General features: G+C 34.0%; 44 protein-coding genes, 1 tRNA gene and 1 pseudogene (2 of these 46 running past the window's edge). 22 read left to right on the plus strand and 24 right to left on the minus strand.

The window, feature by feature from the left end; genetic code table 11:
* Positions 1 to 2,647, plus strand: the 3' portion of a protein-coding gene (locus ICJ83_RS08630) for a SusC/RagA family TonB-linked outer membrane protein (RefSeq protein WP_188229985.1). 311 nt of this gene lie to the left of the window's left edge; only the last 2,647 of its 2,958 coding nucleotides appear in the window; its start codon lies off the left edge, out of view; its stop codon occupies positions 2,645 to 2,647.
* Positions 2,648 to 2,686: 39 nt separating this feature from the next.
* Positions 2,687 to 4,318, plus strand: coding sequence for a RagB/SusD family nutrient uptake outer membrane protein (locus ICJ83_RS08635; protein ID WP_188229986.1), 1,632 nt, complete (start codon positions 2,687 to 2,689; stop codon positions 4,316 to 4,318).
* Between the two features lie 169 nt (positions 4,319 to 4,487).
* On the opposite strand, the gene ICJ83_RS08640 is transcribed toward ICJ83_RS08635, so the two are convergent.
* The 7 genes and pseudogenes from ICJ83_RS08640 to ICJ83_RS08670 form a co-directional block, all read right to left on the minus strand.
* Positions 4,488 to 5,423: a family 43 glycosylhydrolase gene (locus tag ICJ83_RS08640; RefSeq protein WP_223154670.1), complete on the minus strand. Its 936-nt coding sequence runs from the start codon at positions 5,421 to 5,423 to the stop codon at positions 4,488 to 4,490.
* A 104-nt stretch (positions 5,424 to 5,527) separates the two neighbouring features.
* Positions 5,528 to 9,580, minus strand: coding sequence for a two-component regulator propeller domain-containing protein (locus tag ICJ83_RS08645; protein ID WP_188229987.1), 4,053 nt, complete (start codon positions 9,578 to 9,580; stop codon positions 5,528 to 5,530).
* Positions 9,581 to 9,619: 39 nt separating this feature from the next.
* Positions 9,620 to 11,467, minus strand: a complete 1,848-nt coding sequence (locus ICJ83_RS08650) for a metallophosphoesterase family protein (protein WP_188229988.1) — start codon at positions 11,465 to 11,467, stop codon at positions 9,620 to 9,622.
* Positions 11,468 to 11,475: 8 nt separating this feature from the next.
* Positions 11,476 to 14,427: a glycosyl hydrolase 115 family protein gene (locus ICJ83_RS08655; protein WP_188229989.1), complete on the minus strand. Its 2,952-nt coding sequence runs from the start codon at positions 14,425 to 14,427 to the stop codon at positions 11,476 to 11,478.
* Positions 14,420 to 15,448: a phosphatidylinositol-specific phospholipase C1-like protein gene (locus ICJ83_RS08660; RefSeq protein WP_223154672.1), complete on the minus strand. Its 1,029-nt coding sequence runs from the start codon at positions 15,446 to 15,448 to the stop codon at positions 14,420 to 14,422. The genes ICJ83_RS08655 and ICJ83_RS08660 overlap by 8 nt, the downstream gene beginning before the upstream one ends.
* A gap of 145 nt (positions 15,449 to 15,593) precedes the next feature.
* Positions 15,594 to 17,894, minus strand: a pseudogene (locus tag ICJ83_RS08665) (GH92 family glycosyl hydrolase); the annotation flags it as partial.
* A gap of 46 nt (positions 17,895 to 17,940) precedes the next feature.
* Entirely contained in the window at positions 17,941 to 19,470 is a 1,530-nt protein-coding gene (locus tag ICJ83_RS08670) for a glycoside hydrolase family 28 protein (protein ID WP_223154673.1), read from the minus strand.
* Positions 19,471 to 19,931: 461 nt separating this feature from the next.
* Here ICJ83_RS08670 and ICJ83_RS17130 point away from each other — a divergent pair, with 461 nt between their 5' ends.
* Entirely contained in the window at positions 19,932 to 20,144 is a 213-nt protein-coding gene (locus tag ICJ83_RS17130) for a cupin domain-containing protein (RefSeq protein ID WP_394354311.1), read from the plus strand.
* Positions 20,145 to 20,469: 325 nt separating this feature from the next.
* Here ICJ83_RS17130 and ICJ83_RS08675 read toward each other — a convergent pair whose 3' ends face one another.
* Positions 20,470 to 21,021 (minus strand): HPP family protein, encoded by a 552-nt coding sequence (locus ICJ83_RS08675; RefSeq protein WP_188229992.1) that lies wholly within the window; start codon positions 21,019 to 21,021, stop codon positions 20,470 to 20,472.
* A gap of 214 nt (positions 21,022 to 21,235) precedes the next feature.
* On the opposite strand from ICJ83_RS08675, the gene nirK reads away from it, so the two are divergent.
* From nirK to ICJ83_RS08695, 4 genes are all read left to right on the plus strand, one after another.
* Positions 21,236 to 22,678, plus strand: coding sequence for a copper-containing nitrite reductase (gene nirK, locus ICJ83_RS08680; RefSeq protein WP_188229993.1), 1,443 nt, complete (start codon positions 21,236 to 21,238; stop codon positions 22,676 to 22,678).
* A gap of 7 nt (positions 22,679 to 22,685) precedes the next feature.
* The gene (locus ICJ83_RS08685) at positions 22,686 to 23,465 is read left to right on the plus strand and encodes a formylglycine-generating enzyme family protein (protein WP_188229994.1); all 780 of its coding nucleotides are present in this window, start codon (positions 22,686 to 22,688) and stop codon (positions 23,463 to 23,465) included.
* Positions 23,466 to 23,566: 101 nt separating this feature from the next.
* Positions 23,567 to 24,172 (plus strand): SCO family protein, encoded by a 606-nt coding sequence (locus tag ICJ83_RS08690; RefSeq protein ID WP_188230293.1) that lies wholly within the window; start codon positions 23,567 to 23,569, stop codon positions 24,170 to 24,172.
* A 12-nt stretch (positions 24,173 to 24,184) separates the two neighbouring features.
* Entirely contained in the window at positions 24,185 to 25,444 is a 1,260-nt protein-coding gene (locus tag ICJ83_RS08695) for an alginate export family protein (RefSeq protein ID WP_188229995.1), read from the plus strand.
* Positions 25,445 to 25,549: 105 nt separating this feature from the next.
* Here the strand turns inward: ICJ83_RS08695 and ICJ83_RS08700 are convergent, their stop codons facing one another.
* The 12 genes from ICJ83_RS08700 to ICJ83_RS08755 form a co-directional block, all read right to left on the minus strand.
* A complete protein-coding gene (locus ICJ83_RS08700; protein WP_188229996.1) occupies positions 25,550 to 26,734 on the minus strand; it encodes a hypothetical protein in 1,185 nt (394 codons plus the stop codon).
* A 90-nt stretch (positions 26,735 to 26,824) separates the two neighbouring features.
* Positions 26,825 to 27,547, minus strand: coding sequence for an iron-sulfur cluster repair di-iron protein (gene ric, locus ICJ83_RS08705; RefSeq protein ID WP_188229997.1), 723 nt, complete (start codon positions 27,545 to 27,547; stop codon positions 26,825 to 26,827).
* Between the two features lie 11 nt (positions 27,548 to 27,558).
* Positions 27,559 to 29,805, minus strand: coding sequence for a nitric-oxide reductase large subunit (locus ICJ83_RS08710; RefSeq protein WP_188229998.1), 2,247 nt, complete (start codon positions 29,803 to 29,805; stop codon positions 27,559 to 27,561).
* Positions 29,806 to 29,935: 130 nt separating this feature from the next.
* Complete coding sequence (locus ICJ83_RS08715) at positions 29,936 to 30,370, minus strand: RrF2 family transcriptional regulator (RefSeq protein WP_188229999.1); 435 nt, start codon at positions 30,368 to 30,370, stop codon at positions 29,936 to 29,938.
* 60 nt (positions 30,371 to 30,430) lie between these two features.
* A complete protein-coding gene (dsrP, locus tag ICJ83_RS08720; protein ID WP_188230000.1) occupies positions 30,431 to 31,657 on the minus strand; it encodes a sulfate reduction electron transfer complex DsrMKJOP subunit DsrP in 1,227 nt (408 codons plus the stop codon).
* Between the two features lie 45 nt (positions 31,658 to 31,702).
* Positions 31,703 to 32,830, minus strand: coding sequence for a 4Fe-4S dicluster domain-containing protein (locus ICJ83_RS08725; RefSeq protein ID WP_188230001.1), 1,128 nt, complete (start codon positions 32,828 to 32,830; stop codon positions 31,703 to 31,705).
* Positions 32,831 to 32,859: 29 nt separating this feature from the next.
* Positions 32,860 to 33,387 (minus strand): cytochrome c3 family protein, encoded by a 528-nt coding sequence (locus ICJ83_RS08730; protein ID WP_223154675.1) that lies wholly within the window; start codon positions 33,385 to 33,387, stop codon positions 32,860 to 32,862.
* Between the two features lie 88 nt (positions 33,388 to 33,475).
* Positions 33,476 to 34,168 (minus strand): multiheme c-type cytochrome, encoded by a 693-nt coding sequence (locus ICJ83_RS08735; protein ID WP_188230003.1) that lies wholly within the window; start codon positions 34,166 to 34,168, stop codon positions 33,476 to 33,478.
* Positions 34,165 to 36,492, minus strand: a complete 2,328-nt coding sequence (locus tag ICJ83_RS08740; RefSeq protein WP_188230004.1) for a molybdopterin-dependent oxidoreductase — start codon at positions 36,490 to 36,492, stop codon at positions 34,165 to 34,167. The genes ICJ83_RS08735 and ICJ83_RS08740 overlap by 4 nt, the downstream gene beginning before the upstream one ends.
* Before the next feature lie 2 nt (positions 36,493 to 36,494).
* The gene (locus ICJ83_RS08745; protein ID WP_188230005.1) at positions 36,495 to 36,734 is read right to left on the minus strand and encodes a hypothetical protein; all 240 of its coding nucleotides are present in this window, start codon (positions 36,732 to 36,734) and stop codon (positions 36,495 to 36,497) included.
* A 691-nt stretch (positions 36,735 to 37,425) separates the two neighbouring features.
* Complete coding sequence (locus ICJ83_RS08750) at positions 37,426 to 38,646, minus strand: site-specific integrase (protein WP_188230006.1); 1,221 nt, start codon at positions 38,644 to 38,646, stop codon at positions 37,426 to 37,428.
* Positions 38,647 to 38,848: 202 nt separating this feature from the next.
* Positions 38,849 to 38,923: transfer RNA gene (locus ICJ83_RS08755), tRNA-Pro, on the minus strand.
* Between the two features lie 193 nt (positions 38,924 to 39,116).
* Here ICJ83_RS08755 and ICJ83_RS08760 point away from each other — a divergent pair.
* The 15 genes from ICJ83_RS08760 to ICJ83_RS16950 all read left to right on the plus strand — a co-directional run bounded on the left by ICJ83_RS08760 (position 39,117) and on the right by ICJ83_RS16950 (position 53,794).
* Entirely contained in the window at positions 39,117 to 41,342 is a 2,226-nt protein-coding gene (locus ICJ83_RS08760) for a TonB-dependent receptor family protein (protein ID WP_188230007.1), read from the plus strand.
* A gap of 12 nt (positions 41,343 to 41,354) precedes the next feature.
* Positions 41,355 to 42,476 (plus strand): PQQ-dependent sugar dehydrogenase, encoded by a 1,122-nt coding sequence (locus tag ICJ83_RS08765; protein ID WP_188230008.1) that lies wholly within the window; start codon positions 41,355 to 41,357, stop codon positions 42,474 to 42,476.
* Positions 42,477 to 42,493: 17 nt separating this feature from the next.
* Positions 42,494 to 42,895 (plus strand): c-type cytochrome, encoded by a 402-nt coding sequence (locus ICJ83_RS08770; protein ID WP_188230009.1) that lies wholly within the window; start codon positions 42,494 to 42,496, stop codon positions 42,893 to 42,895.
* Positions 42,896 to 42,960: 65 nt separating this feature from the next.
* Positions 42,961 to 43,566, plus strand: coding sequence for a uridine kinase (gene udk / locus ICJ83_RS08775; protein WP_188230010.1), 606 nt, complete (start codon positions 42,961 to 42,963; stop codon positions 43,564 to 43,566).
* Between the two features lie 2 nt (positions 43,567 to 43,568).
* Entirely contained in the window at positions 43,569 to 43,892 is a 324-nt protein-coding gene (locus ICJ83_RS08780) for an FtsB family cell division protein (protein WP_188230011.1), read from the plus strand.
* A complete protein-coding gene (locus tag ICJ83_RS08785; protein WP_188230012.1) occupies positions 43,885 to 45,255 on the plus strand; it encodes a methylmalonyl-CoA mutase subunit beta in 1,371 nt (456 codons plus the stop codon). The genes ICJ83_RS08780 and ICJ83_RS08785 overlap by 8 nt, the downstream gene beginning before the upstream one ends.
* Positions 45,245 to 45,838: a hypothetical protein gene (locus ICJ83_RS08790; protein WP_188230013.1), complete on the plus strand. Its 594-nt coding sequence runs from the start codon at positions 45,245 to 45,247 to the stop codon at positions 45,836 to 45,838. The genes ICJ83_RS08785 and ICJ83_RS08790 overlap by 11 nt, the downstream gene beginning before the upstream one ends.
* Before the next feature lie 6 nt (positions 45,839 to 45,844).
* The gene (gene scpA / locus ICJ83_RS08795) at positions 45,845 to 48,028 is read left to right on the plus strand and encodes a methylmalonyl-CoA mutase (protein WP_188230014.1); all 2,184 of its coding nucleotides are present in this window, start codon (positions 45,845 to 45,847) and stop codon (positions 48,026 to 48,028) included.
* A gap of 118 nt (positions 48,029 to 48,146) precedes the next feature.
* On the plus strand, positions 48,147 to 48,911 hold the full coding sequence (locus tag ICJ83_RS08800; RefSeq protein WP_188230015.1) for a ParA family protein: 765 nt from the start codon (positions 48,147 to 48,149) through the stop codon (positions 48,909 to 48,911).
* Positions 48,912 to 48,914: 3 nt separating this feature from the next.
* Positions 48,915 to 49,823: a ParB/RepB/Spo0J family partition protein gene (locus tag ICJ83_RS08805; RefSeq protein ID WP_188230016.1), complete on the plus strand. Its 909-nt coding sequence runs from the start codon at positions 48,915 to 48,917 to the stop codon at positions 49,821 to 49,823.
* Positions 49,813 to 50,427 carry a DUF5683 domain-containing protein gene (locus tag ICJ83_RS08810; protein WP_188230017.1) on the plus strand — a complete coding sequence of 205 codons (615 nt, stop codon included), beginning with the start codon at positions 49,813 to 49,815 and terminating at the stop codon, positions 50,425 to 50,427. The genes ICJ83_RS08805 and ICJ83_RS08810 overlap by 11 nt, the downstream gene beginning before the upstream one ends.
* Before the next feature lie 2 nt (positions 50,428 to 50,429).
* Positions 50,430 to 51,134 carry a 4-hydroxy-tetrahydrodipicolinate reductase gene (dapB, locus tag ICJ83_RS08815; protein ID WP_188230018.1) on the plus strand — a complete coding sequence of 235 codons (705 nt, stop codon included), beginning with the start codon at positions 50,430 to 50,432 and terminating at the stop codon, positions 51,132 to 51,134.
* Positions 51,135 to 51,201: 67 nt separating this feature from the next.
* Positions 51,202 to 52,785: a signal peptidase I gene (gene lepB, locus ICJ83_RS08820; protein WP_188230019.1), complete on the plus strand. Its 1,584-nt coding sequence runs from the start codon at positions 51,202 to 51,204 to the stop codon at positions 52,783 to 52,785.
* A 71-nt stretch (positions 52,786 to 52,856) separates the two neighbouring features.
* Complete coding sequence (locus tag ICJ83_RS08825) at positions 52,857 to 53,486, plus strand: WbqC family protein (protein WP_188230020.1); 630 nt, start codon at positions 52,857 to 52,859, stop codon at positions 53,484 to 53,486.
* Positions 53,486 to 53,794, plus strand: coding sequence for a DUF6122 family protein (locus ICJ83_RS16950; protein WP_223154677.1), 309 nt, complete (start codon positions 53,486 to 53,488; stop codon positions 53,792 to 53,794). Before ICJ83_RS08825 ends, ICJ83_RS16950 begins: the two co-directional genes overlap by 1 nt.
* Here ICJ83_RS16950 and ICJ83_RS08830 read toward each other — a convergent pair whose 3' ends face one another.
* The 4 genes in view from ICJ83_RS08830 to mutL are tightly spaced (at most 29 nt apart) and all read right to left on the minus strand, a layout consistent with a single transcriptional unit that may run on beyond the window.
* Entirely contained in the window at positions 53,795 to 54,820 is a 1,026-nt protein-coding gene (locus ICJ83_RS08830; RefSeq protein ID WP_188230021.1) for an endonuclease/exonuclease/phosphatase family protein, read from the minus strand. It abuts the gene before it with no gap.
* Between the two features lie 29 nt (positions 54,821 to 54,849).
* Positions 54,850 to 55,692 (minus strand): rhomboid family protein, encoded by an 843-nt coding sequence (locus ICJ83_RS08835; RefSeq protein ID WP_188230022.1) that lies wholly within the window; start codon positions 55,690 to 55,692, stop codon positions 54,850 to 54,852.
* Positions 55,692 to 56,417 carry a rhomboid family intramembrane serine protease gene (locus tag ICJ83_RS08840; RefSeq protein WP_188230023.1) on the minus strand — a complete coding sequence of 242 codons (726 nt, stop codon included), beginning with the start codon at positions 56,415 to 56,417 and terminating at the stop codon, positions 55,692 to 55,694. Before ICJ83_RS08840 ends, ICJ83_RS08835 begins: the two co-directional genes overlap by 1 nt.
* 5 nt (positions 56,418 to 56,422) lie before the next feature.
* A protein-coding gene (gene mutL, locus ICJ83_RS08845; protein WP_188230024.1) for a DNA mismatch repair endonuclease MutL crosses the window boundary here: on the minus strand, positions 56,423 to 57,671 show its 3' portion. 746 nt of this gene lie beyond the right edge of the window; the window shows 1,249 of its 1,995 coding nt (coding positions 747–1,995); the start codon falls outside the window, past its right edge — the gene reads right to left on this strand; the stop codon is at positions 56,423 to 56,425.

Consider the following 57,671-nt stretch of genomic DNA (forward strand, 5'->3'; position numbering starts at 1 on the left):
TGTTGTAGTTGGATATGGCCAAACAAAAAGCAAGGATTTAACAGGGTCTGTTAAAGTTATTGGAGCTAATGATTTCAATAAGGGGATAAACAATTCTCCTGGTCAATTATTACAAGGTAAAATTTCTGGTGTAAATGTAACATCTGGTTCAGGAGAGCCAGGAAGTGCTATTGACATTAATATTAGAGGTGTAAATACTGTTAGAGGAGATGGAAATCCCCTTTTTGTAGTTGATGGTGTTCCGCTTGACGGAGGTTCTTCAAGCAGTGAGTCTATACCGGGTTTAGGAGCAACTAGATCAAGAAGTCCACTAAACTTTTTAAATCCGCAGGATATTGAAAGCATAACCGTTTTAAAAGATGCTTCGGCAACTGCCATATACGGAACTAGAGCTTCTAATGGTGTGGTAATTATACAAACAAAAAAAGGAAAACAAGGGAAACCTACTGTTACTTTAGGAACATCCCTTGGAGTTGCCACTGTAGCAAGAGAAATAGACTTACTAAATGCAAATGAGTATCGCGAACAAACGGCCCGTCTTGCAGCTATAGTTGGGAGAGACCCTAACAGCTATATTGACGCAGCAAATGCCAATACTAACTGGCAAGATGAAATTTACCAAACAGCACTTACTCAAAATTATAACTTTGGCTTTTCTGGAGGCTCAGAAAAAACCAATTATAATGTATCCATAGGATATCTAGACCAAGAAGGTTTAGTAAAAACAACTGGGCATGAAAAAGTAAACGGAAGAATAAACATAGGAACCTCTGCTTTGGACGACCGCTTAAAGTTACAGCTAAACCTTACTGCTGCCGACTTAACCGACGAAAGCCAAGCTACAGGTGGTTCTGCTAGTTCTGACGGAAACTTAATCACCTCTGCTCTTAGAGCAAACCCAACAGCAGCACCTAGAGATGAAAATGGTAACCTAGTAACAAGAACAGGAGCTACAGATAATCCTGTTTCATTTTTTGACCTATACCGTGACCGAGCAGAAAGCAAAAGACTTCTCGCTAACTTATCGGCTACATATACAATTCTAGAAGGATTAGATTACAAAGTAAATTTAGCTTACGAAAATGCCGATACCGACCGTTACATAAGAGTATTTAGTAATGCTGACAATGGTGGCTCAATTGATACTGACCAAGTAACCCTAGTTTCAAGAGAGGATTCCAATAAATTAATCGAAAACTATTTTACATATGCTAAAGAATACGAAAAGTTAAATTTTGATATACTTTTAGGGCATTCGTATCAAGTATTTAATAACAAGGATGTTAGAATTAGAAGAGACGACTTTAGCACAACCGAAATAGACCCTATTTATAACTTAGGAATTGCTCAAGGTAATGCTATTATTGGATCAAGTAATACTGAAAGAAAGCTACAGTCATTCTTTGGAAGGGTTAATGCTAACATACTTGATAAGTACTTAATAACTGCATCACTAAGAGCCGATGGATCGTCTGTATTTGGTAAAAATAATAGATATGGTTATTTCCCATCTGCAGCATTTGGTTGGAAAATTATAGAAGAAGAATTTCTTAAAGATTCAAATGTATTTTCTAATTTAAAATTAAGATTAGGTTGGGGGCAAACTGGAAACCAAGCTGTCCCTGTAAGAGTTACACAACCCTCATACAACATCTCTTTCGATAATAGTTTTACTTTTAACGGAACAACTGTAGTTAATGGGCTTGGAATAACACGTACACCTAATCCTGATCTAAAATGGGAGGTTACAGAACAATTCAACGTAGGTTTAGATTGGGCCATCCTAAACGGTAGAGTTAGTGGTACAATAGATTATTTTGACAAAACCACGACCGATTTATTCTTAGAAGTTTCAGCGGCTGCTCCGGCATCTGTCAATACAGTTTTTGTGAATTCTGATGCAAAAATTATCAACAATGGATTTGAATTTGGTGTTGATGCAAATATTATAAGATCTAATGATTTTACACTTGATTTTGGAGGCAATATATCTTTCTTAAACAATACAATTGAAGGCTTAGATACAGATATTTATGTAGGGGGCATTTCTGGACCAGGTGCCTCTGGTGAAACCAGTAGCATATTTACTAACGGTGAATCTGCAGGATCATTTTACTTGTATAAATTTGATGGATTTGATGCGGACGGAAACGAAAGTTTATCAGAAACTCGACAAATTGTAGGAGATGCTTTGCCTAAAACTATATATGGTTTTAACATTAATGCAAGCTATAAAAACTTTGATCTCGCTTTGAACTTTAACGGAGTTGGCGGTGTTGATATTTTCAATAACACTGCAAGAGCTTACTCAAGTGCTGCCTCATTGGCTCAAAACGGAAACAACATTTACCGTGCTTACCTTGATGTTAATGAAAACCCTCTTGTGGCTCCTGTCTCTTCTTCTAGATATATAGAAAACGGCGCGTTTTTAAGATTGAATAATGCTACATTAGGGTGGAACATACCTGATGCATATTTTGCTAGTAACCTAAGGCTATATTTAACAGGACAGAATCTTTTTGCAATAACAGATTATTCGGGTTATGACCCTGAAGTGAATACCGCAGGAGGTAACACTTACGGCGTGGACTTTTCCGCCTACCCCCGTCCTAGAACAATTATTTTAGGTTTAGACCTTTCATTCTAAACTTAAAGCATACTTAATTTTAAAAAAACAAATAGAAATATGAAAAAACGTTTAATTATTCTAATTATCATGATGGTTTCTGTTTTCGGATATCAATCATGTAACATTGATGAAAATATAATCGATGAGGCCCGAGGCGAAGACTTATTGAAAGACGCAGACCCTTTAAGTCTTCTAGCTCCAGCTTACAATTCTATGCGTAGAGTATATGGACACAGATGGTTTTTTGCGTTACAAACCTTTTCTGCCGATGAAGGCATGGTCCCAACAAGACAAAGTGATTGGTTTGATGGAGGTACGTTTCAAGAATTACATAGACATGATTGGAAACCAGAACATCGTTACACCAGAGAAACTTGGGAACATATCACTACAGGACTGGCTAATGCCACATTAGCTATTGATTTCTTAGAAGCTGGTACACAAGAACAAGCCGAGGCAATAGCGCTTTTATCTCATTACATGTGGGTAGCTTTAGATGCCTATGGTCAAGTTCCTTATCGAGGAATTGAAAATATTGATTTCAATGCTGATTCTCAAATATTAACTGGTGCCGAAGCCGTTAGTACAATTATTACAAATTTAGAATTAGCCTTGCCCAACTTACCTACAGGTAAGAACACAGTACGATTTACGCAAGACGCTGCAAAATCATTATTAGCTAGAGTTTATTTAAACAGAGCTGTTTATGAAGATCGATATGCGTCTAGTTTCAGCTTTGCTAATGAAGATATGCAACAAGTTATAAACCTAACCACCGAGATTATTAATAGTACCAATCATGCTTTAGAAACAGACGACTACTTTAGTATTTTTGATCCAGATAACGAAAACCACAAAGAAATTATTTGGGCAGTAAAAAACGAAAAAACGTCAGTGCGTATTGGAGGTAGAAGCGTTACAAGAAATACTACAAATGGACTTTCTCGTGGTTATATCTATATTTCTCCAGATGGTGATTTTTTAACAGGATCGGATGCAGGATGTACTTTACCCGATTTCTTAGACACCTGGGATTCGGATAATGACCCAAGGTTTTTTAAAGCTAACTATCCTAATGAAGAAGGCACAATTCCTTTATCTGATTACAAAGTACACCGAGGGTTTCTCGAAGGTCAATTATATGGAATTAAAAATGATAACGGCACCCCTATCATTAATTCTGACCAAACTATAGATATAGTTCCTGTGCAACTTTGGACACGTGATCAATCTTTAGCAAATCACACTAGAGAAGTTAGTTTAATTGCAGAAAACCAATCTGTAGGTGTAAGAGTTTCTAAGTGGGGTATAGATGATATAGGTTCAAATCGCGATGACACTGGGGTCGACATTGTTGTATTTAGGCTAGCTGAGATGTACTTAATGCGAGCAGAAGCCATACTCAGGTCAGGATTAGCAGGAAATGCCTTAGATGATGTTAATGCAGTTAGAGTTGCTCGAGGTGGAGTTAGTTTCGCTAAAACAAATGTAACCTTAGAAGATGTTTATAATGAACGTGGTTACGAATTCTATTGGGAGTACCATAGAAGAACAGATCAAATTAGGTTTGGAAAATGGGAAGATTCATGGACTGATAAGACCGACACAGATCCTAATCATAGAATATTTGCAATTCCTCCAGGTCCTTTGGCTACAACACCAGGATTAGTACAAAACCCAGGATACTAATCTTCATATATTGTTTTGTGTTAGTTGAGTTATTAGCCCTTATAACAAAATTGTTATAAGGGCTTTTACTAATAGTAAATTAATGCGTATAATATTAAATGAATTATTAATATTAAATTGACATTATCCCATAATGTGTAAAACTTAGTGAGATACTACCATTAACTTTTTACCGAAAAGTTATTCGAACACCTCTATTAGGCTTCACCGTCTCAATTAAACCATTTACATCGAAATTTAAACTATCGATAGCTAACTCTCGATAAAGCTCATCTGTATTATCAGTGATTCTATGATATAAGATATAAAACTGACCGTTTTCATTAAATACCGTATGGTGTCCTGGCCCCTTTGTTGTTTTGTCGTTTGAAGTAGTTAAAATAGGACTATTATTAGGCTCAACCCAAGGACCATATGGACTTTCGCTTATGGCATATCTAACGTTATATGTTTCGTTTGTGCATTTACCATTAGAGTACATTAAATAATACTTTCCGTTCCTTTTTACCATTAATGGTGCTTCAAAATAATTTGGGGGCGTAACATCTTTAATTTCATGTTGGTTAAAACTTATCATATCATCCTGCAACTGCACAACAAAACAATGCCCGTTTACCCAATTCAAACCAGATCCCCAGTATAAGTACACTTCTCCATTGTCATCTATAAATACATCTGCATCAATCATGTGATATTCTGGAAACATATTCCCTTTTATTAAGGGTGTATTATCCTTTTTTGCATTTTTCCATGGCCCCAAAGGATTATTACTAACACCTGCCCAAACTTCACTTCCTACAGAAACATACATATAAAATTTACCATCTTTACCCTGAATAACCGAAGGAGCCCATACCCTGCTAGTATTCGATGTCGGACTCGTACATAATGATTTTGTAGGCCATTTTATCTGCTTTTGCTTCCAATGCTTAAGGTCTGAAGATTCCAATACTGCCAAATCTTCACCTCCCCATGGATCTTTTGTAGCATATATATAAAACTTACCTTCATACTTTACAATCGATGGGTCGGCAAAGTGCCCATCTACTATGGGGTTTTCAATATTTACATGCCTTGCATTGTTACAACTTAATACTGAAAACATAATTAAAAACGCTATCAAAAAATTCCAAGTTTTCATTTTAAACATAATTCTACATTTTTAATATTTACATTAATTTTAATCTATTTCATTATAAAAAAAAGGAGTTACTTCAACAGAGTACTTGGTGAATACCCAAATTGCTTTTTAAAACATCTACTAAAATAAAGTGGGTCGTTAAAACCAACCATACCTGCTACTTCTGAAACATTGTAATTTTTTGTTTTTAATAATTGTGCCGATTTTTTTAGTCTAACTGTCCTAATAAATTCGTTGGGTGATAAATCAGTGAGTTGAGTAATTTTTCTATATAATTTGGAAGAACTCATTGCCAATTCTTTACTTAAAAATCCGGGTGTTAATTTAGGTTCATTAATATTCTCATCTATAACACTTTTTATTTTAGATACTAATTGAATATCTCTTTCTGAGTGCGCTAAATCTATAACATCGCTTTCTACTTCTCCTGAAAATTTTCGCTTTAAATCAGAATGTATTTTTATAACATTATCGATTCTTGTTTTTAATAAATCTGGATCAAAGGGTTTTACCAAATAGCCATCTACTCCTATGGTATATCCTTTTATTCTATTCTCGTTTTCTGCTAAGGCTGTCAGTAAAACAACTGCAATGTGGCTTAAATTTTCATCTGCTTTTAACTCTTCAACGAATTCAAATCCATCCATTACTGGCATCATTACATCGGCTACGCATAATACTGGTTTAACCTTTCTACAAATTTCAAGTCCTTCTTTTCCATTTTCAGCTTGATACACCATATAATCCTCAGAAAGGTAATCAGCTACATATTTTCTTAGTTCTGCATTATCGTCCAACACCAAAATATTAGGTTTTATATCGGTATTTGATTTTGGACGTTTTACTTCCAAATTATTTATTATGGCTTCATTAAGCTTATAAGGCATCTGTTCGTGAGTGGTTGCCGTACCAGTAAATTCCACCAATTCTGCATTGCTATAGGTTTCCTTTTCTATGGGTAACTCCACGGTGAAAACACTTCCCTTATTGGGTTGACTCTCAACATAAATATTTCCCTTATGTATTTCAACTAATGCCTTAACTAAAGATAACCCAATTCCAGTCCCTGTTGTACTAGATTTACTGTTTTGTGCCTGATAAAACCTAGAAAATATTTTTTCCTGACTTTGTTCTGGTATTCCTATACCATCGTCACTAACTTCTACTTTTAATATATTTTGCTCCCTTTCTTTTAGACCTAAAAACAAATCTACATTGCCATAATTATCGGTAAACTTCATGGCGTTAGATAATAAATTAAATAAAATCTTATTGTACTTATCGATATCTAAAAAACAAATCAAAGGTTCCTCTTCGATGTTTAAATTGAAATTTATGTTTTTAGTTTGAGCTAATTCTACAAACGAATTAAATATATTTTTTGTTGGTACTACAATGTCTATCTCTGAAATGGTTAACCCTAATGTTCCTGTTTCGGCTCTTCTAAAATCTAATATTTGGTTTACGAGCCTCAATAGTCGGTTTGCATTTTGATAAATTAAATTTAACCTACTTTGTTCATAGCTATTCGGCTGTTTTTGATGTAACAACTGTTTAGCCGGCCCTAAAATAAGAGTAAGTGGTGTTCTTAATTCATGAGAAATATTAGTAAAGAAACGGAGTTTTTCGCTATTTAGTTTTTCATCTCTTTCCCTTTTCACTTTCTCTAATAACAATTCTTGTTTCAGCTTTAATCTTGATTTTATTTGGTTTCTAGAAAAATAAATGAGTATTGACAAAACGAATACTATTATTGAAATGCCTTTATAAGTTAACCAAAATGTTGGCTTAACCTTTATGTGATATTGACTTACTTCGCTCCAAACCCCGTCGCTGTTACAGGATTTTATTTTAAAAATATAGTTTTTGGAGTAAAGGTTTGTGTACATAACGGTTCTTGCATCACTAGAAGTTTCATTCCAGTCTTTATCAAAACCTTCCAGCATGTATTGGAATTTATTTTGTCTAACATTTGAAAATGCAGGTGAGGCGAATTGTATTGAGAAACTCCTATTTTTATAATCTAACACCACATTTTTGCTAAAATTAACATCTCTTTTAAAAGGTACTTGATCGTTAATTTTTGTTCCTGGCAGGATTTGCTTATTATCAATTTTAAATTCTGTAATAACAGGTTTAGGGGAATAATTATTTTTTTTAATACTATTTATTGAAAAGTAAACAACACCTTCTTTTCCTGCTATATAAATTTTAGAATCTTTAAAATTGTAAAAACCACTGGAGCTAAAAACATCTAATCTATTACCGCTATCAACCTGATAATAATTAAAAATTTTATGTTTTATGTCGTATTTCCCAATTTTGTTATTATTAATGTTAAGCCATAAAATCTCATCACCATCAATAGTTAAATCCGTAACCCATTTTCCTTTTAATTCGCTGAGCTCTGTAACAATATTAAAATCATCTAATTCGGGGTTATACCGCGCTACGCTTGTACGAGTTGACACCCATATGTTTTTATATGGATCGATTAAAACATCACTCACATTATTATTAGGCAAACCACTAGAGGTATTTGCTTTATGCTCATAAATTTTAACCTCTTTATTTGATAAATTATACTTAACAACGCCCGTTTCTGTAGCCATCCATACATTCTCTCCATTTTGTCTTATATTATGAATTTGGTAATTAGGAATTATAGTGCCATAAGACGGATTGGGCTTTTGTTTCTCCAAATCTAAAACAATAGCTCCTTCACCAAATGACCCAACCATTAACTCATCTGTACCTAATTTTAAAAAAGAAAAAACTGGAGTATTTGTAAAACCTATTTCTACGATTTTTGCAGCATTTTTAAGGTAATCATATATTAATATCCGACCATCCCACAAACCGCAAAAAAAAGTTTTTCCGTCTGTTGAATATATACATGCAATATTTGTATTATTATTAAACAAGGGCATAATAGACTGATCTTTTTTTATTAAGAATAATCCATTATGCCAAGTTGCCACTATAACGTTATCATTGTAAGTTTTGGCAAATCCTCTAATTCTGGGAGCCTGATTTCCAATATGATTCGATATACCTCTATTTAAAATAAACTGGTTTTTATAGGGATCATATTTATCTAGTCCTTCTTCGGTTCCTATCCACAAAACACCTGATGGATCAAAATAAAGGGCGGAAATAAGATTATCAACTAAGGAGGCATCGTCCGACAATACAGAATAATACCAATTATAACTGCCTTTTTGAATATCCTCTAAATTATCACACACCAAAAGACCTCCTAGAGTACCTACCCAGTATTTACCATCGGGGGCTTGAGCTACTGATAAAAAATACGGTCCTAATTTCTCCCTTATTACCTTATCATTTATATACAAATTAGTAAAAACGTTAGAAGATTTGTTTAATTTGTAAAGTCCTTCCCTTGTTCCTATAAAAATATCTGATTTTGAGTCTTCAAAAATAAAGTTTATGTAAGGGTTGATCTTTTTTGAGTCTGGTATAGAAAGTGTATAATTTTTAATTTCAGTAAAATTGCCAACATTATCCATCACTATTTTCGCCACTCCAGCCGAATCAAAACTACCCACCCAAACATTGCCATTTTTATCTTCAACAATTTCTTTCACATATTTAAATCCTGGTAAATTTATCTTTTCAAATCGCTCTTCATCAATATGAAAAAGATATGCACCTGCATACTTAGTACCCACCCAAACCCGTTTAAATTTGTCAACATATATGGAACGTATTTCTTCGTCTGGCAAAGTCCCAACTTTACTAGTGTCAGGCAAGAAAGTTTTAAATTTTTGCGTATCTATATTGAAGCGAGTTAACCCTTTTCTTGTTCCTACCCACAAACAATTTGAGTTTTTATCAAATGTTAATTCCGTTATATCATCATGATATATACCTTGTTCTTCCAGCGAAACACTTGTGTAGGATTTAAATTGATAACCATCAAATCTATTAAGCCCAGAAAACGTGCCTAACCATAAAAAGCCTTGACTATCTTGTGTGATATGTCTAACAGAATTATGTGAGAGTCCGTCTTTATCGTTATAATGTTCAAAATTTAATTGTTGAGCATTTAAAGACAAAAAACCTATTATCAAAATGATTATAGCAAAATATCTTTTCATAGAAAAATATCAAAATATTATAATTAAAACTGAGATAAACTAACGTAAATCATTTATTGTCGTTAACCTATTTGAAGTCATGTCTATTTGAAAATGATCAGCTGGTTTCCCACTGGAAAATTTAATAAAAATAGTTCCAAATAACCTTAATTCTTCTAAGGATGTACTTTGTAAAAGTTTCGAAAGTGCTAAATATTGTTTCATTCGATGTTTTCCAATGTCCTTTATTCCTAATATATCTGCATTTTTAATTTTATAAAAATCATAAACCATGTCTAATCCATTCCATGTTTCAAAATCTTGTATTTGGAGATTCTGGTCTAATAGATCTTTATAAAACCCTTTTGTATCACCATGCTCTTTTGTTGAAATTTCTATGAGTTTCTTTCCTGTAGCATTTAATAATAAGCGCTTTAATTCTTCTGGCCAATCTTGCTTCAAAAAACGCAACCTTACTACTTCTTTTAAATGCCATTCCGTAAATTCTTTGTAGGAAGAAGTATTTAAAATATTAAGGTTCCAAATGTTTTCTTTATTGTTATCTAACAAATATTTATACTCCTGTCTATACAATGGAAATAGAGATGAGAAATCAGAAACGGAATTTAGTACTACAGTTTCTACCTCAAATACATTATGACTCTGTATTTTAAGTAACTTATAAGCTGGTATATAGGCAGCTAAAGAGGGAATTTGAACATTAATTATACTTTCTCCATTTTTTAATTTACCAACTCCTGTATCATTGATATGCATATGTCCACCAAAATGTACTTTTACTCCTGCATTAATAAATGCTTTTGTAACATCGTTACTAGGCGCACGATGCATTTGCATTTTATCTTTACCAAATAGCAATTTTATTTCATTGGTTGCGCCATCGTTAAAATCCACAACAGGGTAGTGACTAAAAACAATTAGGGTTTTCCCTAATGTCTTGGCTCTTTTAGTAATTGATTTTATCCATTCCAATAAATACTTCTTGTGAGTTAAAACATTATTATAACCTACGTTAGCACTTCGGTAAGAATTAGGGTTGACTGTAATTTCTTTACCTCGTGGTATATAAACATTTGCATCAATTGCTAGAAACCACAAGTTATTTTCTGGTTCAATCAAATAACTCAAATCTGGAATTTCAGCTTCCGATGGTTGAATTTTATAAGTTCTCTTTTCAAGACTTGTATAATCTAAAGCTTCTTTATAACGGTATGTCTCATAGGTATATTTGGTAAAAGGTGTTTCCCAATACACTGTTTTATCATTCGGCTGAAAACCAAAAGTTTTTAACTCAGTTAAAATTCCTTCGTATCCCAACTTTGCCATATCTTTTGTTATAATACATGATAAATCATTTGAATCATTTTTAGCACAAAGTTCTTTATTGCTAAAAATGGCTTGTGTCTGGCCTCCGGGACCTAAAAAATCTACTTTACCTCCCTCTTGGAGAAATGGCCTAACAGGATCATGGTTTCCTGTTGTTAAAATAAATTTTAATCCATATTTTAGGGTATATTCATTTAAAATAGTTTTTAAACCTCTAATATTAAGTCTTTGCCCATCATCGCTAAAATCTCCCGGTAAAACAACATACTTAACTTCTCTTTCAACCAAATCATTTAAAGCAGCTTTAAAAGCAAAATAATTTTCATTAAACAATCTTGTTGATTCTAACTGGGATTGCATCGTTCTGGCAAGGGTATACTTACCTGTTTTTGAATTTAACAAACCTTTATATGGGTTATCGGTTAGTGTTCCATAGATATCATGTAAATGTACATCTGATAAAAATGCTATTTTCAGTGGTTTTGCTTCTTTTATTTTTAAATCCTTATTACATGAAATCAGAAAAAATAACATGAATACAACTGATACTATCTTATCCATTAATTCATTTATATTTTAGTTTCTTCAGGAAATGCATAAGACGATTTCCAACCACCTAAATCTATCAATATTTGATCTATCAATACCCCTGGATCTACCATCCAAACCTTTAATGTATGTTTACCTGGTCTATCTAAGATTTGTTTGGCAGTTTGTACGGCGGCATTTTTTAAAACATTATCTTTCCAATCTGCGCTTCTCCCTATCGTTTCAAAATCAATAATTTCAGGAGGAGCATCATCTACAGAAACCGCACATCTTACTCCTCTACCTTCAAACTGAGCATGCGTAGGAACGGCTTGAATATTAATGCTAACTTCTCCAAAATTAAATATATAAAAATCATACATTAGAACTGGACTTTTACTTAGAATGTCGGTCTTTAAAACCTGTGGGCTTACTCTCCTTGGTAGTGCCACAACTGAAGCCCCTGTATAACCTAACCCTTCAATAATTTCGTAAGTAGCATCTAAACCATTTTGTTTTTTTGTGTAATTTTCGGCATTTATTACCACATAACCCTTATCTTCAACAAATCCTTTATAATCTTTTAATTCAGAAAACTTAGGATTAAAAACAGAGACTCCTACAGAATAATTTTCATCATTGGTAATGAATTCTATAGCTGAATTCACTTTAAAACTTGGCGGAATTAATTGAAAATCATGGCCCAAAGGTGCTTCCTTTTTATCTTCTCCTTTTGGTACTTTTTCCCAATCTATACTAACCAATAATCGTTCTTCAGGTTTGTCAGAATTTAATACACCTGAAGTTTTTGATAAGCTAATCCAATCTGCCTTTGGTTTGGCTTCCCACTTTAATGTTCCCTCTTTTTTTAAAAATACATCAATAAAGTACGAATTTTTAGTGTAAGCATTAAAAATTGGCAATACATCTGCAAAAGAGTTTATAGTATTATTATTGAGCTCCATTTCATAACCTTCCAAAGCTATGCCTAATGAAAGTTTATCATTTCGGTTAGGAAATTTCATTGAGGGAAGGGAAAACACAGGCAAGTTTCTAGGCGCACTATTCATTATATTTTTCCACTTACCTTGTTTTAAATCTTGATTAAAATATTTAGTTTCTAAAATTATACGATTATAAGCTTCCTTAGACTTTTCAGCATAATACTTAGCACTAAATCTACCTTGTGAAGCCGAAAATTCATTCCTGTAGGCATAGAGCCATTTATGGTTTAAACTGGCGGCTCCAATAACTGGGTAATAAATTAATTGATAAAATGCATCTTGTTTATTTACTGCAATATCATTTTTTAACACCTCAACTGAATCTATTAATTGCTGATAGGCTGCGATACGCTTTGTCACCTCATCTCCATAAAATATATGTGTTAATTCTGTAGGTTTTGCCTTGGTAACGGGCTCTACCTGGCTCCAAGCCATAAATTCTGGACGTCTTTTAAATGCTAAATTGTCGTATTCAATCATTAGATTAGTTATCTGTTGAGCATGTTTTAATCCAAACTCCCTAGTAGCCCAATTAAACCTATGTTTTTTTACATCTTGACTATTCTTAAAATTAGTTATATCCCAAGCCATGTCTAAAAACAGTTCTATATTGTATTCATGAGGTTTTATGTCTCCACAATTTAAAATCCAAATTTCCCGTGAGTTAAAATCATAAGCCTTGAACATTTCTTCCCACATCAAAACAGGATTTGTAGAATTAAGCCATAAATAATCATGTGGTCTCCCCCAATACGAGGTATGGTAATACACTCCAGCTCCACCTCCCCTTTTTTGTTCGCTTGGGTTACTTAGTTGACGAATATATCCATAATTATCATCAGTCCAGACCAAGGTAATATCATCAGGTAATTTTAATCCTTTTTTATAATACTTCAAAACTTCTTTATAAGGGACAAATGCTTGTGGTTTAACCGTTTTTTGTTCTGAATTACTTCTTAATATTTCTCGTTGATCAAAAATAACTTGCTCTAGTAATTTAACTTGAGATTGCGTATCATCTTCTCCTACAATCATTGGAGAGTCATGTTCACCTCTCATACCTACGGTATAAATACTTTCATAATCAGCTGTTTGCCTGGCTCTTTCACGAAAAAGGTTTTTAACATTTTCAGAATTTGTGTCGTATCTATATTCACCCATTGTTTTATGATTCCACTCGGCATTTATATTGCAAAGCATAGGTTCTGCATGCGAAGAGCCAACAACCATTGCATAGTTGTCGGCTGTTTCTTTATTTTTCGGATATGAATAAAATGCTTGAGTACATTTATGCATTGCTGGCCAAAAGGTGTTTGCGCGCAACCTCAACAATAACTCAAAAATTTTAGCATAGGTTTTAGGTCCAATGTCTCCAATTTCTGGTTCATAATTTAATGCTGCCCAACGTTGCAACCCCCAATCTTCGTCATTTAAAAAAATGCCTCTATATTTTACCGAAGGTTCGCCATAAATGATTGGCTCTTGTTTAAGAATAATTTCAGCTTGCTTGTCGGGTTTTACATCTGCCCACCATTCCCAGGGAGAAACTCCTACCTTTCTTGATAATTCTAATAAACCATAAGCCGTGGCTCGTCTGTCTGACCCCAAAACCACTAAAGCCTTTTGAATATCTTTTGAAGGGTTATTTAAAACTTGAATACTAAAAGTTTCCCATTTATTTTCTACAGGAGACGAATCTAACTTACCTTCTTTTATCCATTTATTCAGAAGTTTATGACTCCCTATAGTACCAGCTACGATTACGTATGGACTATTCCTTGCGGATAGTTGAAGTTTTACACCAGAAACCTGATATACATCATTAATCAATATTTTTGCCGCTATATCAACGACCTTAGCATCCTTTTTATCTATAATTATTGTAGCATTGTGCTCTAGCTTAACAACAGGAAACTCGTTTTTTGATTGTGAATATCCTAAAGTTATTGTTGATAATAAAACACAACATGCTTTAAAAATTCTATTCATAAGCCTTTATTTTTTCATACTTACCATTCTCAAAAATTACCTTAAACTGGGATTCAAACAAATTTGATGGAATATAGTAATCGGTAGAAATGACCTGTGCACCAGATGCCATAGCTTGTTCAAACCTTGAGTAATCATTCAATCTCGCTTCAATAGTACCCGCATCTGCTCGTGTTCGTACCATATATCCCTTTTCTACCAATTGCTTTATATAATCAAAATCCTGTATTGGATTATTGATTACTCGAAATGCTGCCTCGGGACTCCCTTCTTTACTATTTGTAAATAATACACGCCCTTTTAATGATGGATGCCCCATTACATATTCTTTTATTCTGGTTTCATTTTCATCAAGAACAAATAAAAAACGCCCCTTAACCGAATCTAAAGTTGGCCACCCCCTATTAAGTATTGCTTGTTCCAAAGTTTCAAAATGGCCTCTAACCAAATCTGGAGTAATTATTTTGTCCTCTGGAAAAATATTTCTTATTTCAGAATCTAGACTATCAAGCGCCGACTTACCAAATTTTAAAGGTTGTTTGAGATTATCTATCTCTTTATCTTTAGTATTGATTAACACAAAAACAGGGGTATGTTTTGGGTTAGCATCAGACCATTGTTTTAAAACGTATAAACCCTCTTTAAACATTAAATGATGGCTTCGAAAATCAATGTCCTGAATATGAAACATTTTTAAACCCGGCATTACCAACTTAGCCTCAACATCAAAAAGTAAAGAAACTTTCCCCTTTTGACTTATCATTGCCAAACCTTTCGGATTAGCATAGTAACCTCCTTTTGGATCAAAAAACACATCTAACTCTAGGTTCCTTAATCCTAAATTTAATTGATGCTCCAGGGGTATATGTCCGTATTGTAAAGATTTGGCCTTTGAGGAGTCCTTTTCATAAAGTATACTCCATAAAGGTTTTTCAATTTCAATTTTATAAGAATTATGACTACCTATTACTTGTAAATCGTTTAATCTAATAATGCAGTTTCTCTCTTTGCAAGTCCCCAAAAAAAATAACGTTATTACGCATAATTTTCTAAAATACATATTCTTTTTATTATCGCATTTTCATTTTTACTATAGTTATATTCATAATTTTATTATCGTTTTATTAAAATACTCATTATAATACTATGCCTGTTAATAAATCTACTTAGTTTCCCTCCATGGTTAGGCGTAAAGTTCCTCCTTTTGTAATTTGCTCATGTGAAAGTTTAAATTCGCTTAATTTACGATCGTTAAAAAACAAATGCTTAACAAATACGTGGTCGGCATCGTTATTTTCAGCTTCAATTATAAATGGTTTGGATTGATAATATTTTGGATTGAGCTGAATGGTAACTCTATCAAAAATAGGACTACCAATTTGATATTCAGGGTTTTCTTCCGTACCTCCATTTAACTGAAATAATCCTATTTTCATTAAAACATTCAAACTCCCCATCAATCCTTGATCTTCATCTCCATTATACCCTGTATTTGGCGATAAGCCACTAAAAGCCTTTTCAATAACTTTACGACTCCAATACTGTGTAAGGTCTGGCCGACCTAATTTGTTAAAAACAAAAGCCGTTTGTATTGAAGGTTGATTTCCATAATTTATTGGTATTCTGCTGTATTCGGGATGTAATTCAGAATCGTGAGAAGTCCCTGAAGTAAATTTTAGTTCTTCTGCTGTCTGAAATTGTTTAACCAATTTTTGAACAGCTTTTTCTTTCCCTCCCATTAACTCTGCTAAACCTAGCAAGTCATGAGGTACAAACCAAGTGAATTGAGCTGCATTAGATTCGATAAAACCATGTTCATATTGAAATGGATCAAAATCTTCATACCAATGGCCTTTCAGGTTCTTTGCTCTCATCCACCCCACTACTGAATCAAACACATTCTTATAATTGTTTGATCGTTCTGTGAAATACACAAAATCATCTTGTTTTTCTATTTTTTTAGCTAGCTGTGCCAAAGTCCAATCCTGATAAGCGTATTCCAAAGTTTGACTCGCTCCATCCTGATGGCCTCCAAATTTACCTTCCGGTATAGGATATGGTACAAATCCATTTTTAATATAATAGTTTAACCCTCCTCCAATACTTGTTTTGTGCTCATATCCAGCCTTTCCCATAATTCCTCCAAGCATATGGTTTTTTTTAAGCGCATTGTAAATAGTATCTAAAAATTCGGTTACGATTTCCTTTTGGATGGCACTAACTATAAAAGGAGTAGATGAAGCTCCTGTCATCACAAAAGTGTAATTACCTCCAGATGGTCCACGAGCTACCAATCCTCCATCTTTGTAATATTGCATAAGAGATTGTGTAAAATCATGCATGATTTCTGGATACACGAGCCCCCAGAGCGTATTGATTGTCCATTGCGCACCCCAAAAAGCATCAGAATTATAATGATTAAATTTAGGAATACCATGTTCATCAAGAGGTAATTGCCCTATTTTAAATTCTTCTTTGGTGTTATCTGGATACGCACCGTTAACGTCACTTATTATGCGACGACCTTGCAAAGCATGCCATAAATCAGTATAAAACCTAGATTGTGATTGTTCACTCCCACCTTCTATAAGAATTCGGCTTAACAAATCATTCCACTCCTGCTGTGATGCCTTTACAGTTTTTTCAAAATCCCAATCAGTTAATTCCGAACTCATATTTTTAGTGGCATTTTCGTAAGATGTATAGGATATAGCCAATTTCATTAACACCGGATCTTTAAGAGTTTCCAGTCTTACCAGATAATTTCCTGTTGCTTTATCTTTCTCAACATTATCAATATCCCTATTTAATTCTACTTTAAAGTAAACTGTTAAAGGTTTTGGTCTACGATGCGTAGAAGCCATTACGATTTGCCCCTTTAAAACATTTTTATCGAGCTGTTGTAATTGCCCCATAATATTTTCACAAGGTCCTAAAATTGTGTTTAAATTAAATAATATTGCAGGTTGCTGATCTTCTTTAAATGTATACTTATGAAACCCCACACGCTTAGTACTGGTTAACTCTACCGAAATCCCATATCGATCCAGACTTAATTGATGGTATCCTGGTTTTACAACTTCTTTATCATGACTAAATTTCGAGTAATAATCTACAAATAAATTACTAGGAGAGCTTTTAGGAACACCTATTGGCATTACCGACACACCAGACATCTGCCATGCATGAATATGACTAAACCCCTTTATAGTATCTGTTGTATATCTATAACCACTTCCCCATGCACCCCCTATTTGCGTATCTGGACTCAAATTTACCATTCCAAATGGTCTACTGGCCGAAGAGAAAAAAAACCACCTTGAATTTTCAGTGTCTAATAAAGGATAAACTTTGTCAATTAATGATTTACTTAGTACTTTTTGCTTCTGTTCTTTTTTACAAGCCATGGCCAGAGATAGCAGCGCCACTGTAAATAGCAGGATTTTATTTCGTAATAAATTAGAAATTGACATTTTGTATTGCTTATTTAATTTTGAATAACAACTTTTATAATTACATTGATCTTACCAAGTCCTTTAATTCTGGGCTTATATCAACATTTTCAGTTGTTTTCAAAAGGATTTGCTTATGTTTTATTTTAGGAATAGTTATTTGCTCCATTTTAATTCCATACACCTCATCAAAAACAAATGCTGGTCTAAAATCTTTATCTTTTAGTTCTAAAATCACATTTTTAAAGAGTACACCTCTGACATGACGTATATAAAACCCCCAGGCTGGTAGTTCGCCAAACATTGTAAATTCAGGATAATCTTTAATTTTTTCAGGCACTTGTTCTAAACGGCTTAAAGGGACATAGGCCATTCCTTTTGACGCTCTACCAGGGTAAGAAATTTTAATATTTTCTAATATTACATTCTCTATATGGCATTCAGGAATACCAACAATTGAAGAAGGAATCGGGTTATGAAAAAAGTTTACAGCGGGGCCTCTCAGGTCATAATCTGTATCTGGTCTACCAAATGGAATTTGAACTTCTATATCATGTATAATTATATTTTTAATTATACCAGGTGTCTCTCCATCTCGGTGCCCTAATCTAATAAATATGGCATTACCCGTGTTCACCGCATTTATACGAGAGACATTAATATTTTCAATAATACCCCCATCAACACTTTCTATAGCTATTGCTGATCGAAATGTATCAAATACCTCAATATTTTCAATGGTTACATTTTTAAATCCACCATAAGAAGCTGTACCAAACTTAATAGCGCTTGCACTTGACCTTATCTTACAATTAGCAATGTAAATACTATCATTTAAATGGCTAGGATAATAAGACTTTAAGCATATTCCATCATCAGCAGAATTTACGTCACAATTGGTAATTTGTACATTTTTACAATCAGTGACATCTATACCATCATTATTCCAGTAAGCTCGATTTACGATTTTTAAATTATTTAATCTAAGCTTTTCACATAACTCAAAGGACGCCCCCCAACAAGCACTACTATGCAAGTTCAAATCAGTAATTGATACATTTTTACAACTAGAAAATCGCAATAATTTTGGTCGAGCTGTTTCATTTGGTCGCATCCTACGATAATTATACAGAGGATCTATTTTAACCCCGGCGTGATGAAGGCTATCTACATTTAAGGCTAATTTTCGCCCTTGACCGTCAATTTTACCTTCGCCATAAATTTTAAAATTATGCGCTTTAAACGCTACTAAAAACGCCATTTGAGAATTATCATCTTGTTTAGGAGTATTTGGTCTTCCAGACATTTCCAAACTAACGTAATCGTATGGATTCGTACTTCCAAGAAGCGTAGCTCCATTTTTTAAGTACAAATTTACATTGGACTTCATTTCCAAGCTTCCTGACAAATAAACTCCCCTTGGAAAAACTAAAGTTCCTCCACCTTTTTCATGTACTTTTTGAATTAGCTCTTGAATAGCTTTTGTATTCATTACTTCCCCATTTCCTACAATATTATATTTAGTAACTTCGTAAAACTTGTCCTTTTCAATGGTCCAGGCGTTTATATTCAAACAAAATACACAAGACATAAGCCCAGTAATTAATAATATTTTTGATATTTTAATTTTTAACATCACTTGATTACATATTATTTTCCCAATTTAAATTTGGATTTTTCAAATATTTAAACTGTAAGCATTCATCTTTATGCAAATACTATTTTTAGAATTATTAAAAATTCTAATATTAAAACTAGTAGCAATCTATTATCTTTTTAAACTTATTTAATGGATAAATCATCCAAAATCATGTAGAATTTATGCAGTGAGTAAAAGTGTATTATAAATTACAATACCATAAGGATTCACACTCTAAAAGATTTCTTTCCTTAAATCCTTAGTTAAAAGTTTTAATACCAAATATTTATCCCCAAACTTAATTAGCTGGTTTTTGAATAAAAAATTATTAAAACACTTAAGGTGATTTACAAAATCAGGTTGAACGTGTTTTTAAAAGTCCAGCCCCCGATTTTGAACTTAGCTCAATAAAAATTAATGCTAACCAAAATTACACCCACGCTTCAAATACTTTAGAAATTATTATTGCATTGGAAGGTTCGGTTGAAATCAAAGATGACAAGAATACAATTAATTTAAGGAAAGGAGAAGTAATCGTAATAGTTGCTAACACCAATTATATAATAACTAATAACACAAACGACAGCGCTATTTTATACAAAGCTAAATGTCCAGTTGTAGATTAAATTAACTTACATAAAGAACAATAAAAAAGCCTGATGAATATCATCAGGCTTTTTTGTCGGGGTGGCAGGAAGACCTTAAAACCCAACTTATGTAGTGAAATCAATAAGTTTCAAACTCTAATTAACTTTTGGTAACCGAATGAGTAACTTATTTGATGAGAACTTTTGTTTGTATTTATACTAAAAATTCTACTTGCAATATTACAATTTTTAGATTTGAGTCTCAAACCTCATTCAAACATATATTTTTAAAACCAATATTGATAAATTGAAAAATTATCTATTCACTATAGCTTTCATTTATTTATTTTTGCGACTGATCATGTTAATATTTTTTTGATGGATACTCTCTATGCTTTGTTATATTATTAAAAGCCAAAGCAATTACAAATAATATTAATACCCCAGACAAAACGGGTGAAAACACATAATAATACCCTAAAGATTTTATTTTTTCAGTTCCAATAATTGCTATCAATGCTGTTGCTCCTCCCGGAGGATGTAAAGTCTTGGTAAATTGCATTAAAACAATAGAAATCGCAACTGCCAAAGGAGCAGTCAACCATATAATTTCTGGAAATATTTTATAGATTGTAACACCGATAAGAGCAGGAATTAAATGACCTCCTATTAAATTCCTAGGTTGTGACAATGGGCTTCGAATAGCTCCAAAAATCAAAACACTTGTGGCCCCAAAAGAACCAATTAAAAAAACATTCTCCTCTTTCGATAAATAAAACGATTGAAAGAAAGCAATGACTCCTATACCAATAAAAGCTCCCAAAAAAGACCAAAATTTTTCTGTATAATCGATAAGTGTTTCTCTATATAAAATATATCTGGATACTCTAATTCCTCTTTTTATCCTAGTTCTCATAGATGTATTAAGTGTGGTCTTTATTTTCAATTAAAAAGATGCAAAAATACTAAGTTTAAACTTTTAATAATTATTTTACTAATCAAATTCACCTAGAAAAGATTGAAATTTTAAACCTAAAAAAACAATTAAGACAAATTTATCCTAATTATGATAAATATCATATTTTAAAAAAATAGTATATCATAGTTTTGAGAATACTAAATCACTAAATATGAAAACACAAATCAAATATTTACCCTTAATTATTACTTTATTTCTTTTTAGCTGCTTCAAAAATCAAGAAAAACATTACGAAAACACTTCAAAAATTCCCGTAAGCAGAGAAATGGTTGCAGAATTAACCTCTCCTCCCAATGTACCTACACCTGTAGGACGGAGAAACGCAAAAAAGCTAATTGTTAAAATGGAAATTCTTGAAAAAGAAGGAGAAATAACCAATGATGTTCGTTATGTATACTGGACATTTGGAGGTACAGTTCCTGGTAGTTTTATAAGAACTCGTGTTGGTGACGAAGTGGAATTTCATCTTCAAAATCATCCAGAGAACAAACTACCTCATAATATAGATTTGCATGCTGTTACAGGTCCCGGAGGAGGTGCTGAATCTTCTTTTGTAGCACCTGGACATGAGAAAGTATTTTCCTTTAAAACTTTAAATCCGGGTTTATATGTATATCACTGTGCAACAGCTCCTGTAGGTATGCACATAGCCAATGGTATGTATGGTTTAATTTTAGTTGAACCTGAAGGAGGTTTACCTGCTGTTGATAAAGAATATTATATTATGCAGGGTGATTTCTATACAAAAGGCGCTAATGGTGAACGCGGCTTACAACCTTTCGACATGCAGAAGGCAGTCGATGAAAAAGCTGATTATGTTGTATTTAACGGTAAAGTAGGCGCGCTAACCGGAGATAATGCAATAACAGCGAAAGTTGGTGAAACAGTGAGGCTTTTCGTAGGAAACGGAGGCCCTGGTTTGGTTTCCTCATTCCATGTTATAGGAGAAATATTTGACAAAGTACATATTGAAGGAGGAAAACAAACCAATGAAAATGTACAAACAACTCTTATTCCCGCTGGTGGTGCAGCTATTGTTGAATTTAAAGTAGATGTTCCCGGAACATTTATTTTGGTAGATCACTCGATCTTCAGAGCATTTAATAAAGGCGCGTTAGGTATGCTTAAAGTAGAAGGCGAAAAAAATAAAAAAATATATTCTGGAGAAATTAGAGATGATATTTACCTTCCTGAGGGGCCGGGTATTCAGTCTATGCCGACAACCGATGAAATTGTAGAATCTGAGATTCCAGCCAAATCCTTTGATGAACAAATGAAATTTGGTAAACAAACCTATATGCAAACCTGTTTTGCTTGTCACCAATCAGAAGGACAAGGAATACCAAATGCCTTCCCTCCTTTAGCTAAATCTGATTACCTAAATGCCGATATTAATCGCGCAATAGATATTGTATTGCATGGAAAATCTGGGGAAATAACCGTTAATGGTGAAAAATACAATAGTGTTATGACCAAACAAATGCTCTCTTCAGAAGAAATTGCAAATGTATTAACTTATGTATACAACAGTTGGGGCAATTCTAAAAAAGTGGTAACGACATCTATGGTCGAAAATGTAAAAAACAAAAAATAGCCAAGTCATGAAAGATCATGTTTTCAGATTATTAATTTTTATAATTATCAGTCAAACTAAATTGTTTGGGCAGTCTGAAAACATGGTCTTTATACAAGGTAGTCGATATATCCCACTTTACGGAAGAGATTCTACCGTTGTAGAAGTTAAAGATTTTGAAATGGACATTTTCCCTGTCACTAATGTCCAATTTTTAGAATTTGTTAAACAATATCCTAAATGGCAAAAATCGAAAGCCTTAAAATTATTTACTGATCAAAGCTATTTATTAAATTGGAAAAATGATTTTGAACTTAATGATACAGAAAAACAAAATAGCCCAGTAACTTATGTTTCCTGGTTTGCAGCTAAAGATTATTGTGAGTGCCAAGGCAAACGATTACCTACTATTGATGAATGGGAATACGCCGCTATGGCAGACCAAACCTCTCGTGATGCTAGGCTTAAACCTGAGTATAACAAACAAATTCTAGCTTGGTACGAAACCCCTAAGACCAATGAAAATCTTATAGGTAAAAATCAAAAAAATGTTTGGGGAGTATATGATTTGCATGGTCTAGTTTGGGAATGGACACTTGATTTTAATTCTGTGCTCATTACTGGTGAATCGAGAAAAGATGTCGATAAAGACAATAATCTATTCTGCGGAAGTGCAGCCGTTAACGCCACCGATTTAATGAACTATGCGGCCTTTATGCGTTATGCCATCAGGGGAAGCCTAAAAGCTAAATACGCTATGAAAAACTTAGGGTTTAGATGTGTAAAAGATACAAAACCACAACCATGAAAATTTTAAAAATAATTACAATTTTTGCGCTGCTCACATTCACTTTCAGCTCATGTAACTCAAATAAGTCAAAACAGGGTACGATACTTTACTTATGCCCAATGCAATGCGAAGGTAATAAAACATATAACCAACCTTTTAATTGTCCAATATGTAAAATGGATTTACAACCATTGGAAACAAGTGCTTCAAAAATTGAAAATACTGATGGTATTTCAGAAGAATCAATTTTCAATTTAACTTCTAATTGGAACACCGAAGAAGGTGAGCAGATTCTTTTGAAGGATTTAAAAGGAAAAACGCTGGTTATGGTCATGATTTATACTTCATGTAAAGCCGCCTGCCCGCGTTTAGTTGCAGATATGCGGAATATTGAGGCACAAATTCCTGATAACAAAATAGACCAGCTCAACTTTGTATTAATTAGTATAGATTCAAAAACAGATACGCCCGAACGTCTGAAATCCTTTGCCATTGAAAATTATATGGATGACCCGCAATGGACATTCCTTCAAGGTACTGAAACTGGGGTTAGGGAATTCGCAAATGTATTAGCCGTTAAATACAAACAAATATCTCCAATAGACTTTTCGCATTCTAATATTATAAGTATTTTTAATCCTAAAGGCGAATTAATACATCAACAGGAAGGCTTAGGAGTGGATAACACTGAAACAATCGATGCCATCCTTAGACTAACCAATTAAACCATCTTAAAAATGAAAAACTTTATAGCAATTCTATTTACAGGAGTTGTAATGACCTGTTACGCTCAGGAATTTGAAATTTCGGCAGAATTAAGACCTCGTTATGAATATAGGCATGGCTATAAAACGTTAATTCCAAACGATGCTGAAGCTGCAAATTTTATATCCCAACGAACACGTTTAAATTTAAAATTTACTTCTGAAAAAATTCAGGCCTTTGCTGCCCTCCAAAACATAAGGGTTTGGGGAGACATTGCTACCTTATCTGCTTCTGACAAGAACGGAACAGCTGTTCATGAAGCCTGGGCTAAACTCTACCTGACATCTAACTTTTTTTTAAAATTAGGGAGGCAAGAAATTGTTTATGATGACCAAAGGATTTTTGGAAATGTGGACTGGGCACAACAAGCCAGAAGTCATGATGCCCTTATAGCATCTTTTAAAGGAACTAATAACGGACATTTAGATTTTGGATTCGCATTAAGTTCTGAGGAAGAAAGTCTGTTTAAAACAAATTATGAAGTAAACAATTATAAAAACTTTCAATATTTATGGTATCATAATCAACTTAAAAACACAAGTATAAGTTTATTATTTTTAAACCAAGGACTTAATTACACTGATAATCTTGAGCAAAAAATAAGTTATAACCAAACCATAGGAGCCAGACTAACTTATAATAAAGATTCATTTGGTACTGATGCTTCCGCATACTTGCAAACTGGTAAAATTGCTAGCTCTCATTTAAACGCATACAATATTGCTGCAAATGTATATTATGATTTTACAAATCATTTTAATCTGGCAATAGGTTTTGAATATCTTTCAGGAACAAACAACAATTCTAATGCTTCAAAAATAAGCTCATTCAATCCTTGGTATGGAACCAATCATAAATTTAATGGTTTAATGGACTATTTTTATGTTGGAAATCATATAAATTCTGTTGGTTTGACAGATATCAATGCCTGTTTATTTTTTCATAAAAATAAATTCAGTGGTAAACTTATGCCTCATATTTTTTCTGCTGCTGCCAAAGTGTTTGATGACTCTGGAAATGAAATGAACCAATCTTTAGGTACAGAATTGGATTTGGTTTTCACTTATAATTGGATTAAGGATGTTAATTTTCAGTTTGGATACTCTCAGTTATTTGCTACTAATACGATGTCAATCCTAAAGGGAGGTAATAATAATGCTACTAATAACTGGGCTTGGTTTATGATAACCATAAAACCTACCCTATTCAAAAATTCAATTTTCAGTAATTAACTATAATATTAACCCTTCACCAATGTTATTTTAAAGTCATTTATAACGTTTATTTTCTATTTAAACATATTTTAAACCACCTATAATCTAATCAACTTAAAGACTTTAATTTACTGCCGTAGACTTAATATAATGTATTAGAATGAAAAGAATACCTAAAGGTAATAAGCCACTAAACAAAAATAATAATAAATAATAGTTTGAAATTACCCCTATACCAAGGTAAAACCTAACACCTTGAATTAATAAAATTATTTCAGTCAGTACAAATCCTGAAAGAAAACTATACAGACCTAATTTTAATGACGCTGAGGGTTTCTGATTACTATAAAGAAACGCAAAAAGAAAACCTGTGATCACTCCCAGCATCACTAAATGAATAAAACCAATAACAAAGTTACGATGCATGAAAACAACTTCGGAAAATTCAGGATTCAGCGTTACTCCTTGGAAAAGAATTTTCAGTGCAAAACAAAAGACGCTAAAATAATACAGCGTGACAATGAGTTTAGATTGTCCCTTTAAGGCTTTTTTCATCTTGAATTTTATCAGTTTTATAAACAAATACAGGGTTAGTAATTGAAGTAGAACCCCTAATATATTTATATAAATTAAAATCGGATGCGGAGCAAACCATTGCACAGGTAAGGCAAAAGTAAGTATTGTTGATATAATCAATAATTTAAAAAAGTTTTGAAATAGTATAGAATCTTCAATTCTAACTAAATAAAATAACAAAGCTAAAACTGCAATTAAAAACCATCCATTAAATTGAAAGTGTAAAAAGAATTGAATAGCAATCTGGTAAAACGCCGAAGCCTGGCCTAATACCCCTACAGCTGGCCCCAAACACCACACTCCTATAGTAGAAATCAGCATAAACACTAAGGCTATTTTTAGCAATAATAGAGTCGTTACAGATGTTACCTTATGATATTTCCATACTAAATGCACAAAGTAATATGAACAAAAAATGTGTAGGGTTGAAAAAGTAATGGAAATAGCTGCATAACCCTGAAAAGGAAAACTAACCATCATACCAATAACAGCAATTTCAGTCACCCAGAATAGTCTATTATATATCGGCCGTTTATCGGGAATAAAATAATAAACAATAAAAGCATATAGTATTAAATACACCCAACCTAACATGGCCACATGTGAATGGGCATGCGTTAAAAACCGATAATTTAATCCTATGGGGTCTAAAAACGAATAACGAAGCGCCACCCCCATTAAGGCAGCAATCAGAAAATTTATCAGACAAACGATAATTAGTTTTTTTTGCATAAAAATGTGTAAAAGACTTAAAATTAAGAAATCCTATATTGTTTTAAGACAAACAACATAGGATTTCTATTCGACAATTAAAAATCAATATTAACAAAATCTATTTTCTAGTCTCTCGGCTGCTGGAAATAAAATATTGTTCTCTAAATGGATATGTAAATGCAAATCTTCCTCAAATTCCTGGAGCATCGCAAATGTCACTCGATACGTATTACAAGCATCGGTTGGTGGCGTGTAATTATCTGTAATCTCAGCAATTTTTCTAAATCTCCCCCCTTCATTGTCGTGCTCCTGCATCATCATGGCAATTGGGTTCTTTACTGTACCAAATCCGGGAGCCTCTATTGCGGTATTGCCTAATTCAGCTTTAACTAATTTCTTTACAAAAGGGAATAATACCAATTCTTCTTTTTTCATGTGCTGAGATAATTCTCCTGCCGATGCTGTGAACAACTCATTTATTTCAAAAAGTTCTGGATGCCTTTCGCCATGTACCCGGCATAGTTTATCTAAAAACTGCTTTAAAATTGGAGTTTTCTCTTCAACATAACGATGATGTTTTTTTTCAATATAATCTACAAGCAAATCTAAAGGCCAGGATTTATAATCGATGGTTTGGTTGCCTTGTGTATTTAAAACCTGCTCCAAACGATGCACTAATTCATTGGTTTCAATGCCATTTTTTTCACATACATCTTCCAGAGTTCTATTACCTCTGCAGCAAAAATCAATGCCATATTGTGTAAAAACTGCAGCTGTTCTAAAATCTTCAGCAACAAACTCTCCTACTTGTTTTTGTGTTATCGTACTCATAATACCTATTTTTAATTTTTCTGTGTTATTTTATTTTTTAAAGTTAAATCGAATACAAACCAACAGGTTGAAACAATACCTACAGCAAAAATGATATCCCCAATGGTTCTTAACCACTTTAATGTAATCATCGTTGGGTCTTGCATTAATTCTGATGAACGAGCATACCACATACCGTGTTCAATACTTTCTATAGCTTGCCATATCCCCATAGGTAGTAAACTAAGTAAAGCCATTCCTAATAATCCCAGATTTAACGACCAGAATGTGATTTTTAGCAACTTATTATTCCAGCTTACATTTCTATATAAACTACGGAGCACAAACAGCATTAAACCAATGCCTAGCATACCGTAAACACCAAATAAAGCAGTGTGCCCATGTAATGGTGTGGTGTTTAATCCTTGAACATAGTATAATGCAATAGGTGGGTTAATGATGAATCCGAAGATACCGGCTCCTAAAAAATTCCAAAAGGCAACGGCAATCATAAAGTAAATAGGCCATTTATAATCTTCCAACCATTTTGTAGCTTTTGATAATTTATAATTGTGATATGCCTCGTAACCAATTAAGGTTAATGGAACAACTTCTAAAGCACTAAATGTAGCACCTAAAGCCATTACAGCTTTTGGCGTTCCGGTAAAATACAAGTGATGGAAGGTTCCTAAAATACCACCTGACATGAAAATGATGGTCGCTAACAGAACGTTTAATGTTGCTGTTTTGGTCTTTAATAATCCCAAACGAACAAATAAAAAGGCAATAACCACGGTTGCAAATACTTCGAAGAAGCCTTCCACCCAAAGGTGCACAACCCACCATCTCCAATATTCTGCCATTGCCAAATTGGTATGTCTGCCCCACATTAAACCCGAAGCATAAAAAAGTGCGATGGCTGAGCAGGATACCAAGAACATGATAATTAAGTTCTTTTCTTCAGTTTTACGCTTTAAAACAGGTAGTAACGGTCTTACCATTAAAGTCAGCCACAAGAACAAGCCAATTAATAAAAATATTTGCCAAAATCTTCCTAGATCTACATATTCGTAACCTTGATGACCAAACCAAAAATTATTAACCAGATTTAGCTTTTGCATTACCCCAAACCATTGTCCGACCATTGAGCCCAGAACTATTATTAAAAGAGCTATAAACAAAAAGTTAACTCCGAATTTCTGAAACTTAGGATCTTTACCGGAAACCGCCGGAGCAATGTACAGTCCTGTAGCTAACCATGCTGTAGCAATCCAGAAAATAGCTAATTGGGTGTGCCACGTTCGGGTTACGGAATATGGTAGTATTTTATCTAAAGCAAAACCATAGAAACCATCCCCTTCAACACCATAATGGGCAGTTACAATTCCTAAAAGCATTTGCAATACCATTAACAAGGTGACTATCCAGAAGTATTTTTTAACTAAATGCATGCTGGGAGTCATACCTTGTTTTAATAATGGGTCTTCTGCTGGTGGGGGCAATGATTCATCTTCCCCAGATTTTACATGATAAAACACCAAGACTCCAATACATAGTATCAATAATATAATACTAACCCCTGACCAAACCATCAAATCCATGGTAGGTACATTTCCTACCAATTCATCTGCCGGCCAATTATGAGTATAACTTATGCTACTGTCTGGGCGCTCGGTTACAGTAGCCCAGGTGGCCCAGAAGAAAAAGGCATTCATTTTATGCATTCTAGACTCATCCTTAATGGTGTTTTCAGGAATAGCATAATCGGCACGAAGCTTAGCGAATTTTGAATCGTTGGTGAATAATCCTCTATAATAATCACTCAAATAAGTTATAGCCTTAACTCTATTCTCTGAAATAGTAATAGTGTTAGTTGCTTCATTGTAGGTGTTAGTTCTTAAATCGTTTTGTAATCTTACTTTTAAAGCAGCTTGTTCTTCTTTGGTTACATCATCATAATTTGTTCCGAAATTCTCCTTGGCATAAATATTTAAAATATAAGTCGCTTCTCTGTGTAACCAATCTGCTGTCCAATCTGGTGCAACATAAGCACCATGTCCCCAAACAGAACCAACTTCCTGTCCTCCAATACTCTGCCAAATATTCTGACCATCCTTAATTTCAGATTCTGTAAAAATAATGTCACCATTTATAGATATGATGGATTTAGGAATTGGCGGTGATTGTTGGTGAATTTCAAATCCATAATAACCTAATACGCTAAATGAACTGATAATAACTGCAGCAAATAGCAACCATAATTTTCTCTCTTTTTTCATGAATGATTTGTTTGATTAATTTTATTTCGGACAATTTTATCCTATTTTATATTAAAATTTTTTTCATATTTATATTAAACAAAAACTCAGTTTAATTAAGATATTTTTATCCTAATTGAAAACAAATTTTTTAACGTCGTAAAAAGGTATCTCCTTGTTTAATATCTAAAGCCAAATCTTCTAAATTTGTTGATTCTAACATTGTCTTAAGTTCATCTCTAACGACTTTAAATTTATCATGCATTGGACATGGACGATCTTCGTCACAAGCATGTAAACCAAGTCCACAACCTTTATAGATACTGTCTCCATCAATAGCATCAACTATATCAGCTAATTTAATTTCTTTTATTCGATGTTTGTCCATTTCAAAACCTCCATAGGCTCCCTTTACAGAACTTACAATATTATTTCTTACCAAAGCCTGTAAAATCTTAGCTGTAAATGCTGTTGGAGAATCAATTTCTTCCGCAATTTCTTTAGGACTCACTCTTCTTCCCTCAAAAGAATTAAGTGCTATAAAAATGGATGCCCTAATGCCGTATTCGCAAGCTTTTGAAAACATATTTTAAATTTACGGTGCAAATATAATTAAGATGCCTTAATTAAGATAAAAATATCTTAATTAATTTTTATTATTTTTAAATCGAAGTTCACCCAACTCAATTCCAATAGCTGTTTTAGCCAATACTGTAAAAACAAAAGCGCCAAGTGCCCAAATCCCAAGAGTTACCCCTATTTCTACTCCCGTAGGGGTGTATTCTGCAATCTTTCCGTAGGGTCCTGGAATAAATCCAGGAACGATTAACCCAAACCCTTTTTCTATCCAAATAGCGACAAACAAAATAAAACACGAAAAATATAGTATTTTAGGATTATTACGTAGCTTATGAAACGTTAGCAATACGGTTGCTAATACATTTAATGGTATAGCCGTCCAAATCCATGGCAATAAAGCATCTTTTCCGTGTAATCCAAAAAACAAATAATAAGCACTCTCGCTATGATGCGTTGGTGCATAAAATTCTTTAAATAACTCTGAAATTAGCATAATAAGATTTATCTGTGCCGCAACGGTAACAACCATTGCAATCTTTTTCAAAGTCTTATCCTCTATTTTAAAAGCTGTAAAATTTCGAATTATAGCCAACACAAGAATAATTAATGCTGGCCCCGCAGCAAAGGCCGAAGCTAAGAACCGAGGCCCTAACAAGGCATTATTCCAAAAAGGACGCGCTTGTAGTCCTTGATACAAAAAGGCCGTTACCAAATGTATTCCTACAGCCCAAAAAACCGATAAAATAGCCCCAGGAACATACACCTTAGACTTCGCTTCTTTACCCTGATAATGTCTGAATAAAATATAAAAAGGAATAGTGATATTTAAAAACAAATACCCATTTAACACAATAACATCCCATGTAAGCATAGAATTAGGAAAATTAAAAACCCCGAGACCCGGTATCATATGCCAAAGCACCGAAGGTCCTCCCATATCAGCTATTACAAATGCTAAACACATAATTAAGGCGGCCACAGCCAATCCCTCTCCTATAAGAACCGCTTGTTTAAAATCGACATCGTGTAAAACATATGTTGGCATTACCAACATAACAGCCGCTGCTGCCACACCAACCAAAAAAGTGAAATTAGAAATATACAAACCCCAACTTACGCGGTCTGTCATTCCTGTAACACTTAACCCTTCATTAAGTTGTATGGAATAGCAATACATGCCAACAAGCATCATAAACGTTAAGAATCCCATCCAGATATGATACTTAACAGTGCCATGTGTTACAACATCAAAGCTATCTTTTACTAAACTTCTAAAGACCTTTAATTGTTTCATTTTTCAATTATATTTTAGTCATTTGCGGATTTCCTTCATTTTTAATTAATCCATAAAATACCAGAACTTAGGTTCGGTACCCAAATCTTCTTTTAGTCTGAATACTTTTTTATTTTCAAGCACCCATCGAATGGTACTATTAGGATCTAATAAATTCCCAAATATGCGGGCGCCCGTTGGACAGGCCTCTACACAAGCTGGATTTTTTCCTTCTCTTGAGCGCTGCACACAAAAGGTACATTTTTCCATTACCCCTTTTTTACGCATTCTATTTCCTAAATAATGCTGATTATGATTTACCTCTTCTTCTGGCACTTCGGGTTTACTCCAATTAAATCGGCGACCATCATACGGGCAAGCAGCCATACAATAACGACACCCCACACACCAGTCGTAATCGACAACCACTAAACCATCATCTTCTCGCCAGGTGGCTTGTACAGGACATACCTCAACACAAGGCGGATTATCGCAATGAAAACACTGCGTTCCCAAATAAAAATGACCTTCAGCCGGAACTTCATGATAATAGTTATCATCAGCTTCATCAAATTTTAATCCTTCTCCGTCTTTCATTTCATGAATACGGATATATTGCATTTGAGAATTTCTATCTTGATTATTTTCTTTTACACAGGCGCTCACGCAATCCATATACCCCTGACATTTAGAAATATTAAAGGCGTACCCAAACAATACATCTTCTTCAGCATTTTTAGAAGACATACTAATTGTTTTTCCTGTACGCAGTTGATAAGAACGCACCAATCTATCTACAGTATTCTTTTTCTCATCATCGGTCATTAATTTATAATTCCCTTTAAACTGCTCCTCCCAATCAATTTGTGCTTTTTCTTTACTTTCATCGCTACTTAACATACTACAGGAGGTATTAACAGCTCCTGCCCCAATCAATAAACTTGCTGCCAACTTTCTAAAAGCAGTACGGCGATCCATTTTTACATCGAAAACCTGATCAAATCCATCCTTTTCTCTTTCATCTCCAATAGAAGCATTCACGGCAGCATGATAAAATTCTTCTTCAGACATTTCTGCATCATTTGAATGAGAACCACAACCACCCGAGGTTTTACCGCAACCGCAAGTACCCGAATCATCATTTTGTTTTCTGCTCAGATTTAATGAAAACCATTTTTTGTTACTTCTACTCATACCTTAACTATTTTAAACTTCTAATGCAGCTACTCTCTTTCTTTTACTTTTTGTGTATTGAAACGCGCCGGCCATCTACTTTCAAAATGTGGCTGATGCGGATTATGACAATTCACACACGTCATAGATGCTCGTGGTGGTGCCCAGCCTCCAATTCGTTTACCATGCGCTCCGCCTTTCCAATCTTCAAATTGTTTTGAATGGCACTGGCTACATAGATTATAACTATTATCAAAATCGATGCTCATTCCTGTTACACTGCGCAACTCATCCATATTGGACGGATTATGACATGTTACACAATTCATAGCTTTCTCGTTTGCATGTACTATCTTAATATCCCAATGCGCCTTTTTAATATCGCCTTCTTGCATCTCTGCCAATGGTTTTGAATGACATTCGGTACAAGCATATAATTTAATCTGATTTTTTCTTTCTGGTATTAAGAAGGTATGTCCACCTTCTGAAATCAGAATCGTATCTACCCCTTCCAAATAGTTCTCTGATGATAAAGATACTCCTTGATAATGCTCTCCTTCAGCCTCAATTTTCTCCATAACACCATGGTATTTATCTTCATGTTTACATGAAAAAAACACCATGCAAAAAACAATAAGACATAAGCTTCTATTTACAAAAAGGCTACTACTCATCATAATTACTTATTCTTTTAAATTCCCCAATATCTCTCGTTTCTTTATTATTAGGCACATGACATTGTCTGCAATTTACACGTTCTGGATGTGTAACACGAATCTCTTTTGGAGCTGCTGGCCCTGCATGACAAGCCAGACAATTTTCATGCATTTGAATTTGATGCGGAATAACTGGAGGACTACCATCTAAAGCATTATTTACACCCACTTCGGGAGCTTTTATTTTATGAAAATTAGTTTCTTCAAACAAAGATTCTGTTACCTGCGCTACATGACATTGACGACAATTCACCATTTCAGGATGTGGCGTTACTGGAGCATAAGCATTAAATTTATCGACAAAACCTCCATTTTGATGGCATTTTAAACAGATATTTTCACCCATACCACGCTCACTGGCCACCGGATGCGGAATACTGGGTGGTGCACCGTGAAATGCTCTGTTGTTATAAAATGTTTCTAATGTACGCTGATGATTTTCATCGACTGGCATATTGACGTAATCTAAAGCAAATTTTGAACGCTCAAAAACCCCAATCTCTGAAGGGATTATTGGCATTGGATTTTCATTTTCAATTGGAATGTAAGCTTCCTCCTGCCCTTCACGATAACTAATATTCCAGACCGCAACAAATGCCAGAAATAATATTAGAAACAAAGATATTATACCTATTCGCTTCATACTTTTTCTACTTTAACGGCACATTTTTTATAATCGGGTTGCTTTGAAATCGGACAAAAAGCATCGAGTGTTACATCGTTTATTAACATATTTTCATCAAAGAAAGGCACAAATACCTGATTGCGCTCCGGAACGCCACGCTCATTAACCGATGCTGGTAAAATAATTTCACCGCGTCGCGTCGTTAATTTAATTCGATCACCCGTTTGTATCTGCATTTCTTTGGCTTGCTCCGGATTCAACTCCACATACGCATGTGGCATGGCTTTATGCAACACTGGAATTCTTCTCGTCATAGATCCTGTATGCCAATGCTCTACAACACGTCCGGTGCATAACCAGAACGGGTAATCATCATCAGGAATTTCAGGAGCCGGTTCGTATGGTCGTTGCCATATAATAGCCTTTCCATCCGGGTTTCCATAAAAATGAAATTGCTCACCATTACTACAAGCCGGATCGTAATCGGCATTAAATCGCCATTTTGTAGATTTCCCATTCACATAAGGCCATTGTGCTCCAGGTTCGGCTTTTAAAACTTCTAAAGGCGCCATAGCGTGCTTATTACCTTCATGATGCCTTCTATACTCATTGTAAATTTCTTCTATATGAGTATCTTCATTATAATAGAATTGTTTTTCGTAACCTAAACGTTTAGCCACCTCAACAATTTGCCAGGTATCACTCATAGCTTCACCTGAAGGTTCTATCATTTTTTCAAAATATTGAGTACGACGCTCCGAATTTCCATACATCCCCTCCCGTTCTATCCACATGGCAGAAGGCAAAATTACATCTGCAATATCGGTTGTTGGTGTTGGGTAAATATCTGAAACCACAATAAATCGACCTTCTTTTTCACAAGCATCGCGATAACGCTTCAGTTTTGGCATAGTCACCATAGGATTCGTTACCTGAATCCACATAAACTTAATATCTCCCCTATCTAAAGCTCGAAACATCTCTACGGTATGGTAAGATGGTTTTGCTGGAATATTTTCTGCTGGAACATCCCAAATTTTTGCGGCAAACTCTCTATGTTCTTTATTTGTTACAACGCCGTGAGGTAATTTGTGTGTTAGCGTCCCAACTTCTCGAACTGTACCGCAGGCACTGGGTTGTCCTGTTAACGAAAACGGACTATTACCCGGTTCTGAAATTTTCCCTGTAAGTAAATGGATATTATAAACTAAGTTATTAATCCAAGTCCCTCTGGTATGCTGATTCATTCCCATACACCACAGAGACATAACCTTCTTATTAGGATCTCCATAATAAGAAGCCATGTATTTTATATCTTTAGCTGAAACCCCTGAAATTTTTGCTACTTTTTCAGGCGTATAATCTTGTAAAAAAGTTTTAAAGGCTTCAAAAGTGATTCCCTCTGGCTTATCGTCAAAGCTGTAATGATCTTCTAAGCCATAGCCCATATTGGTAAGTCCCTTTTTAAAATTACAATGCTTTTCAACAAAAGACTTATTCACCCAGCCATTATTAATAATTTCATAGCAAATCGCATTAGCCACTGCTAAATCTGTTTGTGGCTGAAAAATAATAGACCTATCTGCCGCCATACTGGTACGCGTTGTACGCGTTGCAAAATCGATAATCTTAACTCCGCGTTTTAATCGCTGATCTAACAACCTAGAGAATAATACCGGATGCATTTCTGCCATATTATTACCCCAAAGCACAAAAACATCAGCATGATCTATATCATCATAGCAGCCCATGGGCTCATCAATACCAAAAGAAGTCATAAACCCGGTAACCGCACTCGCCATACACAAGCGCGCATTAGCTTCTACATTATTTGTACCAATACACCCTTTAAATAGCTTAGAGGCTACATATCCATCAGGAATAGTCCACTGTCCCGAACCGTAAATAGATACTGCATCTTTTCCATGGTTACTTATAGTCTCTTTCATTTTAGAAGCAATTAAATCAAGTGCTTCTTTCATAGAGGTTTCTACATACTTCCCGTTTTTCTTAATCAAGGGTTTTGTTAATCGATCTTTACCATAAATAGATATCACAGAATGGTAGCCTTTAACACAACACAAGCCTTTGTTAACAGGAGATTTAGGGTCTCCTTTTACCGCAACTGCTTTGCCGTTATCAATACCAATTAAAACACCACAACCTACACCGCAAAATCTACAGGGTGCCTTTTTCCAATCTAAATTTGCATTTTCAGGAAGATTCCTTTCTTGTTCTTCCGCAAATAAAATCCCTGGAAACATAGTGGCTGCAGCCGTCATAGCCGACATAACGGCCATTTTTTTTATAAATTCACGTCGGTTGGTTAAGGAGGTATACATACTTAATTACTTTTAGGTGTATCGAATCCTGAAACCATTGCTAAAAGCTTTAAGCTTTCAATGGCCTCGATTTTTTCTTTTAATATATCGTCTTCGGTATTGTTATTTGTTTCAGTAACTACGATTACCAAATCATTATTTTCAGCAGGAATGACTTCGCAACTACTAATAGAACTAAGTTCATGAACTAGCTCTTGTTTTTTTCCTTGGTGCGGATGAGCGAGGTAACTTTTAATTGGCATAATGCATCTATTTAAATAGGACATAAAAGTCCTCTAAGTTAATCTAAAAAAATTAATTTTCATCATCTATTTTCAATTTACAATCAATATAAATAAATATAAATCAACTCTTTAAATAAAACACATATAAACTTAAACAAAAATATGTGAAGTAATTACTAATCCATTTTAGACAATTTAGTTATAAGGCAACCTTTGATTTACCATAAAACACATTTATTTTCAGTAATTTTAATCGAGAGTTTTAAAACGGGTATTTAGAAAATTAAAAGAATAAACCTCATCATATATTTAATCTAAAAAATTCTCTATATAAGCGTGATTGTAAAACTAAGGGGGGTAAAGCAAGAGGGTAACACGCTAAAGCGATGTTACGGTTTTCATTCCTCTCGGAAGTCCTATAAATACTAAGATTTTAAAATTTGCTTTATTTTATAGTCTCTCATTATTTCGTAAAAAATGCGCTCAGACCAGTAAAATCAACGATTTTTTTACTAAAAAATGAGTTTTATGAGCTCATTTATGCTTTGATTAATAATTCTTCTTTATTTTCATAAGCATCCTTTTTTAATTTATAAAGATGTATTTTATATAAAAAACAATTTCCTTTCAATACACTCCCGTGACCTTTCGAGGAGCGCATTGAAAGGAAATTCATTCTAAGACTAAAAAATATTGTTTGAGGCAATTTCTAAATCTCAGCTGTTCGTTTTTCCAGCTTTTGATGTAGACTTCCCATATCTTCACTAATTTTACTCTCTACTACTCTTGCATAAATCTGAGTCGTTGATAATTTAGTATGTCCTAATAATTTTGATACCGTTTCAATCGGCACTCCGTTAGAAAGCGTTACAGTTGTAGCAAAGGTGTGCCTAGCTACATGAAAAGTTAAATTCTTTCTAATTCTACATACATCAGCAATCTCTTTTAAATAAGAATTCAATTTCTGATTAGAAATACCTGGAAAAATGGTTTTCTTCGAGACAGATTCAGGATGACTTTCATACTTTTTAATAAGTGCTAAAGCTTTTTGTAATAAAGGTATTTTAATAGGAACATTGGTTTTCTCTCTTTGTGAGTGTATCCAAAGCTTACCATCAATACCTAAACACAAATCATTAGGAGTTAATTGCATTACATCTCCGTACGACAGCCCCGTATAGCAGGCAAACACAAAAAGATCCTTTATCAATTGAAGTCTGGCAATATCAAAAGATTTATTTTCTAAAACTTCTAATTCTTCAGCCGTTAAAAAGCAACGCTCCTTTTTATCATATTTGGCTTCAAACTTCATAAAAGGGTCTTTGACTATCCATTCCATTTTAAAAGCTAAACTTACCAGTTTTCTTAAGCGTTCGATATGCTTCATAACTGTATTATTGCCCATATTATCCTGAGCTTTTAAAAACCGCTCAAAATCAATAATGAATTGATAATTTAACTCAGATAGATACATATCGGTTGTACCATATTTCAATTTTAAGAACTTAAAAATGTATTTGTGTGTTGTAAAATAGTTCTTTTGGGTACCCCACCGCAAAGTGGACTTCATATGGATATTATGATAATCAATAATATCCGTTAATGCCTGACGAGAGTCATCCTCTCCAAAGTATTGGGATTTAATAATACTGGAAGTAATGAGTTTACCATCTCTTTTTAATTTTTGATAAACCTCGAAGAGATCGACATTAACCTGCTTTAGAAATTCATTGAGTAATTTAGCTTCATCACCTAAGCCTTTTAGTCGACTTTTATTAGAATCCCATTCCGAAACAAGGACTTTTCGTTTTAAGGATAGTTCGGCTCGTTTACCATTAACTGTAATACGAGCATAAAGGGGTGCTTTTCCGTTTTTGATACTGGATTGTTTCAGCCAAAACAGAACACTGAAAGTTTGTGTGGTTTTCATACACTTTTGTTTTTAAAATTGAACATTAGAAACAAAAGCCAAATCAAATTGCTCGGTTACCTTTTTGACGTTTTTAAATGTGGTAACCGAATAGGTCAATTTTTATTTAAATGAATTCAAATAATATGAATCCCTAAAAACGACAAAACCTTGATAATCATTAAATTACCAAGGTTTTATTACTTATTGATCTCTGATCTAGTCGGGGTGGCAGGATTCGAACCTGCGACCTCCTGCTCCCAAAGCAGGCGCGATAACCGGGCTACGCTACACCCCGAGTATAATGGTTATCACATTACGGGCTGCAAAGATACTCGTTTATATGAAATACACAACCATTTTTTTAAAATTATTTCACCTTTATAAAAACCTAATTTAACTACCTTAGCATTTCCCTAATTTTGACTAAAATTTTGCAATCTTACAAATACTTCATAACGACTTTATTTTTAATTACTAACCTATTTTCAATGGGGCAATCAGTAGGTGTTATTAAGGTTATCGATGGAGATTCTGGTTCTCCCATTTATGATGCCGAAATAAAACATGTTAACAGTAACGATAAACTCTACACAAACCATCAAGGTTTTGTAGAATTACAAAAGTTTGGCCATTATCATATTATAAAATCAGGCTATATCGAGCAGGTTTTTAATATTCAAAAAAACACTACTATAGTTCAGATATTTGCAAACCCCTCCGAATTAAACGAAGTTGTTATAAATGCGAATCAAATTTCTAAACCTTATAAATCTAATTATGCCGCAACCCAAATAATAACTTCTAAGGATATAAAAAGAGGCAATACTATTGAATTTGCTTCTGTACTAAATAGAAGCCCTGGTATTTTCATGCAAAGTGGAGCACTAAATACCAATCGTATAATCATTAGAGGTATCGGATCAAGAAACTTATATGGCACATCAAAAATCCGGGCTTATTTTGGCGACATACCACTTACCACTGGTAATGGCGAAACTACAATTGAAGATTTTGAACTTGGCACCATGGCGCGAATGGAAATTATAAAAGGTTCTGGTTCCAGCATTCATGGTGCAGGTTTAGGCGGTACGATTAATTTAATTCCTAAATCAGCTTTATTAAACGAAACTCGCATCGAAAACCAATTTACAATCGGTTCATTTGGATTGTTTAAAGATTTAATAAATTTAAATTTTGGAACCAGCAAAACCAGTTTCAACACAACGTACAGCTATACATCAAGTCAGGGTTATAGACAAAATAATAAGTATAAAAGACAAAGCCTTACCTTAAATATAAACCACTATTTTAATAAAAAAAACGACATAACTATACTTGGCAGTTTCTCCGATGTTTTAGGTTATATTCCTAGCTCGATAAATGAAGATACTTTTAACAATTACCCAACCCAAGCGGCTCAAAACTGGTTGGATGCTAAAGGTTATGAAGACACCAATCGTGGCATTTTAGGGTTATCGTGGAATCATCAATATAGCGAAAAGCTAACGCATAAAACCAGCTTATATACTACAGCACTAAAAGCTTTCGAACCTAGACCTTTTAATATTCTTTCTGAAGAAGCCATAGCCATTGGTATACGTTCGCGATTTCTTGGAAATTACAAAAATTTTAACTGGACTCTTGGAGGTGAATTTTTCAACGATTTTTACACATGGAAAACTTTTGAAAATAATTATCAAGACTTTCCAGAGGGATATGGCAGCGTTAAAGGCAACTTACAATCGAATTATAAAGAAAAACGATATTATTACAACTTTTTTTTTGAGGCTAATGTCAACATCACCCAGCAAACAGAACTTGCTTTTGGCTTAAATTTTAACGAAACATCGTATCATCTTATTGACCGATTTCATGCTGGCTCAGAAAATAACCAATCGGGCAGATATTCTTTTAAACCTATATGGTCTCCTACTTTTGGAATTACCCATAAACTATCAAAAAATAGTAATTTGTTCGCTAACGTAAGCCACGGATTTTCTCCTCCAACCACAACAGAAACATTGCTACCTAGTGGATTAATTAATCAGCAAATTAAACCAGAAACGGGATGGAATTATGAAATTGGCACTAGAACAATCCTATTAAACAATAAATTAAATGGCGAAATTTCGGTCTACCGAATGGCTATAAGCAACTTACTAGTGGCTCGAAGAACAGGTAATGACGAATACATTGGAGTAAATGCAGGCAAAACTACGCACGACGGTTTAGAATTACAGATCAATTTTAAAGCCGTGAATTCTGAATCCTTAAATGTATCCGTTTTCTCGAATTACAGCTTAAATCATTATAAATTCAAAGAATTTATAGACGGCAATAATAACTTTTCGGGAAATGATTTAACAGGAGTTCCTGATGAAGTTATAAATTTAGGAATAGATATAAATTCGCATCATGGCATTTATGGAAACATTAATTTTCAGCATGTTGGACAAATACCTATGAATGACGATAACAGCCTTTTTACAAAATCATATAATTTAGTTAATTGTAAATTGGGTTGGTTAAAAAACCTTAATAAAAAATTAAATATAGATGTTTATTTAGGCATAAATAATATATTTGATAAAGCCTATGCATCCCAAATTCTAATTAATGCAACAGGTTTTAATGGGAGTCAACCCAGATATTATTACCCTGGATATCCTATAAATTTCTATTCAGGTTTTAATTTAAATTACAAAATCAATTAAAACGGAAACCAAATGAAACTTTTTAACATCTTAATAATTTTAGTCATTACTTATACCTCTTGTGCGCAGCAAGCAGAATCTGAGGTAAAAGCTGAAACATCAACCGATGTCAATTATACAGCAGAACTCATTGTTCCTGATTTAAATATAGCCTGGGGTATGGATTTCCTTCCTGACAACAGCATTCTTATTACAGAAAAAACAGGCGAACTCATACACTTCAAAAATGGTAAAAAAATCACAATAAATGGGATTCCTGATGTTTATGTACGTGGACAAGGTGGGTTTATGGATATTAAATTACATCCAGATTATAAAAACAATGGATGGATCTATTTTTCATATGCTTCCTCAGAGGGTGAAGGTGAAGGTGGAAATACGGCCATTATGCGCGCCAAATTAAATGGCACAAGTTTAACCAATGTGGAGCAACTTTATAAAGCAACACCAAATACAAAAAAAGGACAACATTTTGGTTCGCGAATTGAATTCGATAACGATGGTTATTTATATTTTTCCATTGGAGAACGCGGTCAACGCGATGTTAACCCCCAAGATATTACCCGAGATGGTGGAAAAATTTATAGATTGAACGATGATGGTTCTGTTCCAAACGACAATCCGTTTATTGATACAGCCAATGCGAAAACAGCAATTTTTAGTTTTGGTCACCGAAATCCGCAAGGCATGATAAAACATCCTGAAACAGGAGCTATCTGGACACATGAACACGGCCCGAAAGGTGGCGACGAAATTAATATTATTGGCAAGGCTAAAAATTATGGCTGGCCGGTAATTTCATATGGTCTTAACTATAGCGGTACTAGTTTTACAGACATCACAGAAAAAGAGGGCATGGAGCAACCTGTATTTTACTGGGTACCCTCTATCGCCCCAAGTGGTATGACATTTGTTTACTCTGGTAATTACCCAGACTGGGAAGGTAATTTATTGGTTGGCGCCTTAAAATTTCAATATTTAGAGCGCTTAGTTCTGAAAAATAATCAAGTTATTAAACGCGAAAAACTTTTCGAAAACATCGGTCGGGTTCGTAATGTTAAATCTGCACCAGATGGCTATATATACCTAAGTGTAGAAGGCAAAGGCATTTATAAAATCGTACCTAAAATCTAAATACCTATCAATATAACATGAAATTCACCCTACTTTGCATCATTTTTACAGCAGTATCATTTACGTCATATTTTAATCAAAAATCCCCATTGGAAGAAAGCATGGAGCGTGGTAATGAAATTTACATGGACTTTTGCATTAATTGTCACCTACCCAATGGTGAGGGTGTAAAAAATGTATATCCTCCATTGGCAAAATCAGACTTTTTAATAAAAAACCAAGATGCCAGTATTAAAGCCGTAAAATATGGCATGAATGGAGAAACTAAGGTCAATGGTGTGGTTTATAAAAACATTATGGCTCCACTAGGCTTGTCCGACGATGAAGTTGCCGATGTCATGAACTACATTAATAATTCCTGGGGCAATGCCGTAAAAAAAATGGTTACAGTAGAGGCTGTTGAAAAAATTAAAAAATAAATATATCACTTTAATTGTGTTTGATTTCTTTAAATTTGTAAAAGGCTAATCAAACATAATTACACATGCTTATTATAGGAATTGCTGGCGGAACTGGATGTGGAAAAACAACCGTTGTAAACCAAATAATTAACGAGCTACCAAAAGGTGAAATAGGTGTAATTTCTCAAGATTCTTACTATCAGGACACGACGCATTTAAGTTACGATGAGCGCATTAAAATAAATTTTGATCATCCGAGGTCGATAGATTTTGATTTACTGGAAAGTCATCTTAAAGATCTTAAAAACGATAAACCAATTCATCAACCAGTCTATTCGTTTGTAGAACACAACCGTACGGGTGACACTATTTTAACACACCCCAGAAAAGTTATGATTGTTGAGGGCATACTCATTTTAACTAGTCCTGAAATCAGAAACATGTGCGACATAAAAATTTTTGTTCATGCCGATTCCGACGAACGACTAATACGCCGATTAAAACGCGATATTTCTGAAAGAGGTCGAGATTTAGACGAAGTGCTAAGTCGTTACCAAAACACTTTAAAACCGATGCACGACCAATTTATTGAACCCATGAAAGAATTTGCAGACATCATAATTCCAAATAACAAGTACAATACGGTGGCCGTTGATATTGTGCGAACTATTATAAATAACCGACTATAAATATGGCGTTTTTTAAACATAAGATATTTAAACCGTTTAAAAATATTTTTGTTCTTATCATCACGCTTTTCGTGGTGTGGATGCTTTTTTTCGATGCCAATTCTTGGTTAATTCACCACGAATTAAACTCTGACATTAAAGATTTAGAGGCAGAAAAAGAATACTATTTAAAAGAAATTGAAAAAGATAAAAAAGCCTTAAAAAAACTAAGCAACGAAGATGGTTTAGAAAAATTTGCACGTGAAGAATATTACATGAAGCGTGACAGTGAAGAAATATTTATCATCGAATATGAAGACAGCTTAAAAACTAAAAACAATGAGTAACGCATTATTTAGCGAATTTGATCCTGTTTCCGATAAGCAATGGAAACAAAAAATTCAATTCGAGCTAGATGGCGCCGATTATCAATCTCTTGTCTGGCATTCTAACGACGATATTTCAGTTAAACCCTTTTATACGGCGAACGACATAAATGACCGAATGGTAATTCCAAAAACCAGGTCAACCAAATGGCGCATTTGTGAAACTGTTTTTGTAAATGACGTCGTAAAGGCAAACCGAAAAGCTTTAAAAAGTATTAAACAAGGCGCTGAAAGTTTGCTATTTATTATTCCAAACAAAGAACATGACATTAATCGATTATTAGAAAACTTAGATAATGAGGGACTAGAGCTACATTTCGATTTGCATTTTTTAAATGAAGATTTCGTAAAAACGCTTTTAAATTCTGCTACTAAAAGCAAAATATATGTACATACCGATTGCGTTGGTAAGCTAGCCAAAACAGGCAATTGGTTTAACAATATGAATTCAGACATCGATAATTTCAAATCGATAGTTAAAAACACTAAAACTATTAGTGTAAACTGTTCGCTATACCAAAATGCTGGCGCAAATATGGTTCAACAGTTAGCCTATTCTCTTGCCCATGCAACAGAATATTTAAATTTTTTAGATGCAGAAATATCTAAAGAAAGTAAACAGAACATTCAAATAATTTTTAATATTTCTATAGGTAGCAATTACTTTTTCGAGATAGCAAAACTCAGAGCACTTAGAATACTTTACGCGTCTTTGGCTTCAGAATTTCAAATGAATGCTACCTGTAAAATTGTAGCAATACCATCAAAGCGAAATAAAACGGTTTACGATTATAATACTAACCTACTTCGTACTACAACCGAATGCATGAGCGCCATTATAGGTGGCAGTGATACCATTTGTAACCTTCCTTTTGATACCGTTTTTCATAAAACCAATGCTTTTAGCCAACGTATTAGTAAAAATCAGTTACTCATTCTAAAACACGAAAGTTATTTTGATAAAGTAGATAATCCAGCTGATGGCGCTTACTATATTGAATCCTTAACCCAGCAATTAGCAGAAAAAGCCTTAAATCTATTTAAGGATATCGAAACTAATGGTGGCTTTTTAAAACAATTAAAAGCAGGAACCATTCAACGGAAAATAAAAGAAAGTGCCCAAAAAGAACAATCACAATTTGATACAGGCGACGAAATTCTGATAGGGATAAATAAATATCCAAATCTTGAAGAACGCGTAAAATCAGAAATTGAGTTGTTTCCGTTTGTAAAAAAACAACAAAGAAAAACATTAGTAGAACCCATTATAGAAAAAAGATTAGCCGAAAAACTAGAACAAAAACGCCTTAACAATGAAAATTAAAAAAACCTATACGTCAATTGCCATTTTATTAATCGCTCTTATTGTAAGTTGTAAACAAAACACAACATTCTCTGATTTCAAATACACCGAAAAACCTGAAACAATTACTTGCGATAATTTAAATTCAGCACTTTACAAAGAAGCCTTGTATGCTTTTGAAGAGGATATTTTAGCGTTCTACGGAAAAAACGAGGCCAATCCTACCCTAATGCAATCCTATTATAAATTTATTAGAGAAGCCAATGGAAAACGTGCTAGGTATTCAGAAATTGCTTCAGAACACACTTTAAAAGTTTTTGAAGCTCTTAAAGATGTAAACGATTTATGGGATGCCAAAAATCCGAACAGCCATTTAAATTATCATAGTGCTTTAATGAATTGTGTGGCAAATAACATTGAAGACGAGCATTTAAAAACAACATTAAATGCATTAATTTCAACCGACTTCATGAGTCCAAAATTATTTGCTACTCCTCTTATAAACAATTATCGTCGTGTGCTTTCGGACAAACATCTATCAACCTACGTGGCATTCGATTTGTATTATTCAAATCTATTTAACCTGAATAAAACCGCTCACTAACCGGATATGTCTAGAAAAAATCTTCAACATATAACTTTAAAAACAGCACCCAAGGCGCAAAACACTGAAGCTAATCACTTTGAAACTGCCGAAGGTATTGCCGTAAAATCAATTTACACAAAAGCTGATATTGAAGATTTAGAACACCTACATTTTGCGGCGGGTTTCACCCCAAATCTTCGTGGGCCATATACCACTATGTATGTTAGAAAACCATGGACCATCAGGCAGTATGCAGGGTTTTCAACAGCCGAAGAAAGTAATGCATTTTACAAAAACAATTTAGCCGCAGGACAAAAAGGCTTATCTGTGGCGTTCGATTTAGCGACGCATCGCGGTTACGATTCCGACCATGAACGCGTTGTTGGCGATGTGGGAAAAGCAGGTGTAGCTATCGACTCGGTTGAGGATATGATTCGTTTATTCGATGAAATTCCATTGGATAAAATGAGTGTTTCCATGACAATGAATGGTGCCGTTTTACCTATTATGGCGTTTTATATTGTTGCTGCTGAAGAACAAGGTGTGAATCTTAATAAACTTTCAGGAACCATTCAAAATGACATTCTGAAAGAATTTATGGTTCGTAATACTTACATATATCCCCCTGAAGCTTCAATGAAAATTATTTCTGATATTTTCGAATACACCAGCAAATTCATGCCTAAATTTAATAGCATCAGCATTTCTGGGTATCATATTCAGGAAGCTGGTGGGACAGCAGAAATAGAACTGGCATTCACACTCGCGGATGGATTAGAATATGTAAGAGCCGGGCTTAATACTGGACTTAAAATAGATGATTTTGCACCTCGCCTATCTTTCTTTTGGGGTATTGGCATGAACCACTTTATGGAAATAGCCAAAATGCGTGCTGCACGCATGCTTTGGGCCAAATTAATTAAACCTTTTAAACCGAAAAATGAAAAATCCTTAAGTTTAAGAGCACATTGTCAAACCAGTGGCTGGAGTTTAACAGAGCAAGACCCTTTTAACAATGTCGCCAGAACTTCTATTGAAGCAACAGCGGCCGTTTTTGGAGGCACACAAAGTTTGCACACCAATGCTTTAGACGAGGCTATTGCCTTGCCTACAAATTTTTCAGCGCGCATTGCACGAAATACCCAATTGCACCTTCAAAGAGAAACAAAAATCACAAAAACGGTAGACCCTTGGGCGGGCAGTTATTACGTTGAAAAACTTACGCACGACATTGCCGAAAAAGCCTGGAGTCTAATTCAGGAAATTGAAGACTTGGGTGGTATGACAAAAGCCATACAGGCAGGTATTCCTAAGATAAAAATTGAAGAAGCGGCAGCAAGAAAACAAGCCCGAATAGATTCTGATCAGGATATTATAATTGGAGTTAATCAATACCAATTAAAACAGGAGGTTCCGATTTCAACCCTCGAGGTAGACAATCAGGCTGTTAGAGAAACACAACTGGAACGATTAAAAAGGTTAAAAGAACATCGAAACACTCGAGAAGTCATCGAAAAACTATCAAAATTAACCGAGGCAGCTAAATTTTGGTTAAATTCAACTCATATTAATGCCAAAAAGGAAAATGATAATTTAAGCTCCGATTTTGATGAGAAGCCAAATCTATTAAACTTAGCTGTTGAAGCCGCTAGAGCGCGTGCCACTTTAGGTGAAATTAGTGAGGCATTGGAAATCGTCTTTGGAAGACATAAAGCACAAACAAAATCTTTTACCGGTGTGTATAGCAAAGAAATACATAATGACGATGCTTTTAATAAAGCAAAAAAACTAGCCGATGTTTTTGCAAAACAAGATGGCAGGCGCCCACGTATTATGATTGCTAAAATGGGACAGGATGGCCATGATCGTGGAGCTAAAGTAGTCGCAACGGCCTATGCGGATTTGGGCTTTGATGTAGATATAGCTCCTTTATTTCAAACCCCGCAGGAAGTTGCAAAACAAGCTGTTGAAAACGATGTTCATATCGTTGGTGTATCTTCTCTTGCAGGTGGTCATAAAACCTTAGTTCCGCAGGTTATTGAGCAATTAAAAACCTATGATCGGGAAGATATTATGGTAATTGTTGGGGGTATAATTCCTAAACAAGATTACAAGTATTTGTTTGACAACGGAGTTACAGCAGTTTTTGGACCAGGAACCAAAATAAGTGAGGCAGCTATTAAAATTTTAGAAATTCTAATCGATTAACAGCTTATTTCCAATTAAAATTAACCATATTTTTTTATTAAAAGCTTCTGTTAACAATTTCCATTTTTATTCCTAATAAATAGTTGTATTTTTACCCCTAATTAAACCAAATCAATTAATGGGTAAAATAATTGCAATTGCTAATCAAAAAGGAGGTGTTGGCAAGACTACAACATCAATTAATTTAGCAGCTTCTCTTGGAGTTTTAGAAAAAAAAGTATTACTTATTGACGCTGATCCTCAGGCAAATGCAACTTCTGGAATTGGAATGGATGTTGAAAGCGTTGAAGTGGGAACCTACCAACTTTTAGAACATTCGCATGCCCCTAAGGATGCCATTGTTAAAACAGACACGCCTAATCTGGATATTATTCCGGCGCATATCGATTTAGTAGCTATCGAAATAGAACTTGTTGATAAAGACCAACGGGAGTACATGCTTAAAAAGGCATTGGTAAACATAAAGGATGATTACGATTATATTATCATAGACTGTGCCCCCTCATTAGGCCTACTTACCTTAAACGCATTAACTGCTGCCGACGCTGTTATTATTCCCATACAGTGTGAGTATTTTGCATTAGAAGGATTGGGTAAACTATTAAACACGATAAAAAGTGTTCAGAAAATACATAATAAAGAATTAGACATTGAAGGTCTTTTGCTTACCATGTACGATTCGCGCTTAAGACTGTCGAACCAAGTTGTTGAAGAGGTTCAAAAACACTTTAACGATATGGTTTTTCAAACTATAATACAACGAAATGTACGTTTAAGTGAAGCGCCGAGTTATGGCGAAAGCATAATTAATTACGATGCGGCTAGTAAGGGTGCGACAAATTATTTAAGTTTAGCTAAAGAAATTATCAATAAAAACGTGTAAAATATGGCTAAGGCAACAAAAAAACAAGCTTTAGGAAGAGGATTATCAGCACTTTTAAAAGATCCTGACAACGATATACAATCGGTTCAGGATAAAGATGCGGATAAAGTGATAGGAAATATTGTTGAATTAGATATAGATTTTATTGAAGTTAACCCCTTTCAGCCACGTACCAATTTTAGTGAAGAGTCTCTTCGTGAATTAGCCTCTTCTGTTAAAGAATTAGGAATTATTCAGCCTATAACCGTTAGAAAATTAGGTTTTAATCAATACCAATTGGTTTCTGGTGAGCGTCGTTACAGAGCTTCAAAACTTATTGGTTTAGAAACTATTCCTGCTTACATAAGAATAGCTAACGATCAAGAGTCGTTAGAAATGGCTCTAGTAGAAAATATTCAACGTCAGGACTTAGACCCGATAGAAATAGCCCTATCTTACCAGCGCCTAATTGATGAAATTAATTTAACCCAAGAACAAATGAGTGATCGTGTGGGCAAAAAACGCTCTACTATCGCTAATTATCTGCGTCTTTTAAAGTTAGATCCAATTATTCAAACAGGGATGCGAGATGGCTTCATTTCTATGGGACATGGACGTGCTCTGATTACTGTTGAAGACCAAACTGCACAACTGGATATTTACGAAAAAATTCTTTCAAATCAACTTTCCGTAAGAAATACAGAAGAACTTGTTAGAAATTACGGTGAAACAAAATCGGTAGAACCTAAACCGAAAAAACAATCTGAAACTGTACCTACATACATAAAAGAAGGCATTGGCGCTTTTTCTGAATACTTTGGTCATAAAATTGACGTTAAAGTATCTAAAAATGGAAAAGGAAAAATTACGATTCCGTTTCATTCAGAAGAAGATTTCAATCGAATAACAAAATTAGTTAAGGGTGCCAAATAAACTTTTAATAATTAGTGCTTTAGCACTTTTGTTTAGTTTGTGTATTTCAGCACAAGATAAAAAGAGCATAGAAAAGGAACTTCCACCTGAAGTTGTTGTTGATACCATAGTGCAAATGCCAGATGAATTTAACCCGTTGTCTCCTGCGCAAGCCGCCTTTTATTCTGCCGTACTACCTGGCTTAGGACAAGCCTACAATAAAAAATACTGGAAAATTCCACTGGTTTATATTGGCTTAGGAACTGGTGTTTATTTTTACATTAATAACAACAAAGAATATAATAGATATCGAGATGCCTATAAAAGTCGCTTAGCTGGTTTTGCGAACGATGAGTTTTATTACGATTCTGAAGGCAACTATCTTGAAACACCAAGAGTTACAACCGAAGGTTTAGAGCGTGGACAAAAATTCTACAGGAAAAACAAAGAAATCTCGCTTTTTGTTATACTTGGAATATACGCTTTAAATATTATTGATGCTAATGTTGATGCACACCTAATGCAATACAATATTGATGAAAATTTATCATTAGCACCACATTATGAATTTAATGAGATTAATGCAACAAATAATCTCGGACTAACATTTAATTTTAAATTTTAATTATGAAAATAGCTTTACTAGGATACGGAAAAATGGGTAAAACCATTGAACAGATTGCTATTAAACGCGGACACGAAATTGTCTTAAAAGTAGACAAGAATGATGACAATTACGATATTACTCAAGCCGATGTTGCTATAGATTTTAGTATCCCAACGGTGGCTTTCAATAATATAACCAACTGTTTAAATAATGGAGTACCTGTTATTTCTGGTACAACAGGATGGTTACAGGATTATGACAAAGCTGTAGCGTTATGTGAAGAAAAAAATGGCGCATTTATTTATGCATCCAACTTTAGCTTGGGGGTTAACATCTTTTTTGAACTAAATAAAACCTTAGCTAAAATGATGAATACATTAAAGCAGTATAATGTTTCGATGGAAGAAATTCATCATACCCAAAAACTAGACGCACCAAGCGGAACAGCTATTACATTAGCTGAAGGTATTATTGAAAACCATAGTGGTTACGATAACTGGAAACTAGATGAGGCAGCTGAAAAGAGCCTTCCGATTGTAGCTAAACGTATAGAAGATGTACCAGGTACACACACGGTTAATTACGAAAGTGAGGTAGACACCATTACCATAGAACATACGGCACACAACAGAAAAGGATTTGCTCTGGGTGCTGTAATTGCCTCAGAATGGATTATTGGCAAAACAGGAATATTTAACATGAACGATGTGTTAAATATTGGTTAACACCTAATAAACAAGTAACAATCAACGAAGGTTTAAATACTAACCTAACAAACAAAACAATTTTGGTATGACATTAATGCAGTGGTTTATTTTTATTCTGATTATTCAGGTAATTCATGGATTAGGAACTTGGAAACTCTACATAAAAGCAGGAAAACAAGCCTGGCAAGCTTTTATACCTGTGTATAATGCTGTAGTTTTAATGCAAATCATAAATCGTCCTTGGTGGTGGACCATTTTATTATTTCTACCTATTGTAAACCTCATAATGTTTCCGGTAGTTTGGGTTGAAACAGCCAGAAGTTTTGGTAAAAACTCAAATATTGATACGCTTTTAGCTATTGTTACTTTAGGCTTTTACACTTATTATTTAAATTATGTTGCACAAATAGAATATATTGAAAATCGTAGTTTAAAGCCAAAAACAGGCACAGGTGATTGGGTCAGCTCTATATTATTTGCTATTGTAGCAGCTACTATAGTTCACACCTATTTTATTCAACCTTTTACCATACCATCTTCGTCTCTTGAAAAATCGTTGTTAGTTGGAGACTTTTTATTTGTTAGTAAATTTCATTACGGAGCCAGAGTTCCGATGACCACCGTGGGCGCTCCTATGGTTCATGATACTATTCCTTTCTTAAATAAGAAATCTTATCTATTCGACGATCATTTTGAGGAAAGAAACACCTCGCTAATTAATAAATTACAACTTCCATATTTACGAATCCCTGGATTTGAAGATATTGAAAGAAACGATATTGTTGTTTTCAATCAGCCTGCCGATACGTTATTGGATATGAACAATTTCCGACCAGATAGAAATTATTATAAACCTATCGACAAAAAAACCAATCTGGTAAAGCGTTGTGTTGGTGTTGCTGGTGATACTTTAGAGATTCGAGATGGTTATGTTTATATCAATGGGGTTAAAAACGTTCTACCAGACCGTGCTCATTTGCAATTTAGTTATTTGGTAGAACCTAAAAATTCGCGCTTTAACCCATTGGTTATGAAAGAGCGTTATGATATAACCGATGGTTTCGGATTTAATGCACCAGGTTCTAACACCTATTATTTTTCAGCCATTTCTGATGAAGCATTAGCGAAGTTTAAAAACCATCCGAATGTACTTAGTATAACCCCTGTAAAAAGACCTAAAGGTGAACCTGATCCTGCCATTTTTCCTCATGATCCTAACTACAATTGGAATGTTGATAATTTTGGCCCTATAGTTATTCCTGAAAAAGGAAAAAGTATCTCTATTAATATTGAAAATTTACCACTTTATAAACGTGCTATAAGTGAATACGAAGGCAACGTGGTAAAGGTTAAAGGAAATCAAATTTTAATTAATGGGAAGCCTAGCACATCGTATACCTTTAAACAAAACTATTACTGGATGATGGGTGATAATCGACACAATTCAATTGATTCGAGATTCTGGGGATTTGTACCTTTCGATCACGTTGTTGGTAAACCTGTATTTATATGGATGAGTTGGGACGGTAAATCACCAAGGTGGGAACGTTTCTTTACTACGGTTAGCGGAGAAGGAAAAGCTACGTCATACCTCATTCCATTTTTAATATTACTAGTAGGTTATTTCGTTTACAGTCAATGGAGAGCTCGTAAAAAACAAAATGGTTAATTACTTAGTTTTTTGTTAATCGGACTATTTGTAATTTGTCCTTAGCAAATATTCCATACACCATAGAACTTATGGAAAACATCATTATACATCCAACCTACTTCCCAAGTATTGCCCATTTTGTAGCTATAACCAAGGCAGAATCGGTAACGTTTGAGGTGGAAGATAATTTTATCAAGCAAACCTACCGTAACAGAGCTTATATTTACGGTGCTAATGGAAAACAAACTTTAAATATCCCTGTAATTCACAGCCAGAAAAACCGTCAGAAATATAAAAATGTAGCTATTTTTAACGAAGAAAACTGGCAGAGTAATCATTGGAAATCGCTAATTTCAGCATATCGAACATCTCCATTTTTTGAATATTATGAAGATGAGTTGAAACCACTTTTTGAAGCAAAAGCGGAACATATATTAGATTTTAATTTAAAAAGCTTTTACTCTATTTGCGAATGCTTACAATTAGATCTTGAAGTAAAACAAACAACAACTTTTGAAAAAGAATTGGATTCAAGGACGAAAGATTTCCGATATCTTGTTCATGCCAAAAAAGAACAAATACAGTCATTTGAACCCTACACTCAGGTGTTCGGAGGAAAACATGGGTTCATCTCAAATTTGAGTATTTTGGATTTACTTTTTAATGAAGGACCGAACGCTTTAAATTATCTCGAAAATCAAACTTTAACTACTCTTTAATGTTACAGCTTTTAGCGCATTATGGTTGTCATATTATCTTACCTCTTGTCGTTGCATTATTAAGCTACAAGTCCAATTGGATGTACGCCTATTTTATAATGTTAGCATGCTTTTTAATAGATTTAGACCACCTATTAGCCACCCCAATATTTAGCCCTAATAGATGTAGTATTAATTTTCATCCGTTACATAGTTATTATGCAATTGGTGTTTATTTTTTATTGCTATTTCCCAAAAAAACAAGACTTTTAGGTTTAGGATTGATAATTCATATTTTTTCCGACTTCGTAGACTGTTCTTTTATGTAATTAATTTTGAAGAGCCAAAGTCGCCATAATCGGGTAATGATCGGAATAATGCTCGTTATAAGATTTAAAGCCGTTTACTGCAAATGCATCATCTGCAAAAACATAATCAATTCGAACAGGGAAAAATTTAAAATCGTAAGTACGACCAAAACCATTGCCAGCCTCCTCAAATGCATCGTTTAATTCTCCTTTAATTTTTCGGTAAACATACGAATAGGCTGTATTGTTAAAATCCCCACATATAATCATCTTATATTTACACTGTTTTTTGTGCTTTAAAAACAATTCGGTTTGAAATTGTTGCATTTTAAAAGTTGATCCTACCCTATTAATTAATCGTTCGGAATCTTCTTTTTTTAAACTCTCTATTTCTGTACTTATTCTAAGCGACTCTAAATGAACATTATAAACACGAAACGTATCCTTATGCCTTACAATATCGGCGAAAACAGCATTATTAGAAGTATTAGGAAAAGCAACAGAACCCGAATTAATTATTGGAAATTTTGAAAATATAGCTTGACCATGTTTTAATTTCTTTCCTGATATATTTTCAAACTTATATCTATAATTGGAAAAATCGACTTTTGGATGTGGATGAAACTCTTGAATACATAATATATCGGGAGCCTGTTCATTTATAAACTTAAGCATATTCGATTGCACATGCGAATCATTAATCCAATCATATACGTTAAACAACCTGACATTATAATTCATAACTTTTATATTGTTTTCATCTTCAATCATTTTAGATGATGAAAACTTGTAAAGCGAACCAAAAAACACGTAACCTATTAATAAAACTATTAAGGATAACATAAGTTGTTTTTTAACCTTAACCAACCAATATATTAGGAATAATACATTACAAATGATTAAAAAAGGCACTCCCAAATTAAGCACCGATAACACAGAAAATGTTTTAGGAGGCAAAAAAGGTAAGGCATAAGAAATAAGTAACACTACAGCTAGTATCGCATTTATAAAATAAATAAATTTATTTATAGTGCTAAGGTTTTTCATAGGTATTATAACGTCTTGTAAAGTTTTAGTTATTTACCTGCTCGAAATAAAAACTCTTTTTCTTCTGCTGTAAGACTATCGTAACCACTTTTACTAATTTTATCAAGAATAACATCTATTTTCTTTTGAGTATTAAACTCATTAAAATCGGCTTTAGTATAACCTCCTACTTTACTTTTATTTTTATGTACGGTTTTAAGTGGTCCCTTTCTCGAAAATTTAATATTCGAAAATATATTAACTATACTTTCAAACCCACGTCCAATATCATTTCCTTTTATAAGTTGCTTGGCATAAAAATATCCTAATACTGCACCACCTAAATGAGCCAAATTGCCTCCCGCATTCCATCCAAATAAACCGAAAACATCTAACACCACTATTGCCAAACCAATGTACATGAGCTTAATTGAGAACGTGAAAAATCGCACCTCTTGATTAGGTATATACACACACATAAATATCAATAAGGCTCTAATTGCTGCCGATGCACCTACCAATGACGAATTAGTTCCAAAAAAACTAGGAAACAAACTATACCCTAATAAAAATAATAAGCCACCACTTATAGCTCCCAAAAAATAGATGTTAATAGCCATTTTTGAACTAAATAAATTTAAAAACATTAAACCTATTACGTACAACCAGAGCATATTGAATAGCATATGCAAAAAGTCATAATGTAAAAACGAATATGTCACAATCGACCAAGGTCTTGTAATAAGATGATTAAAGTCACTAGGCAATTCAAACCAAACCAAGTACCTTCTAATTATTATTCCAAGAATAAAAACAACCAGGTTTGTGGCTATTATTTTTTCGAGCACATTAAGGCGTGCTAATTTATATTTTACATCGTTGTATAGATTCATTAATACCACCGATTTTGGTTAAACTGATTCCTTTTCCAGTACCACATTATGATAAAGCCAATAACCGCACCACCAACATGCGCAAAGTGAGCAACATTTCCTTGGCCAAAAATGGAACTACCAGACAAGCCTGATATTAAATCTAAGATAATAATTCCCGGAATAAAATACTTAGCTTTAATTGGAATCGGTAAAAATATCATCATCAGTTCGGCATTAGGATTCATCATTCCAAAGGCAGCCAATATACCCATAATACAACCTGAAGCTCCAACCATAGTAGATAGATAAATTTCATTGAACAAGGGGCCAATATCGGTAAAGACTTTGTTATCCTTAAAAACCTGAACAATTTGTTCGTGCGTAAATCCCATGTTTAAAGCTTGTTGTTCCATAGGAATGTATTGTAGATAACTGTAGCCTACTTGTAAAGCAACAGCTCCCAAACCAGCCGAAAAATAGATAAATAAAAACCGTTTACTTCCTAAAACCTGCTCTACGGGTGTACCAAACATCCAAAGTGCAAACATATTGAAGAATATGTGTGAAATACCTCCATGCATAAACATATGAGTAATTATTTGCCATGGACGAAAAGCTTCATTTTTAGGAAAAAACATAGCAAACCATTCATAGAACACGCCATTACCTATCGTCATTGTACCGATAAACATAATTACATTAATAATTATTAAATGTTTAACGGTTTCAGAAATTCTAATCATAATTTTTATATAAATTTTTTATCAAGCTCGTCTACACTCATCGTAATAAACGTCGTTCTGTTTGCTGGCGATACGCTTGGCTCTTTACAGGCGAATAATTGATTAACCAAATGTTCCTGTTCGGCTTTTTCTAAAAGCTGACCTGTTTTTATTGCTAAACTTTTCGCCATAGATTTAGCCATCAAATCGGTTGCACTAAAACTTGTATCTGGCACTTCATTTTCAACATCACTAATAAGTTGCTCTAAAATGATAGACACCTCACTTTCAGGTATGCTCACAGGAACACCAGTAATTTCAACTAATCCAGACTGAACTTTTGAGAAAATAAATCCGGTATGTTCTAAATCACTTTTTAAATCGCGAATCACTTGTAACTCCTGATTGGAAAAATGCAGTTGTAACGGAAACAACAATTGTTGACTTACCGCTTCCTTTACAGTCATATTTCTAAGAAACTTTTCATATAAAATACGTTGATGTGCCTTATTTTGATCAATAAGAAGCATGCCAGATTTTATGGTACTAACTATATATTTATTATGAAGCTGATACGTGGTTTGCTTTTGTTCAACCTTATTATCATCTGTAAATGCCGATAAGGTAGTTTCTTCAGCTTCAAAATTAAAGTTTTGATTTCTACTTGGGCTAATTACCTGTTGTTGGCTTTCATCGGCTTCATAATCTTCATTATCATAGTCATCTTCAGTTTCCTGCTCCTCATTATAAAACTTATTTAATTCTTCTTCAGGAGAGGGAATAAATTCAGAATTAGCTTTGGCGTAAATTTCCTTTTCATCAATGCCAACACCTAAGTCTCTGGAAAAACTTTCCCATGTAACCGCACCATCGCCTTTGTTTGCAATTGTTCTAACAATATTATTTACTTCTTCTTTAAATGGATTAAATTCACGGTCAACCTCAATGGTTGGGTTCTTTACGGGTTGTTTTTCTAATTCGTAAGGCGTATCGAGGCTTGCATCCCTATCGAAATCTAATACCGGTGCTATATTAAATTGTCCTAAACTATGTTTTACCGCCGAACGCAACAACGCGTATAACGTATGCTCGTCGTCGAATTTAATTTCGGTTTTGGTAGGGTGTATATTTATGTCGATTGACTGTGGATCGACTGTTAATTTTAAAAAATAAATTGGATGTGTTCCTGATTTTAATAACCCATCAAAGGCTGCATTTATAGCATGATTTAAATAGGCACTTTTAATGAACCGATCATTTACAAAAAAATACTGT

The organism is Aestuariibaculum sediminum (assembly GCF_014596945.1).
GTDB lineage: Bacteria > Bacteroidota > Bacteroidia > Flavobacteriales > Flavobacteriaceae > Aestuariibaculum > Aestuariibaculum sediminum.

Coding starts and splice junctions, on each gene's coding strand:
- ICJ83_RS08685 (WP_188229994.1), top strand. CDS start 22,686: ATGAAAGATCATGTTTTCAGATTATTAATTTTTATAATTATCAGTCAA.
- ICJ83_RS16950 (WP_223154677.1), top strand. CDS start 53,486: ATGTTACAGCTTTTAGCGCATTATGGTTGTCATATTATCTTACCTCTT.
- udk (WP_188230010.1), top strand. CDS start 42,961: ATGCTTATTATAGGAATTGCTGGCGGAACTGGATGTGGAAAAACAACC.
- ICJ83_RS08640 (WP_223154670.1), bottom strand. CDS start 5,423: ATGTTTTCAGTATTAAGTTGTAACAATGCAAGGCATGTAAATATTGAA.
- ICJ83_RS08730 (WP_223154675.1), bottom strand. CDS start 33,387: ATGGAGAAAATTGAGGCTGAAGGAGAGCATTATCAAGGAGTATCTTTA.
- ICJ83_RS08670 (WP_223154673.1), bottom strand. CDS start 19,470: ATGTCTTGTGTATTTTGTTTGAATATAAACGCCTGGACCATTGAAAAG.
- ICJ83_RS08750 (WP_188230006.1), bottom strand. CDS start 38,646: ATGAAAACCACACAAACTTTCAGTGTTCTGTTTTGGCTGAAACAATCC.
- scpA (WP_188230014.1), top strand. CDS start 45,845: ATGTCTAGAAAAAATCTTCAACATATAACTTTAAAAACAGCACCCAAG.
- ICJ83_RS08645 (WP_188229987.1), bottom strand. CDS start 9,580: ATGAAAAGATATTTTGCTATAATCATTTTGATAATAGGTTTTTTGTCT.
- ICJ83_RS08740 (WP_188230004.1), bottom strand. CDS start 36,492: ATGTATACCTCCTTAACCAACCGACGTGAATTTATAAAAAAAATGGCC.
- ICJ83_RS08715 (WP_188229999.1), bottom strand. CDS start 30,370: ATGTTTTCAAAAGCTTGCGAATACGGCATTAGGGCATCCATTTTTATA.
- dapB (WP_188230018.1), top strand. CDS start 50,430: ATGAAAATAGCTTTACTAGGATACGGAAAAATGGGTAAAACCATTGAA.
- ICJ83_RS08800 (WP_188230015.1), top strand. CDS start 48,147: ATGGGTAAAATAATTGCAATTGCTAATCAAAAAGGAGGTGTTGGCAAG.
- ric (WP_188229997.1), bottom strand. CDS start 27,547: ATGAGTACGATAACACAAAAACAAGTAGGAGAGTTTGTTGCTGAAGAT.
- ICJ83_RS08785 (WP_188230012.1), top strand. CDS start 43,885: ATGAGTAACGCATTATTTAGCGAATTTGATCCTGTTTCCGATAAGCAA.
- lepB (WP_188230019.1), top strand. CDS start 51,202: ATGACATTAATGCAGTGGTTTATTTTTATTCTGATTATTCAGGTAATT.
- ICJ83_RS08735 (WP_188230003.1), bottom strand. CDS start 34,168: ATGAAGCGAATAGGTATAATATCTTTGTTTCTAATATTATTTCTGGCA.
- ICJ83_RS08825 (WP_188230020.1), top strand. CDS start 52,857: ATGGAAAACATCATTATACATCCAACCTACTTCCCAAGTATTGCCCAT.
- ICJ83_RS08725 (WP_188230001.1), bottom strand. CDS start 32,830: ATGAGTAGAAGTAACAAAAAATGGTTTTCATTAAATCTGAGCAGAAAA.
- ICJ83_RS08690 (WP_188230293.1), top strand. CDS start 23,567: ATGCAATGCGAAGGTAATAAAACATATAACCAACCTTTTAATTGTCCA.
- dsrP (WP_188230000.1), bottom strand. CDS start 31,657: ATGAAACAATTAAAGGTCTTTAGAAGTTTAGTAAAAGATAGCTTTGAT.
- nirK (WP_188229993.1), top strand. CDS start 21,236: ATGAAAACACAAATCAAATATTTACCCTTAATTATTACTTTATTTCTT.
- ICJ83_RS08650 (WP_188229988.1), bottom strand. CDS start 11,467: ATGGATAAGATAGTATCAGTTGTATTCATGTTATTTTTTCTGATTTCA.
- ICJ83_RS08770 (WP_188230009.1), top strand. CDS start 42,494: ATGAAATTCACCCTACTTTGCATCATTTTTACAGCAGTATCATTTACG.
- ICJ83_RS08695 (WP_188229995.1), top strand. CDS start 24,185: ATGAAAAACTTTATAGCAATTCTATTTACAGGAGTTGTAATGACCTGT.
- ICJ83_RS08675 (WP_188229992.1), bottom strand. CDS start 21,021: ATGAGAACTAGGATAAAAAGAGGAATTAGAGTATCCAGATATATTTTA.
- ICJ83_RS08700 (WP_188229996.1), bottom strand. CDS start 26,734: ATGCAAAAAAAACTAATTATCGTTTGTCTGATAAATTTTCTGATTGCT.
- ICJ83_RS08790 (WP_188230013.1), top strand. CDS start 45,245: ATGAAAATTAAAAAAACCTATACGTCAATTGCCATTTTATTAATCGCT.
- ICJ83_RS08840 (WP_188230023.1), bottom strand. CDS start 56,417: ATGATTAGAATTTCTGAAACCGTTAAACATTTAATAATTATTAATGTA.
- ICJ83_RS08760 (WP_188230007.1), top strand. CDS start 39,117: ATGGGGCAATCAGTAGGTGTTATTAAGGTTATCGATGGAGATTCTGGT.
- ICJ83_RS08830 (WP_188230021.1), bottom strand. CDS start 54,820: ATGAAAAACCTTAGCACTATAAATAAATTTATTTATTTTATAAATGCG.
- ICJ83_RS08635 (WP_188229986.1), top strand. CDS start 2,687: ATGAAAAAACGTTTAATTATTCTAATTATCATGATGGTTTCTGTTTTC.
- ICJ83_RS08780 (WP_188230011.1), top strand. CDS start 43,569: ATGGCGTTTTTTAAACATAAGATATTTAAACCGTTTAAAAATATTTTT.
- ICJ83_RS08745 (WP_188230005.1), bottom strand. CDS start 36,734: ATGCCAATTAAAAGTTACCTCGCTCATCCGCACCAAGGAAAAAAACAA.
- ICJ83_RS08710 (WP_188229998.1), bottom strand. CDS start 29,805: ATGAAAAAAGAGAGAAAATTATGGTTGCTATTTGCTGCAGTTATTATC.
- ICJ83_RS08835 (WP_188230022.1), bottom strand. CDS start 55,692: ATGAATCTATACAACGATGTAAAATATAAATTAGCACGCCTTAATGTG.
- ICJ83_RS08805 (WP_188230016.1), top strand. CDS start 48,915: ATGGCTAAGGCAACAAAAAAACAAGCTTTAGGAAGAGGATTATCAGCA.
- ICJ83_RS08765 (WP_188230008.1), top strand. CDS start 41,355: ATGAAACTTTTTAACATCTTAATAATTTTAGTCATTACTTATACCTCT.
- ICJ83_RS08655 (WP_188229989.1), bottom strand. CDS start 14,427: ATGAATAGAATTTTTAAAGCATGTTGTGTTTTATTATCAACAATAACT.